The sequence below is a fragment of the Enterococcus sp. AN402 genome, from assembly GCF_040719405.1.
GTDB classification, from domain to species: Bacteria; Bacillota; Bacilli; order Lactobacillales; family Enterococcaceae; genus Enterococcus; species Enterococcus faecalis.
Genome location: NZ_JBFDTM010000004.1, coordinates 760,001 through 817,671, shown reverse-complemented (window position 1 = coordinate 817,671; position 57,671 = coordinate 760,001). Strand labels below are relative to the sequence as shown.

The window sequence follows — 57,671 nt, the reverse complement described above, 5'->3', positions numbered from 1 at the left end:
CACCTCTAAAAATTTGTAACTCTTCTTCTGCTTCTACTAAAATTTTGCGGAAAATCATCGCAGCGCCTGCATCAGATAAAACATCTGCCGAGTAAAAAGGTGTATGTTGTAAATAGTACCAAGCCAAACGGTAAAAACTAAAAACCTGCAGACGGGTACTGGTTATTGAATCAGACGTAGTTGTCTGTAATTGACGTAACTTTTGCAAGACTTGAATTTCTTGCTCAAACTTAATATGGTTCGGGACTAAATAGAATACTTCATGCTGTGCGTCTTCCTCTAGCCATTGTTTTGTCGCCTGTATAAGTGGCGCTTCTAAATCTGCCACGGCGGTTCCTCTAATAAACTGCACACTCATGGTTTCACATCCTTTTCCTTTGCACTGCCTTTATTTTACCACAAAAGAAGGACGGAAACATGTGTTTGTTTTTACACATTTCCGTCCTTCTCTTTTACTCATTGTATCTTTTATTGTTTTGACACTTCTGGTATTGGACCAAACCGTGAGAATGGCCACATCACAAATTTCACTTCACCCAAAATATCTTTTTTATGAATAAAACCAATGACACGACCGTCTTTTGAATTCCGTCGATTATCACCTAAAACAAAGTAGCTATCTGCTGGTACTTTTTCTTTTAGTGAAAAATCGCCTGTCAAAGGTTGACCATCTGTTAAGGCTTTTTTAAATTCATCTAAATAGGGTTCGTCAACTTCTTTTCCATTGATGTACAACGTATCATCCTTGTACGCAATTGTATCTCCAGGTAAACCAATCACACGTTTAATATAATTTTTATCTGGTTCATCTGGCGCTGGAAAAGTAATAATATCGAAACGATTAATTTCTGTGTTTTTTAATGTAATTACCCGTTCACCATCTGCTAACGTTGGATCCATTGAATGACCTCTCACTACGACAGGCGTAAATACAAATTGTCTCAGTAAAAACAGACCCAAAGCTAAGCAGGCAAAAAAGACTACTGTTTTAATTAATTCTTTTGATTTCAAACTCATTCCTCCAAAAACCTTATTATCTTATGTCTCATATTCTACCACAAAGTAAATCAATCCTATAGTGCTTAACACTCAATTAATTTTTATGTACGCTTTTTTTACAAAATGGTCAGAAAAAAAACGTATTTCTTTCAAATTTGATTCTTACTTTTTTGATCCTGCTCATAAAAAAAGCATAATCAATTCTAAAAAGGGCTGAATTGATTATGCTTCTAGCGTTTTAGCGATCCATCACAACCACGTAACAAACTTCTAAAGGACCATGCAACCCGACAACCAGTTGCATTTCAATATCTCCTGAATTAGAAGGCCCTGAAATAAAGTGAATCGCTGAGCCGATTTTTTCGCCTTTTTCTATTTTATCTGTATAAAAAGCTGCTGGCTGAGTCGAACGTGGAACGAGTTTACTAAACGGTATAATTGAAATATAATGCTTCGGTAAAAAATGTAAGGCTCTGCCTTGTCCCGCATTGGACTCCACCACAATCGTTCCTGATTCAGCTAGTAAAAACTCAGCAAAGGCAATCGCAATATTTGCCTGAGCAGCTGTTTGAATATTCGCTTCTCGTTGCTCACTTCCAGGTTGCCATTGCTTAACAGAAACAGCCTCTAATGACTTAGCTAAATCAGCTAATCCATAGGCTTCAAAACGTGCATCTGTTGGCAATAAAAGATTGCCCCCACCAAACTCAGCAACAATTTGCTGAATCGTCGTCAGTAAATTTTCTTGTGTGGTTTCCACTAAGTTCGTGTGAATCGTTTCCACACGTTCTTTCACAATCGTTAATAGCTCTGCTGGTGTTTTATCTGCCAACTGTTCTTCTGGTAAATGATTAACTGGCTCAAATGGATGGGCCGAAACAGGCTGTTTTTCTACGCCTAATTTTTCTCGTAGATTTTGTAAAAAAGGTTCTCGATTTTGAATCGCTTCGTTAGTCATTTTTTTCACCTTCTTGATGTTTTTTGAACCAACTTCTGAAGTTTTCTGAAGATTTTGGTGGTCTTGGCAAATCACGAACATCGGTCCAACCTTTTACTAACCCTGGTCCTTTATCAAGGTAGCCCCCATGATTATACATGTTTTCAACAGTAATTTCTTTTTGTTTACTTAAAATGCCCGCTGCAGCATGATCGACTTTCATGGCTGCTTTAAACATTGCTGGTGAACCAGTGGCTTTACCTACCATACGCATTTGGAAATCTTCAAATCCATGTTTCATTTTCAGATCATCGGTCATCACTTTACGATGTTCAATTAATAGTTCGTGCAATGGAATTTTCACAGGACACGTTTCCGTACATGCCCCACAAAGACTAGACGCATAAGGCAATTCCCCAAACTGTTTATATCCACCTAAAATTGGAGAAAGTACAGCACCAATTGGTCCTGGATAAATAGAGCCATAACCGTGCCCTCCAATATGGCGATAGACCGGACAAACGTTCAGACAAGACCCACAACGAATACACTGTAAGACTGGCTGAAAGGCTGTTCCTAAAGCTTTTGAACGCCCGTTATCCAAAATGACTACGTGAAATTCTTCTGGACCATCGGATTCATCCGCATTTTTTTGCCCGGCAAACGTCACATACGTTGTTAAATTTTGACCAACAGCACTTCTGGCTAAAAGGTTATCTAAAACCTCTGCTTCACGCATTGTTGGTACGATTCTTTCCATCCCCATTAACACGATTTGTGTCTTAGGAATACTGATGGTCAAATCAGCATTTCCTTCATTTGTATTTAAGTTAATTAAGCCACTATCCGCAATAGCGAAATTACAACCTGTAATGCCAATCTCCGCTTCCAAAAAGAATTTGCGCATCACTTCTCGTGCACAGCGTGCCAAATTTACTGGGTCATTATCCCCTTGATACCCTAATTTTTTCGCAAAAACCTGACGAATCTGTTCGCGATTTTTATGAATACTTGGGAAAACAATATGTGACGGCTCATCCCAGTCATCCATTTGTAAAATGAATTCCGCCAAATCTGTTTCCATCACACTAACATCGTCTAATCCCAATAACATTGGATCTATATCGACTTCGGTCGTCACCATTGATTTAGATTTCACAATTTTTTTCGCCTTTTTTTCTAGAACCACTTGTTTCACATATTCATTGGCCTCTTCGGCGGTTTGAGCAAAAAAGACTTTGCCACCTCGTTTGGCGACGTTATCACTGAACTCTTCTAAATAGTCAGGCAGATACTGAATTGTATGTTGGCGAATTTGTTCTCCCAGTTCACGCCATTGTGGCCAATTGCCTAAAGCTTCCCGCGCACCTTCTCGTTTCTCCCATTGGGCATCTTGTGCTTTGGCGACAGCCTTTTGCATAAACACATCTTTTTTACTTTCTTCAATTCGTTCACTTAACGGCTTATTGCTCGTTGATAATCCCACAGTTCTTCCCCCTTACCCTACCGATATGATTTGCGGTTGGTCCATGCGTGCTTCATCCACTTCGTGATTAAGGACTTCTGCAATATGCATAATCTTAATCTTTTTCCCATCACGATTGAATTTACCCCCGATATTCATCAGGCAACCCATATCCGCACTAATTAAAATTTCTGCGCCTGTATCAATCACATCGTTCATTTTTTCCGTCACCATTTGTTCAGAAATAGCTGGCATTTTCACTGAAAACGTTCCGCCAAATCCGCAACAATTTTCAAGATGTCCTAAAGGAATCATTTCTAATCCTTTCACATGATCCAACAAAACAAAGGGTGATTCTCGTTCATTTAAAATTCGCGTCATATGACAAGAACGATGATAAGTGGCTTTCCCATATAGCGTTGCGCCAACATCTTTGACCCCTAAGACACGATAAAGAAACTGACTAAACTCATAAGTTCGCTCAGCTAAACGTTGTGCTTTTGGTCCATAAATAGGATCATCTGCTAAAAATTTGTGGTATTCTTTCATCATGCCGACACAAGACCCCGCAGGTCCCACCACATAATCGGCACCGTCAAAACTATCAATTTGATTCTTAAGCGTTGTCGTGCTCTCTGTCACATAGCCACTATTGTACGTTGGCTGACCACAACACGTTTGGCTTGTTGGTAAAACCGTTTCACAGCCATAACGTTCCAAAACCTCTACCATTGCTTGCCCTACATTTGGAAAAAGTAAATCCACCACGCATGTCGAAAATATACTCACTTTCACGCAAAATAACCTCCTCGTTTTCTACGAAAAGGCTCCATGAAATTAATTGGGCGGCTGTCATTAAAAGTCACTTGGCTGTCGTCTCTAACTACTTCACAGTGCCTTTTCAACAAATACGTTATTTGTAACAAAAATCGTTTTTTAAAATGATTCTTATACAATAATTATTTTACCAGTATCTGGTTTTAACAGCAAACGATTCCAGAAATTTTGTGCATTTTCACACAAAAAAGGAGGCTTTTTTATAAAAGTTTCTTTTACCCCCTTCGAAATTCGTTTTTTCTGAAGAAAAGAGTGACGAAATTTTGAAATTTTGGTAAACTAAGAAAAAACGAGAAACGAGGGCCATGCATGTTCATTTCATTTAACATGTTTATTCTATTAATTGTTGCAACGATCCTAATGATTTTTCTGATTATCTATTTGACAGTCACTGGAAATGATAAAAATAATAAAAAGAAACAAAAGAAAGAAACAAAAAGAACTACGCCAACTTTAAACAAAAAAACAACTGTTCCCCCTTCCCAGAAGCCAAATGTTGTGACTGATGTTGCAAAAAAGAGCGAGCCGGAAAAGCAAGCCGTACAACGAACACAGCAACCAACCACTAGAGAGGACGAGACTTCTCAATTTACACGAAGCCAACGTCATAAATGAAAATGGGACATAAGTCGAGATGACTTATGTCCCATTTTCTAATTCTTAAGATAATCAGCTGAACAAAAAATCCGCTAGTTGTTTCACTTTTTCTTTTAATTAATGATAGTTTATTCTTCTTTTCAGGTGTATACTAAATGATTGAAAAGAGACTTTAACTAATTAGGAAGAGGTGATTTTTTGTCTGCAAAGCGGTTTATTCAATTATTCATTTGTTATGCTATTTCAATGATTGTCGCAATACTTTTAACGGACTTATTTAATTTCTCAAGTTCTATAGCTTATTTAGTAGTGGCTAGTATCATCGGCTATGTAGTCATTACTGTTCCATTAACAATTATGACTCTATTAAAAAATAAAAATTAATAAAAAAATTGAGCGATTTTAATCACTTAAATTGCTCGATTTTTTTATTTTCATAATATTTTTCACTTATTTTTTCATTTTCATTGACAGAATAGTTGTAATTGTCAGAAAATTGTATATAATAAAGAAAGTTATTTTCATATTATTTTTTTCAATTAAAGGAGAATCCTATGAGTGAAACACAACAAACAACCTTAAAAAAACAATTAAGCTCGCGCCACATTACGATGTTAGCCTTAGGGGGAGCGATTGGCGCAGGTCTTTTTAAAGGAAGTGGCGAAGCAATTGGTATTGCTGGTCCTTCTGTTTTAATCGCCTTTCTAATTGGCGGTGCTGTTCTCTTCATCGTCATGAGTGGTTTAGGAAAACTTGTTTTAGATGGCGGAGACACACATCATGGTTTGTCTGGCTTAGTTCGACCATTTTTAGGTGCACATTCTGCTGATTTTATTGATTGGGTTTATTATTCCATGTGGACAATTAATATTATCGCAGAAGCGGTTGCCGCAGCTTCCTTTTTACAACTTTGGTTTCCTAATATTCCTGCTTGGTTTTTTGTTTTCATTTTAGCTATTTTAACGACGCTCATTAATCTTTACTCGGTTCGTTTATTTGCAGAAACAGAATATTGGTTGGCGTTTGCTAAAATTAGTGTCATCATTTTGTTAATTATTTTTGGTGTTTATCTGGTGGGACAACAAATGCTAGGCAGTGGTGTCTTCCCTACTTTACAAAGTATCACCGATCATGGTGGCTTCGCCCCACATGGCATGAAAGGTATTGTTAATTCTTTATTAGTAGTTATTTATTCTTATGGCGGTTCAGAATTAATCGCGATTACTGTCAGTGAAGCAGATGATCCTAAAAAAGCCATTCCTAAAGCGATTCGTGGTGTGATGGGACGGATTATTTCCTTCTATATCATTCCATTATTCTTACTTTTGATTATTTTCCCTTGGAATACCTTAGCAGGCACAACGGTGAGTCCATTTGTTATGGTTTTTGAAAAAATGAATATTCCTTTTGCTGCTGACATCGTAAATTTTGTGATTATTTTAGCCTTGTTTTCTTCTATTAATTCTGGGGTATACGCCTCTTCTCGCCTTTTATATTTTCGCTTAAAAGATAAAAAAGGACCCATGAGTAAACTTGCGGTTTTAAACAAGCACCAAGTACCTCAACGTTCAGTTTTCTTCTGCGCCAGTGTTTTATATCTGGGCGTTATTCTTTCTTATTTTGTTGGCGATGAATTATTTGGTTACTTAGCCGGTTCTCTCTCTTACACTGTCTTGCTAATTTGGATTTTAATTAGCGCTGCGGCGTTTGTTCTGTCTTTAAAACGAGGGTCTCTCTTTGAAAAAAGTATTAATCTCCTTGCTTTAATCATTTTAGGCCTCATCTTTATTGGCATCTTATTTACAAATTCGTTAGGCGTCACTCTTTTAACAGGCCTACTGTACTTTGTTATTTTCTTTAGTTATCGTAAGAAAAATGATTCCTTTCTACTCTCTGATGAAAGCTAAATAGACAAAAAAACGAACAGTTTTGTAAGACAACTGTTCGTTTTTTCGATGTTCCATCTCCTTCTTCTTTTGCTATGCTATTTTTGTAAATTGTTAGGAGGACAAAAAATGAAAAAAATCGGCGCTATTTTATTTATTGGCTTATTTATTGTTGGTGGTTATACAGGCTATCGTTATTATGCAGATACATATAAGGGTGAAAAAGCCTATGCACAAGTTCCTCTAGAAATTCCTGAACGAAAACAAACAGTAGATGACAATCAAAAAAGCATAGATGGCCAATATTCTTTACACTATCGACTAACTTTTGTTAAATGTAATGGAAAAACGCAAGTTATGGACTACGAACGGACAGACAAAAATCCGCAACCTTTGGAACCAAATGCTTACATAGAAGCAACCATTAGTAAAAAAAGAATCATCCAATCTCCTGCCAAAATTGATAAAAAAGAGATTCCAGAAAAAGCTTTCGCACAATTAAATAACCGAAAAACAACCAGCGATAATTAGTAATCGCTAGTTGTTTTTTTACATGGAATAACAATTAATTCATAAATAATGGTACGCTGATTTTGCTTAATTTCATGAGAACCAAAAATTTCTTGTACGCGTTGTTCTAAAATTGGAACTGACCATTGTTCTTCAAAATAGCTGCGGAAAAAGTCTTTTGAAATAGTTTCTGATGCTTCAAAGAAAAATTTTTTTGTGAAAAAAGGTCGCTGTTCTTTTTTTAGAAATGCTTTGTATTTTGCCATCCAATTTAACTGCGGGTTGCTCTCTTGCTCAAAAGGAGAAAATAACGAATCTTGCTCTTCCACTAGCCGAAATATAAGACACCATTTCTCACTTAATTGGCACAATGCATTAACTTTTTCCGGCGTATCCAAAGCAGGGTTCATCGCTGAAAAAACGACTTGAAATTTTTTCCCAGTCTCAATCAGTCTTTCTTGGCTTTGGTGAAGAAAAACAACGTTGCTTTGTGCTTTTGCTTCCGCAATCTCCAACATTCTCTGAGAAATATCGGCTAGCGTGTACTCCGTGACTTGCTCTTGAAAAAAAGGCAAATATCGTCCCGTCCCACCTGCGATATCCAGAAATGTCTGACACGGAAAAATGCCTTCTTGGACCAAGAAATCACGTAATTCTTGGGCAATTGGAAATGGCGATTCTTGTTGAATTTCTTCATATTCTTCTGCAAATTCATCCCAAAATTCCGCTAATTCTTGCTCATTATTATTCATCAACAGTTGCCCCTTTCTCTCAATTCTTATAAAAAGTGTAGCAAAAGAAGCGCCAAAGAGCTAACAAGTTCACTCATTTAAATCAATAATTTCATCTACAAATCGCAGGGTTTTAGGTCGATGAGTAACCAAAATAGTCAACTTATTGTGGGTAAATTTTTGTACTTCTTGTAACACTTTTTCTTCGGTCTTTTCGTCCAATGCAGAAGTCGCCTCATCTAAAATAAGGATCTCTGCTTGTGTAAATGCTAAGCGTGTGAAAGCAATCCGTTGTTTCTCGCCACCAGAAAAATTCATTCCTTTTTCACTCACAATAGTGTTTAAACCTTCCGGCAACCGTTCATAAAGTTCCCCCAACTGAAAACGATACATAGCTTCAATTACTTGTTCATCAGAAATTTCTTGATTCAATACAATATTTTCTTTCAACGTTCCTTGAAATATTGGCACATCTTGAGATAAATAAAAAACTTTTTCATAATAATCTTCCAAATTGAATTGTGTTAGAGGAAATTGATTCACATAAACTGTCCCCTCTGTCGGTTTCAATAATCCTAAAATCAATTTAATCAGGGTAGATTTGCCTGTCCCACTTTTTCCAATCAAGCCATAGGTTTTGTTCATTGAAAATTGTCGATTTTGTTGGGACATAATCGTTTGACTATCTACGCTAAAACACACATCTTTTAATGAAATTGTTTGAATTTCAGGTAACGCTTTTCCTGGAACCGCTAAGTCAGGATCATCTTCTTTTTTATAAAAATCTTCCAAGCGCTGATAGGCTACTTTATCCAAATTATATTGAACAAATAAAACATTAAATATGGCTATCGGCGTATAAATTCGATCGATATACATCACTATCGCTACAAGTCCACCTAAACTCAATGTCACAACGTTAGTAAAACTAAGTACGACAATGCTTACTTTGATAAGTGCGACTAACAAGGCAAAAAAGCCAAAGAAAAATTCATGGATCATAGTCATTTTTGTTATATTTTGACTATTTTCCTCTGCCATTAACGCGTAATTTTCAATCTCTTTTTTATATTTTCGATTAATTCTAAAAGTCACTAGTTCTGTCATCCCTCGTATCAAAGTAGCATTCATTGCTTCTTCAGAAATAAGTGTTTTTTCTTTCATTTTTTGTAGCGTTTTCAAAAGTATTTTGGTTAAAATAAATACAATCACATAACCAATTAGAATTGCTGGTAGTAATTTTTTATCAATCAATGCTATGAAAAACAAATTAAATAACGTCTCTGGAATTAGCTCTCGAAATAAGCGTCCATAAAAATTCAAGTGGATATTTCTCCCAGCTGCTGCACCAACTTCTACTTTTTGTAGTAAAGCTCCCGCTCCCAGTTTTAGATATTCTTCATAGGAAATCTTGCTCATTTTTATTAAACTTAATTTCTTCAAATAGAAATAGATGCCATTAGTTAAGTAAGCTTTCGGTTTCTGTTCACAGTAAGACAATAGCGGAATTAAAATAATTGTCGTTCCATACGCTACTAACAACCCTAGTTGGAAACTTTTTTGATAATGATCTAACAACTGTTGAAAAAAATAAATTGCTAAAGCACTACATAATGAAACAATCACGCCAATCAAAATGTACCAAGTGAAGCTTTTCTGAAAGTGCGACCATATTTTTTAGTCATTTACTCCCTCCTTTTCGAGCATTATATACCTTACTGTAGCATAGTTTTTGATTGGCGCCTATCAGCAATTTATCTCCAGATAATAGAAAAGCCCCCCAGCGAAAGCTGGATGGCTTTTCTATTGTTAATTCTTTCTGATTTGTAGATAACTTACACCTAAAACGGCAAATGTACTTGCCAGTATTCCTGCTATTAACATAAACGGTGTTTTTGTTGTGCCTGTTTTGGGAAGTTCTCGTTGCCCGTTTGCTTCATTTAATTTTTGAATTGGTTCACTAAGCAGTTGGGGAGCCAACTGTGGGCTTCCTTCATTTTTCAATGTATTTAATGGAGCGTTTAGTATTTGTGGTTGATTTTTTGATGTAACATTTTTATTTGTCTCCACAGTTGTTTCTGTGGATGGCTGTTTTTTCTCAGTTGTAGTAATTTCTTTTGTTGGTGAGACATGGACTTCTGGTTGACTGCTTTCTGCAGTCTCTGTTGTGCCGTTCTCTTCAGTTGTCACACTTGGTTTTTCAGGTATGATTGGCTCAATCGTGCCTAGTGTTTCACTTTCATCTGGATTTTCTTCTTCTGTTGGCGACACATGAACTTCTGGTTGACTGCTTTCTGCCGTTTCTGTTGCGCCATTCTCTTCAGTTGTTACGCTTGGTTTTTCAGGTATGATTGGTGCAATTGTACCTAACGTTTCACTTTCATCTGGATTTTCTTCTTCTGTTGGCGACACATGAACTTCTGGTTGGCTGCTTTCTGCCGTTTCTGTTGCGCCATTCTCTTCAGTTGTTACGCTTGGTTTTTCAGGTATGATTGACTCAATCGTGCCTAGTGTTTCACTTTCATCTGGATTTTCTTCTTCTGTTGGCGACACATGAACTTCTGGTTGGCTGCTTTCTGCCGTTTCTGTTGCGCCATTCTCTTCAGTTGTCACACTTGGTTTTTCAGGTATGATTGGTTCAATTGTACCTAACGTTTCACTTTCATCTGGATTTTCTTCTTCTGTTGGTGAGACATGAACTTCTGGTTGGCTGCTTTCTGCGGTTTCTGTTGTGTCTGTCTTTTCACTTGTTTCTATTGCCTGTTCCGAAGTAGGTGTCTTTGGTTCCCATTCTTCTATTGTCTCTAAAGGAATGTCTAGACTTTCTTCTGTTGGCATTTCCACATTTTGATTGCCGCTTGCCTCGCCTTCTACAAAAACATTTTTAACCTGTGATGTATTTTTTTCATTCATTGCGTCTTGATTGTTTAGTTGATAATTGATGTCATAACTATTTTCAAATGTTGCTTGATGTTGGCCTGCTTCTGTGATTGTCGAAGTGTAACGGACGATAAAGGAAGTAAAGCGTGCTTTATCCCGATAAAAACGTAAATTAAAGTCATTATCTGTCACGAAGTCAATTTTGCCATAACCTTGTTGCTCAAACTCGGCAAGTGAAATATATTTAGTTTCTTTGTCATTCACAATATCAAATGTAAAACTCTCTTTATTTAATTGTTGACCACTTCCTTGTCGATCCGCAATTGAAATATCTTCTGTGACATCGGATTTATTGAGGTTCACATTTAAAAACCAGCGTACTTGATTTGACTCTCCAGCCAAATCGCCTACTTTATAAAAAAACGGATAGTCTCGCTCAATTTGGCCAGTCTCTGTGTTAGTCACTCCTTCAATCGTCAAACGTTGAGTCGCCGTTGCTGTTCCGAAATCCGTTTCTATCACATTCGGTTGCGAACTATTGGTGATAAGCGTTTTAATCCCGAAAGAAAAATGCCCATTCACATTATGTAAAGATTCAACTTTTTCGTTAAATGTTGCTACAACATGATCTTTATAGATAAAAACTTCCCCTAAACCATTTAAATTGATTTTTCGTGGTGAGCCATCGTTCTCGGTCATTCCAACTAATGCATTTGGTAAAGTTAAAGTAATAGTATCGCCAGGTTTTATTTTCTGATTCTCTTTGTCACTAAAAGATACTTTAATGGAGGTCATCTCTCCTTGATATAAAGTAGTGTGATCTAATTCTACTTTGTCAACGATTGAACTTTTGCTCAATTCGGCGCCAAACGAAATTGGACCAATCAATAACGCCCCCGCAATTGGTAGAATCATTACCAACAGTAACACTAAAAATTTTACACTTTTTGTCATAAAAAATTATTCACCTTTCTTTTCTCTTATTTTTTCCACTTAGTGGTCTTTTTCAGAAGTTGACAATAGCAAAAAGATATGTCTCGTACAATATTAATGCTCATTTAAGTAGCCTTTTTTTTAAATTTCTAATTCACTTCCTAAGGAAAACGTTTTATTATGGTAGTTACATTAGATAACATTTGTTACAAAATATCTAATGTTGCCAAGTTTGAGTTGCATAAATAACATATTTCACATCAATAATGAATAAAAATACTTATTTCATCCTCATTTTGTTTCCCAGGCCATTTATTCTTGTTATAATAAAGTTTATGAGATAAGGAGGAAAAGAATGAAAAATTCATATTTTGACGGTGGTTTAGCAACGTATATCGGGACTTCAATTTTAGCAACCTTGATTACTGTCTTTACATTAGGCATTTGCGCACCTTGGGGAATTTGTATGATGTACAACTGGAAAATCAAGCATACCGTTATTGATGGTAAACGCCTTTATTTTGACGGTACAGCTATGCAATTATTCGGTCATTGGATTAAATGGCTTTTATTAACTATAATTACTTTAGGAATTTATGGTTTTTGGTTGAATATCCGTTTGCAACAATGGATTACAAAACATACCCACACACTTTCATAAAAAGAGGAAGGATGAACTGAATTACGGTCCATCCTTCCTCTTTTTATGAATATCTAACAGAGTGTTATCCTACTCTTTGAAAAAACAAGGAATTTATGCTATACTTTGATAAGTATCAAGGGATACTTATGTTATTTCGGGGGCGTTACGGATTCGACAGGCATAGTTGAGCTTGAATTGCGTTTCGTAGGTTACGGCTACGTTAAAACGTTACAGTTAAATATAACTGCTAAAAACGAAAACAATTCTTTCGCTTTAGCTGCCTAAAAACCAGCTAGCGAAGATCCTCCCGGCATCGCCCATGTGCTCGGGTCAGGGTCCTAATCGAAGTGGGATACGCTAAATTTTTCCGTCTGTAAAATTTAGAGGAGCTTACCAGACTAGCAATACAGAATGCCTGTCACTCGGCACGCTGTAAAGCGAACCTTTAAATGAGTGTCTATGAACGTAGAGATTTAAGTGGCAATATGTTTGGACGCGGGTTCGACTCCCGCCGTCTCCATTAAAAAGGAACTTGCTAAACGTTGTTAAATCAACGATTTAGTAAGTTCCTTATTTTCTTGGGAGTTGGACTGAACTCGGACTTTTGAGAAAAATCATAAAGAAAATAGAAAAAGGTATCAACTAATAATCAAAATTTGGTGAATACTTTCAAGAAAACATTATTAAAAAGGTAATCTTTTACATAACGAACCAATTTTCTGCTGAATAATTTCAATTTATTTAAATTATACTTGATTCGATTAGCTTCACATGGATATCCACTTTTTCTAAAATGAATCTCCATTGTAATTATTTCATATTTATGAATAGATATTCTAATGGATAAACCTGTAGAAATTTCGATTTATATTACCTTATAGAATCCAGATAACAAATTTGTATAATAAAAATAGATTCAATATTTTTGTATTTTATGTGGTAAAATTAATTAAATAATGTCAAAGGAGATTCTCAAAATGGGTTACGTAAATTTCACTATAAAAAATTTAATTAAGAAAATAGATAACAATGAATATGTACTACCTGCGCTTCAAAGAGAATTTGTATGGAAACCAGAACAAATTGAAAGATTATTCGATTCCATTATGAAAGGATATCCCATCGGCTCGTTCTTATTTTGGAACGTCCAAAATGAAAATATAAATAAATATGAATTTTATAACATATTAAAAGAATACCATCAAAGAGATGCTAGACATAATACAAAAATCAATATTTCACATAAAGATAGTGTTACAGCAATACTAGATGGGCAACAAAGAATAACATCTATCTATATAGCTTTGAAAGGTACCTACAGCTACAAAATAAAAGGAGCATGGAAAAATAATGACAATGCTTATCCTTCGAGACAGCTTTATTTAAATATCGTTTCTCCAAATTTAGATACCAACAAAGATGTTCAATTTGATTTTAGATTTTTAACTAATGAGGAAGCAGAAGATTTTACCGAAGATACTCTTTGGTACCCTGTCTCCGATATTTTGCAATTTGAAGTAGGTGAAATGTTTACTGTGATTGCTAGATATCAAGAGCTTTATCGGAAAAATTTTCCTAATGAATCCGTTGAAAAAACAAGTTATATTATGAATTCTTTAGGAACTTTACATCAAATGATGGAAAAAGATATATTGGCATATTATGAAGAAAACTCACAAGAAATTGATAAGGTTTTAGATATCTTTATCAGAATGAATAGCGGTGGTACTACGCTAACTTATTCTGACCTTTTGCTTTCTTTAGCGACTGCTAAATGGCAAAATCTGAATGCTCGAGAAGAAATTTATTCATTAGTTGATGAACTAAATATGATAGGAAACGGTTTCAATTTTAACAAAGATAATATTTTAAAGGCTGCTTTAGTGTTAACTGATAAAAAGAATATTAAATTTAGAGCTTCCAATTTTGACAAACAAACCACAAACCTAATCGAAACTAACTGGGAAAAGACAAAAAAAGCAATATCTTTAGCAGTGAATTTACTTTCAAATTTTGGGTTTAATGGAGATACTTTAATTGCTAATAGTGTAATCATCCCTGTTGTTTATTACCTATACAAAATTGATTGCCCAAATAACTATTTAGAAGCTGATAGATACTTAAATGATAGGAATAAAATAAAATATTTTGTTCAGATTTCTTTGTTAAAAAGAATCTTTGGAGGAACTCCAGACTCAATATTACTTAAAATGAGAGAAAATATGCAGGATTTATCCGAAGGGTTCCCATTGTCAAAACTTCTTAAAGTTAGAGATACAAACAAATCTTTAATCCTAACGGATGAAGACATTGATTATTTACTAGATACAAAAATTGGAAAGTACTCTTTCACACTTTTATCGGTAATTTTTCCAGCCATAGATTTAAAAAATAAGTTTCACCAAGATCATATATTCCCTTCAAGCAAATATAAAAATAAAAAGAATTTAAGAGAAATAGGTTATTCAGAAGAAGAAATAACATTTATTGTTGAACACATCGATACAATTGTAAATTTACAATTACTAGAAGGCATTCCTAATACAGAAAAAAATAATAAGTATTTCGATGATTGGGTATTAAAAAGATATAATTCTAACGAGGAACTGGATTATTATCTAAATAGGAATTTACTAAATAAAGTTTATAAAAAGAATGAATTCATCCAAATGTATACAGATAGGAAGGAAGAATTAAGAAAAAGACTGCTACAAAACTTATCTTTTTAGCCATCTTTTCAATTACTAATAACTATGTTTTATATCAAAGCTAGATAGTATAGAAATAAACTAACCTTATTATTCTTGCTAGCATTCCCTTCTCTATAGAATAATTCTAGCAAGAATAACCTGAATAATAAAAATTATGTATTATTAACTATCGTGTTAGTCGGTTTAGTACTGACACTTTTTACTGTAATTAATTGGATTACTTACTCAGTGATCTTGTTAATTGTAGGCATATTAAGCAAAAGAAAGTAGTTGATTAAATGACTTACACTGAAAAAATCGAAAAATTAATAGACCTAGATTTAACGAGCTATCGTATTGCAAAAGAAACTGGAATCAGCACGCAATACATTGACAAAATCAGAAGTGGAAAAACAGCTATTGAAAATATTGGACTTGGAAAAGCGGAAATATTAGTAAAGTATTTTGATGATTTAGAAAAAAACATATCTTGATATGATGTAGTTTTTAGCTTCTATATTTCTAATATCAATATTTTTTCCAACATCTTTCTTGATTCACAAAAAAAGACCCCCAAAAATTCTGTAGAATTAAAGTTACTGAACCCATTCTAAGTAGGAATCAAGCTATGCTAAGCTTATCAAAGAAACATTGAATAGTTTAAACCTGAATGTTATATAGGATACTTATATTTCCACCTTAAGTGTAATGAAATTTCTATGGCTTTTTTTATAAGTATTACCTCCTAAACTGTTAATGTGGTTGTCGTGAACCAAACTTCATTTTAACGGTTTGGTAGGCTTTTTAGCTATCTTGAACCATCTACATAGCAAGTCAATAAAAAAATAAAGAGAAGGCTCGTTACCTCCTCTTACACTTCCTATCACATTATCTTTCTAAAACCACTTCATTTTCTTTTTCTATTGGTGATTTTGGGTATTGCATAGAACATGGCTAAAAATATTATTGTTATCAAAAGAGTCTTTAAGATTTCAATTTCTCCTGAATCTATCCAAGTATATACAAAAGCGATGATAAAAGTAATTACTATTTCCGTAACATGATCTTTTAAATTCATTAGCTTAACCCACATTGAACTGCCCATAAAGCTAGTTGTCCAGCTACAATAATAGCATTCGTCTTTAACCCATTGGCTTTAGCGAAGCGTAATACAGTCACTGCTAATTCTTTCCAGGCTTTCTTTTGTGCAGCTTTTACAATTGCGCTGATACTAATCATTGCAAAAAACTCATCTTTGATTTTGTTAGCAACGCAACTTCCTAATGCATTCCAATTAAAACGTGCTTGAACTACTGTTGAAGCATCAGAAATATTTACATTTAACTCTTCCTCAACTGAAGAAATCTCTTGCTGAGCAAAATTATTTTTGACATAGTTTTTAAAGTTATCTTCCGTCACTCCATTCGCATACATTTCTTCCAGTCCTTTTGCTACAGCCTCAACTTCTGAATCCTCTAGCTGGTCAGATGCATAAACACTTGTACCAGCGCTGATAAAAATACCTAATGTCATTAGTAATGCCATCGCCAAACAAAAAAATTTAGCCTTTTTTGTCACCTGTAATTCCATACATAAATCCCTACTTTCTTTTCCTTGTTATAATCATAACAAGGAAAAAGATAATTTATCATCAAAACCCCTATTTGATGCTTATATTTTCCTATATATCCTAGAGCTGATTTTTCTCACTAGTGATCACATCAATTTGAACTAATGATTCAAAAAAAGACACAGGTTATTTGAGGTACATTCGAGGTAATGCTAGGTTCTATTTTGAAAACAACGCTGCTCTCTTGAAATATTTTTTGAGCTTGTCTAAACCTTCTGAAACGAATATAGAAAATAAAAAAAGAGTCCCCTTTCTCAAGGAAACTCTCAATTACTAAGTTAAAATAACTTCCCGTTATCTAAATCTTTTAAATCAATCCTATGGTTCGCGGAACAAAGGAGCTAAAAACTTAATAGAATAAATCGCACAAATTCCGACAATAATATAGATAATTTTTGCTAATGGTGTGGTTGCACCGCCACTAATTGTTGCAACTAAATCAAAATTAAATGCACCGACTAATAACCAGTTTAAACCTCCGACAATCAATAAAATTAAAGCAATAATATCCAGATATTTCATTTTTAACACTCCTTCCAAATTTGATAAGCCAAGAGTAACACGTTTATTCTTTATTTACGAAAATAATGATTCAGGAAAAAAACTTTTTTCAATTATTTTCTCGAATAATTTTTTCATTATTAAGAATTTTATGATATAACTAAAGAGTAGACAAAAACAGATTCATTATCTCTGATAAGAAATGGTGGTTTATTATGCGTGCTAAGTTATTTTTAATTTTGCGGTATCGAGTGTTATCCCGTGTTGTCTTTGTCATTCTATTTTTACATGTGTTTTTTAACACAAATGATTTCACGGTGTTGCTGCTCCTCTTACTATTAAATTATTTACTCACGCTTGAAGATAGCGCGAAAAAAAACAGAAAAATCCAAACTTGGCAAGAATTTAAACAGTCGATTGATTGGCCCTTTGTCGCTTTTTATTCAGGGCTTGCTCTTTTAGTTATTTCGTTAATACTTCTGTTTCTCTGGTTCAATTATGCACGATAAGGAGGATTAAAAATTGAAAAGCTATTTTTTTACTCTTTTTTTTAGTATGTTTAGCCTTTTCGTCATACTACTTTGGTTTTCTGGATATGATAGTAAGGGATTTCTATTGGCCCTTACAGATTTTCTAGGTTTTTCTATTATTCACCAAACGCCTGTGCTGGATACTTATTATTCCCAGCAGCCTTTAACAACCAGAATGTTGATTTCTTCTGAGCTTCATTTTTGTACTTATTTTTGCTTAGGTTTGGTCATTGATTTACTACGTAAAGGGTTTAAAAAAATAAAAACATAGTCACTTTTATTATACGAATCGTTAATTTCCATGCTTTCTGGTCGTCTTTTTCCGTCGCTTGTACCAGATAATGAAGCCGCTAATAATTAACGCACAGGCAATTAAAAGTAATGTCCATAATAGTAAATTTTGTTGTTGTGTCACTTTTTTCATTCCTGCTGCTGCTTTTTCTGGTTGATATGGGATACGATGTCCTCGAACTAATAACCGATGACTGTTTATCATATACGGTGTGCAAGTTAATAAAGTGACGAGATCTTGGCCAGACTCAATGTGTAAATCTTTTGTATCAGTTGGTTCAACGGTTTTTATTTGATCCACTTGATAAGCGAGCGTCTTCCCATTGACTTCGATATAAAATTCATCGCCTTTTTTTAATTCTGGCAAATCTGTAAATAATTTGGCTTGAGGGAGACCACGATGTCCTGAAATGACCGCATGTGTATTCGCACCACCTGTAGGATAGGAGGTTCCTTCTAACAAGGAGCTTCCTTTTTCCAATAGTAATGCATTCGTTTTATCAAAAATTGGTAAACGGACATTTATTTTTGGGATGGTTAAAACACCAATCGTATGACTTTCAAAATAGGATTTGTCTGGTTTTTTCGTTGTTTTTTGCGTTTCGGAAAAAGGATCTAATCCAGGATTGCTGCCTTTTTTCGCTAATTCTTGGTTTTTCTTTTCCATTTTTTCTTGAAGTTCAGCCATTTCTTTGGTGTTTTCTTGGCTTGCTTTTGCTTGATAATGAGCGATAATTTGTTGATCCAGATAGTTATTTAATGCATCGCTAACAAAAGGATACGCAAATGCACCTATTCCAATAATCAGTAAAAGAATCATAAAACCATCAATGATACGACGTTTCTTTTTTGACTTCATTGCTTCCTCCTTAAAAATAAAGCATGAGAGCCTGGGACAGTGATTTGCCCAGGCTCTTTGTTTTTCTAAAAATTTCTTCGGTGATGCTAGAAATTAAGCATTTTCTTTTCTACGTCTAGCAAAGTAGACTACTGCAATAAGTAGCAAGACTGCGCCACTTCCTAAGTAAACGTAGATTCCTTTGCCACCTGTTGAAGGTAAGGTACCTTTGTGTTTGTTTGGTACTTTTTCTGGTGAAACTAGGTTTTCTGTTGTGCCATATGATTGTTCATTGACCACAAATTCAATCCGATTTGTTAACAAGACATAATCATCAGGAGCTACAGTTTCTTCTAAATAATAGGTGCCGTATTTAAGCCCTGTGATATCAACTAATCCATCAGCCGTTGTTGTAAAAGTAGTTGCTTCGGCTTTTGTTTTCACCCAAGTTGCTGCTTTCGTTGTTTCATCGATTTTCAAATAATTTGCTGTGTCACTGTTTTGATCACGAACGACAAAGGAAGCTCCCGCCAAGGCTTGTGTCGCTGTCACATCGCCATCGACTTTAATGAAACGTTTCCCACCTGTCACAACTTCAACAGTTGGTGGTGTTTGATCGTCGGTATGGCCATTATCAACATTCGCCTCATTTTTAAAGCCTTTCGTAGGATCTGCTTTTTCATTTAAATGCATAAAGTAAACGAATTTTAGTGTGCCGCCTGGTGTTAACGTAGGAATATACGCTGGATTAACGGCGACAGTGAAGCCATTTGCTTGTTCAGTCACTTGATAATTTTCAGGAGCAATCACTGTATCCCCATCATATAACGCATAGGCATACTCTCCAGAAGTCACGTTATCAAAAGTTAAGGCTGCATCATGTTTATCAACTAAATTGAATTTGACGTATTTATTAGCGTCGCCTTCTTTGTCTGCAATCCCCAATGGAATATTTACAGAAATTTGATATTTAATTTTTTCGCCAATTGCCACATCTTTACCATCCAAGTTTGGTGTTGTTTTATCAACTTTAGAGGTATCATTTTTGACTGTTTTTTCAACAGGTGTTTGATTGTTTGCTTCAATTGTAAATGGTGTTTTTGTTTGATTTTCAATTAATTCTGCATTATTTGGAGCTTTTACTTCTTCTAAAATATACGAACCAACCTCAAGATTTTTAACTGTTAATTCTCCCGTTCCATTCTCTGCTTCTGTAAAATCATTTTCGCCAATTTCATAACTTTTCCCAGTAATAAAGCGTTTTGCTTGTTCTTTATCCGTTGTCCATGTATATAATCCATCTTTGACTCCTTGGATATATTTTACTGTGCCTGGTGAGCCTTCGCTTTTGGAAATAACAAATTCTGCGCCATTTAATCCTTCATTTTCAGCAGTTCCTACTTTTTTCACATGTAAACTACCATCATTGGCTACCACATTTTTAGGATAAATATGAACAATCGCTAATTCTTCTGTTCCATATTTATAGGAACCATCTGCTTGCTTGATCATTTCGTAAACTGGGAACGCCACCACCATATTCGTAGCAGCAACTACACCCTCTTTTGGTTCTTCTTTAATGGTATACACTGCATCTTTACCATTTTGTTTTTTAGGTAACTGAACAGTGACATTCCCATTTGCATCGGTGGTTCCTTGAGCAACAGGTTTCCCAGGAGTTAAACTTTGGACAGCTTGTTTAGCTGCATCAACGCTTGCGCCTGCCGCTCGTTGCTCGTAAAATTCGCTCGTCACGTTATAAATACTAAACGTCACATCTGCCAGTCCTTGATATTTATCAAACTCGCTCATTTCTTTCCCGCTATTTTGAATAAGCGGATCTGGTAAATCCGTCATTTTCTTTTTGTGAATCACGAGCTGTGCGCTCTCCCCATTTTCTTCTGCAAATGCAGTTGTTGTCCCTAATACACTCGTGAAAAGTGGCAAAATTAGTAACAAGGTACTAACGGTGTACCAAACTTTTTTTAATTGCTTCATTTTCTCTCTCCTCTTTTTTGTTTTTGATAAAATAGCCAAATGACTACCATCCCAATGATTAGCAGGCCTGCAATCGTCAACCAAATAGAACGTTCTTCATTTGTTTTTGGTAAGAAGCCTGACTCTTTTACTTTTTTATTGATTACATGTAACGGTGCTGTTCGTTGTCCGTTCGTTGCATAAGAATTTTTTTCCACCGTAAAAGGAATTTCTGTTTGATTCAGAAGATAACCTTTTGGTGCAGAGATTTCTTCCAAGAAGTACTGGCCATCTTTTAAACCTTTAACTGAAAATTCACCGGCTTGATTAGACGTGATTTTTTTAGCTAATGCTTTTTCTTTTTGCCAACGATACCCGTTTGCTGTTTCATTGAGGTATTCCCCCGCTTGATTTTTGACGATAAAAACAGCCTCTGGCAAGGTGATTTTCGCATTTTCACTATCAACTTTGACAAAAGACTTGCCGCCTGTACGAACTGCGGCTCTTTTAGTCAAGGTATGCTTGTCCGTGACTAATTGTCCTTCGTTGTTAATCGCAGTGTCTGGTTCAGCGGTCTTTTCTAAACGCATTTGATACGACACAGTCATTGTTTGATTTGCAAAGTTTTGTAAGTCTTTAATTGAAAAATCAAGCGTAAATCCATGCTTTTGCGTCGTCAGTGTGTAACCTGTAGTAACTGTTTTTCCAGCCACTTTTACCTCAATTGATTCTGGTAAAAGTGTCAACGTTGTATCCGCCTTATCTGACAAACGGAATTCCTGATATCCTAAAATATTCGCTGGAATCTGAGTCGTTAACTGATAGTTAATGTGCTCTCCTTGATTAAAGCCTTGTTGCTTATCGAGTACCGTTTTTTCAAGTGGTGGTAAGTCATAGGCATTTTCTTCATTTTTTGGATATAAATGAACATGCGTTAACGATTGCCCTTGTGGATCTTGAACAGGCAAAATCACTACTAGGTTGCTAGCTTTTTCCTTTACCACTTCTGGTGCTTCCGCTTCAACAAATAAATAGGCTTTATCTCGTTGCTGCGAATCTTTGCTAGCTAATGAAAAAGAAACCACTCCATCTTCTCCATTTATTGTCTGTGTTTTATCTTCTGCGATTGGTTTTCTATTCATTGCACCGGTTTCTGCTAATTGACGCTGTGCTTCTTGGACCGTTTTTCCTTCAGAACGAAGCTGATAAAACGGATCCGTCACATCATAGACTTGATAAGTGACGTCATTTAAGCCCCGATAATTTTGAAGCAGCGTTCCCTCTTCCCCTGTGTTTTGCTGCTGTTCTGGTAATTGACCATCAGGGAACAATAATTTGTGCAACGTAACTTGAACGCTTGCTTGCGATGCTTCTGCTAATGCTTGCTGTGAAAACCCGAAAAGAGCGAGTAGCATGACGCAAATACTTAACCAACGTGCGTTTTTCATTGATTACACACTCCCTTCTGGTCGTCTAATAAAGAGATAAACACCCGCTATCACGAATGTACTAATCGCTATCAAGTAAAACCACAAGCGTCCTATGCCACCAGTTTCAGGTAAAGGAACCTTTGCTTGGTTCGTAACATCTAAAGTGATTTGATTATTCTTCTCTCCAGAAATTAAAACATCTGCTACTTTTTCCCCATCTATCGTGACTGAACCATCTTCGCGAATTATTAATTCGATTGGTTCTTTTAACCCCTGATATCCTTCTGGCGTAAAGGTTTCTGTTAGGACATATTTCCCTGGTTTTAAGTTTTCAAAAACAAAAGTATCCGTTTCTTTGCCATCTTTTGGTAATTCAATATCCGTATCTGGTCCTGTTAAACGGAATTTCGCTCCTTTAAGTGGCGTCTGATTATCGGCTTTTTTATGAACCGTTAAGTCAAAAGGTTTCAAATGATTTTGATGTGTCAGTGTCCATTCTGGCGCATTTTCTTCAATATTTTTGCCTGCATAGTGAATTTCCCCATATTTATCAACAGTAAATTCATAATTTCCAGCAAGAGTGTCGTATCCTAATGGTCCTGATTGTTCCACCATTCGATACTCACCAGGTTCACTAATTTTAAAATAGCTCAATCCTGCAGTATCTGTTTTTTGAGTTGCCACAGTTTGGTAACTTCCTTGAGCATTTTTTCTTTGCAACGCAAAAGTCGCCTCTGCTAAGTTCACTTGTTTGCCATTTTGCATGGTGTATTTTCTAATTCTGATTGGCAAAGAAGAAAATTTATTTTCAATTTCCAATGGAATAACTTGATTTGTGGTGGTCACTTCTTGTCCATCGATGCTTACTTTGCCTTGCTCACTCACCTCAATTTGCCAAGTCGTTTTCTTGCCTAACTCATGTCCTGCAGGTGCTTTTACTTCAGTTAATGTATAGCGTTCCCCTTTTTGTAGGCGCACATCTTTTGGCAAGGAATAGCTACCATCTTTATTGTCCACTAATGTTGTTTGAACATTTTTACCACTCAATTCAAAAACGGCTCCCACTAAGTTTTTCTCACCTGAGGAAGAATTTTTGATTACTTTTAAATCTAATGGCTTGAACTGCTTCGTGTTTTTCCAAGTAGTATCGTCGATTTTTTCTTGACTATAACCAGGAACTGCTAATTCACGGGTTGTTTGGTAATTGAAAGCTTGTCCTTGATTATTGTATTGGGGAAGTCCAAGAACTTCTTGATAGCTTTCATCCGCGGTTTTGGAAAGTTGGGTTACATTTTTGCGCTCCCAACTATTGCTGGTATCATTTTCTGGTTTTGATAATTTAATATACCCAGTTTGCCAGTTGGCTGTGTCAGTTACTTGCTTTCTACTAATTTCATAAATCACATTATCTGGCCGACTTGTTGGGTCTTGATCATACTCTTCCCAGATTTTTTTCACGTTTAACTTCACGCCAGGTGCTTTTCCCGAAGGAACCCCAAAATCAACTTTTTCAGGGGCCGTGGCTAATGGCTGAAACGTTGTCCGACCATTCATTTGATACCAAAAATCAGGTTTGAAGTTTTCTGACTCTGTTTGAATACGTACTTGATAATGAATTTGAATTTCTTGCCCTTTACCCAAATAAATCTCATTACTATTAATTGTAGCGCCTGTTAGCGACACTTCTGGTAATGTTTGAACCTGAACAGGACCCACACTTTTCATTGATAATGTATTTGGCTCGTATTTAAAAGGTTCAGCAATTGGATCAACTACTTTTCCGTTTACAACCGTTCCTGAAATCTGAACGGCTTTTTTCGCTAAATAATCAGAAATGTCTGGTGCATAATCCGCGGATTCATAATAAAGGTCTCCATTTTCATCGGCTGACACCATCTCACGCATTTTATCTTCAACTTGTTGTTTAGATAAATTAGCTCGTGGATCGCTTTGCAATTGAATACCCAATCCATGTATTTCAATCCCGCGTTGTTTTAAGGCCATTGCCTCACCTATCGTGGCGATAAACGTACTGTTAATTCGTTTATTGATATTGTTTTGATCTGGCGCATTATAGCTACCAGAGATATAAGAAGTGCTACCTGGTTGATCTTGTCGATTCGTAAATTGTGTCCCGTAAAAGCGACCATCCGCCTCTGTTTGAACTCGACTCACTTTATAAGAGAAGGTTGGGACGCCATCCGTTAAAAGTACAATAACTTTCTTATGTCCATTTGGCGTTGCTAACATATCACCAGCATCTCTTAATGCTTTTTGAGTGAAAGTTCCTCCTCTAGTGCTACTTGGCGTAATATTTTTAATTGGATTTTTGACTGTATCAAACGGCCCCATTTGAATGGCATTGTTATTATAACCGTCACTTGAGTAGCCAACATAGCCCATGTTGATGTTATTGGTAATACCGCTATCTGCCAATGTATCAACAAAACGGTTCACTCCTTTTTGAACTTCACCAATCCGATTGTTTTCATTCATACTACCGGACCAGTCAACGACTAAGACCAAATCCAATGGCGTGATTTCTTTCTGAACATTCCCACGCACATTAAGATATACATCAAAAAGCCCTGGTGTTGTTGTTTCTCTAGCATATTTTCGGATGGCATAATCGGCTTGGTCTCCTGTACCGCCATACTCAATATAAGAATTTGTGCGATTAGTAGGGTCCCCATTCCAACTCGTTTGGCCATCCCATTGGGCACCACCATCTTTATTCCCTTGATGGTTTAACACATTTTGATTGCCTGTGGGCCGCCAATTAGCTGTCGGATAAGTCCCAGAATTATCCGTCGTGTATTGTGGTGCAATTAAAGGCAGTGCCAGATTCGCTCTCAAAGTAGCTGGCGCCATTCTTGCTTCTGCAAATGGATTGGTTACCTCTTCTGTTGCGGTCGGCTGTTCTGTTTTTTCTGGAGCCGAATCATTTTTGTTAGTTTCTTTCGTATTTTCTGGTACAGTTATTTTTTCTGGTTCAGTTGATTCTTTAGCAGAATCCTCTACTGTTATTTTTTCAGAAGTAACTGAAACATCATATTCGTTGTTTTCATACAATAACTTAGGTGGCTGAGCTGTTTGAAGCGAACTTTGCTCAACAGCTAACGAAAGCTGTACCGGCTTTTTTACTTGTGCGTCCAAAGTCAGATAAAGCGTACCATTAGTCACTTGGTAAGAATATCCGTCTTTTTCAATTACAGCAGTATCCATGAACTGTGCATTTTTCAATTGAATTTCTCGTTGTAATGGCTGCTCTGTTTGGTTGAGAAGATTTAACTCGATATTAATATTCGTTTTATCATTCTCATCTGTTATCATTTGAGCGGATGTAATTTCAACTTCTTTGGCTGTTTCTGCATAGCCAATGAGCGGTATGAAATAGGATGAGACAAGTAAAAAGACTACGCCGAAAACCCCAAATTTCTTTAGTAATTTAATGTCTGTTCTCTCCTTTCTTTTATGAATTAACAGTTAAATTAGAATTGCCTAGCACGTAAAATTTCATTATTCTAATCTGATAATTATTATACAGAGAAGGAGCTCATTAAATCACACCAGCTTTCATACCAAGCGGTTTCATTTCTGAAATTGCGTTATTGTTTCGATGATTGTTTCATTAAAGTAAAGGACTTGGGAGGAAACAATATGATTAGGTTTTTAGAAAAAAATTATCGGAAAATGGAAGAAATCATTCGTGTCTTATCCATTTCTGATAAATGGATGACTAAAAAAGAACTTGCAAAATATATTGGTAGTTCTGAGTCTACTTTTATTCGTTATATTGAGGAGATTAAACAGCGTTGGGGCGAAAGTTTAACCATTAAAACATCGCATAAATTAGGCTATCGTTTAGAAAACTTTAATGTGTCCTTATATTTAAACGTGCTGACGGATATGGAAAAAACGTCAACGACCACCCAATTGCTCCATGAGTTTATCCAAAATCCTGGCAAAACCATCGAATATTATTGCGATACCATCAATATTAGTCGCTCTTCTTTTGCTCGAAAATTGAAGCAGTGTAATCAGGTCTTGGAAACTTACTCTCTTCGCGTTATCGTTGATCAAGGCTATCAATTAACTAGCCAAACAGAAGAATTGCCTTTACGTATTTTTACAACCTTTTTCTTTTTAATGTATTATGGTCATTATGAATTGCCTTATCAATTAGATAAGCAAGAAATCAAACAATTAATGCGTCGTAATCAATGTCAATTAAATATTATTAGTATGGATAACAGTTATGAACACGATTTCTTTATTATGTATTTTATTGTTGATTTATTAAGAGAGCATCAAGGCTTTCAGCAACGTTTCCAGAAAAAAACAGATAAAAAGAGTCCAATCAAAATGGAAGATTATCTTTTACTCAGTCGTCATTTTACTGGGCTCAGCCGTGAAACCTATCGGGAAGTTCTCCGGTATTTTCAAAGAGGCGCTTTTCAGCAATACTACTCCGAAGACCAAGAAGTCATCAGTCAAAGAATACGTGAAAATTTAAAATTTAATGCTTTTTCACAGATTGAACAATTAACAGAAGAAGTCGTCGACTTCGCTGTTCACTTGTTAACCTGTCTTTATTTGTTTTCTCAATTAGTGCCTTTTGACACCTCCGAATTGACACAAAGGGCCACCTTTTTCACTCGACAAATTCATTTTACTCAGCTTCACTTATATGCACGATTAAAAGCAGAATTGCATTTCTTTTCCGCTCTTTTAGAAACAAATCTATTAAACTATTCATCTTCTTATATTTTTTGGTTGCTTAATACTTTTCCAGAAATTAACCAGAGTTTCGACTCAAAAAAGATTTTGATTATTAGCGACATGGGCCTGAATCATAGTCAATATATTGGAAACTATGTCCACGATATTTTAGCTTTGCATCGGATTCGTTCAAATACGTTAGCAATTACGGAAGAACAATTAGGTGAACATCAACTTGAAGAATTTGATTTGATTATTACCAATCAACCAATTATTGAAACCAGTGTTCCAAGTATTTTAATTAATGATGCTATCTTATTTTCTAACAAAAGAGAATTGCTCGATTTATTAAACTTTTAACGTCTTAATGGTTTTCCCTATCTACCAAAAAGATAGCCCTTTTATCAAGAACCACGTAATGTGAGGTGCCATCATACAGAAGATATTTTTATTTTTCTGAAATCAAAAAGAAAATAGGACATAAGTCATTTCGACTTATGTCCTATTTTCACTCTTAAGATAATCAGCTAAACGAAACCAGCAAATTAAATTTCTGATTGATTCACTGGCCATCTTGTGTGACTTTTACTTGGCAAAATTAATGTAATGAAGATCACTAAAGTACCGATAAAAGGAAGTAAATAGAATAAAATCCACCAGTTACTGTGGTCGCGATCATGCAATCTTCTTGCTCGAACAGTAAAGTTTGCCAACCAAATTAAAGCAGTCAGCAAGAAAAAGATAATGGTCACGGTATTCCATTCTTTAATGATTGTTCCATCATTGGGTGTTACTTCAATATATCTGTAAACGCCCGTAATTGCTGAATAAATCCCTAACACCAAATAATTAATTAATTGTGGCCACCAATATTGTGCTCGTGTTGCTGACGCATTCATTGTTGTAATATTATTCCAGTATTCTCTATACGCGTTAAACATATTATCACCCCCGCATTAACTATTACAGAAGTCTTTCGTTTTGTCAAAGAATAACGTTATTTTATGCCGCTTAATGACACGTCCATGTGCCTTCCTTAAACTCACACGAAGCTGACTTTTCAGAAGAAGGAGTTAATGAAACTAACGGTTGCTGTTGTTTTTCTTCTGCGAGAATTTTTTGAATAGTTTGGCTGATTTGTTGTTTCGGTACTGCACCATTAATTAAATATTTTTGATTAATGATTAGTGCGGGAACTCCTTGTAAACCATAAGCAGAAGCTAGCGCAAAATCTTCTTGAACCGCCGTCCAAACAGCCTCGGAAGCAACAGCTTCTTTCCATAAAGCAAAATCAATCGTTGTCTCTTTTACTAGCTCCTCAATTACTTCTGGCTCTTCAATATTTAAACTTCTCATAAATAAACCTTCTTGTAACTTATCAAACAGTACCCAATAAGTGTCTTGGTTGCCAATGTATCCAGCTGCTTTTGCTGCTAATAATGCATTCTTTGATGTTGGAAAATCAAATCGTTGCTTCCTCATCCCTTCAATATTAAAACGATGCTTTGAATCGTTTTGATTGGCATGCACCCAATGCGTCAAAACTTCTTCTTTTACTGCTGCTCGTGAGCCAAACATTGTTTCAAAATCGTTTGCGGACCACCCCAACGCAAACGACCGATGAATCAATTCAATTTCAGGAAATTCTTGTTGAATCTCATGCATGCGGTCAGACATTGGAAAACAAAAACTACAAATAACATCATGGAAAAATTCTATTTTCATCCTTACCCTCCAGTAACTCTTTTTTCAAAACAGATTGAACTAAATTTACCATTTTACTTACTAAAAGTAAACAAATGAAGCCAATTAAAAGAAAAAGATGAAACAAAATGCGCTATGGCTTTTGTCTCACCTGTTCTATCTACTTATTCTGATGTGTCCATTCCATTACCCGCTCACCATTCGTATCTAATTCACCATTAAATACAAAACCAAGTTGTTGATACAACCGAATTGCTGAGCTGTTCGTATCATAAACACTCAAGTATAGCTTGTTTGTTTGGTATTTTTCTATTAGCATTAACATTAAAAGTCGACAGGCTGCTTTCCCATAACCTTGTCCTTGGAACCGTTGATCAATTAAAAAGCGGTCTAACCAAACGCGCCCATCTTGCCAACGTCCATACATGGCATAGCCGATTAATTGATTGCCGTCATAAATACCTGCCGATTCCCATTCTGGAAATTGGTCCGATTCTTTTAGATTTTCTGCCATTGATTCAATGAAGGTTTGTTGTTCAGCGAAAACTTGTAGGTTTTCCACTGCTTTACGATTATCGTTTGTTACTTTTTCAAAATGTATTTCCATTGTTTTCACCTAATTAGTTGTTATTTTCTGCATACTTGTATTCTTTCTTGCTTCTTATTTTAACATACTTATTTCCCTTTGCTTTCTCTAACTCTCTGTGATTATACGTTTCTCTTTTTTATGGGAAATCTTCCCTATAAATGGAGACTCTTTTCAAGAGATTTCTTTTTACACTACCCGTTTCAAATGATATAAATGATATATAGAGTGTTTTAACTATGTGCAACATGATTAAAAGTTAACTGTTGGGGAGCAGTTAACTTTTGCTTTTTAACCACAAAAGAGAGGATCCGCTGTGAGAAATAACTGCAGTGGATGCTCCCTTTTGTATATTATTTATTTACTAGCCGATAGTTGAAAGTTTTCCCGTTACTCAGTAGTATCGATTTTGTCTTCTTGACTATCTAAAGAACGGTCAACTTTTTCGTCGTAACTTTCCATGGAATTTTCATTTTTATGTTTCTGCTTATCGACCGTTTTATCGACTTTTTCTTTCTGTCGATCAATTGTTTTTTCCATCTCTTCGCCAGCCGAGGTACAACCACTCAGTAAAAGGAAACTTGTGAATAAAAACGCTGACAAGATAACTGTTTTTCCGATTTTTGTTTTCATAAACTCACCTCTCGTTTAATTTAAAAAAACGTCCCGATAAAACATTGTTCCCTTGATTATTTACTCACAATTAGCGAACGACTAAGACATTGCACAAAGCATGGTTAACCACATAATCTGTAGTAGAACCAATCAAGGTTCGTTGAATAGCACCTCTTCCCGTGGCACCTAGCACAATTAAATCTATGGCATAATTTTCAGAAATCGTGTTGGCAAGATAACGTTTTGGGCTCCCAAGCTCAACAATTTTTTTGACTGTTTTTACACCAATTTCACTCGCTTGTTTTGCCTTTTCAGTGAGCATCTCTTCTGACTTGTGTTTTTCTAAATCATACAATTCTTCAAAAGAAAATGGACTCGTCGTAAATTCAGCATCATTAATAATTGTAGCTAAATAAAGAGTGGCTTGTTCCTCTTTGGCAATCCTGACAGCTTCATGAAAAGCTTTTTCAGATTGATCTGAGCCATCAAGAGCAACCAAAATATGTTGATATACTGACATTTTATCCGCCTCCTTAACCAAATTAAGAATCAAAACTAACACAACAGCTGTGTTACATTTTAGTGGCTATCTGTTGTAATTTTTCCACGGTTAATGCTTGATAATTTGTTTCTTCAAGTAGTCCCGTTTGAATTTCAACAGAAACATCTTCCGTACATGTTTCTAAAAACATTGTGGCATAATCAAACTGTTGCTCTAAGAATGTTTCATACTCCAGTCGACAACGTAAAAATTCTTTCGCGGTATCTGAAACATGTAAACACATGCGGCGCTTATTCGCTTTCTTGGTTATCACAAAATAGGTTCCTTCTAAAATCGTGGTAATCTCTTCAATAATATACGCTGCATCTTTTACCATTCCGTCAATCCAGTCCTTTATTTGTTTTCAGTGTCGTTGCCTTTTTCTTTGTCGTCACTTAACAGCTCTTTAATTTTTTCACGATTGTCGTATAACTTTTTTCCTACGCCCACTAAGGCGCCGCCTGCCAATAACTTTGTTAAAAAGCCGCCATTTGCGTTTGTTTTTTTGCCATGGTGTCCTTTTAAATGATGTCCCATCCTAGCCACCTCCATAATTTTTATTTCTATTACCTATGAACATTATCTCATATGTTTTCACAAAACGCACGTATAACAATAGTTTTTTAATCAAGGCTCGACCACTTTGTAAACTCATGACTTTTAATATGACGAATCTCTTCAAATAAAATATGTGTATGTCCAACTTTTGCATACTCCATTGAACTCATCCCTTCAAAAACACCAACAATTGGTGGTTGAACACGGCCAAAATCATCCAAAGTATTCAATTGGATTTCTAAAACTTGGTTATTTTTTAAAGACTGCTCTAAGTATTCTTCAATTTCTTCTGTTGTCTGTTGCGGTAAGCGTTCAAACGCTCTCTTAGAATATTCGTCAGAAGCTTCGATTCCTTCTTGTAACTCCCCCAATGCAAAAGCGGTCGCCCATTTCAGTTCAAAGGGCCGATCATGGTACTCATTATAAGGTGTAAATTCTTTTTTTGTTCGTTTCATGATGTTATCCTCCTAAACCGACATTTCCTCCAGCATGTCCACCGACTAATCCCGAACGATGAATTGCCGTCGCGCCTTCCAACAAAGAAGAGGCGTGGATTAAAGCTTGAAAGCCAAATTTTTGTCGGATTTTATCAATCAGATAGTTTAACTCCATTTCACTAATTTGCTCTTCTGGTTCCGAAAATAAATCTAATTGTAAAGATTCATTCCAAACTAATTTCCCATAAGAAAGCCCTAATTGCCGGACATCAGTTCCCGCTAGATAATGTTCTCTAAAAAGGGCTAATACATAGGTAATCAAAACTTTTGTATTGTTTGTTGCAGGAATCGTTTGTTGTTTTCGCCAACCAGTTCGTCCTTCACGGTCAATTTGACCTTTGGAATAACCAACGTAGACTGTGATACATTCCGTTTGACAATGCGCTTTTCTTAAACGAGCAGCCACTTGTTCTGTCAGTTCCTTTAAGACTAGTTCAATCTGATCTCTTCGCGCATAATCTCTCGGTAAAATCTGACTATTCCCAAATGATTTTTCAGCTTTATGTGGTGCTTTTTTCCCTAAAAAGGTACGATCAATCCCCCATGAATGAGCATACAATTGAAGCCCCATCACGCCAAATGTTTCTTGTAAAAGATGCGGATTCGCTTGCGCTAACTCATATACAGAATCAATTCCTAAACGATTCAGTCGTTTAGCCATTCTGCGACCAATCCCACAAAAATCTGTCAAAGAAGGCAACTGCCAGACAGTATCTGGTACACGATCATACCGCCATTCTGCAATAAAGTCTGGCGAATGTTTGGCGCCATTGTCCAACGCCAATTTAGCCAGTAACGGATTGTCCCCTATCCCAACGGTCACATAAATACCCACATGATTATAAACGACTTTTTGGATAATCCGAGCCATCTTATAGGCGGTTTCACAATGAAAATAACTTAAAGAAGCCGTTACATCAAGAAATGATTCATCTACACTAAACACAGAGTGATCTTCATCTGCGACAAACTTTTTATATAAATTATTGATTTCTTGATTTTTTTTCATGTACAAATTCATTCGTGGCGGAACCACATATAAATCAGGATGAGCGGGCACTTGATTTTTACGCGTAACATTTGAAACACCTAAAACTTTTTTTGCCATTGGCGATGCTGATAAAACTAATCCCCCCGCATTTTCGGCATTACTCATCACTACTAACATCGTTTTCAACGGATCTAACCCACGTTCTGCGCATTCTACACTAGCGTAAAAACTTTTGCAATCAATACAAAGAATATCGCGACTAGGTTCTTTTTCATAATCAAATTTCATAAACATCACCTCACTTGCAAAATCATTATACGAACAAACGTTCGATTAATCAAGCGAACACTGTTTATTTTTTTGTTTTTTTCAAGAACGGTTGGTGATCAAAAAAAAAATAAGTATTCGGAATTTTTATATTCCAAATACTTATTTTTTCTTTTACATCTTATTTCGATTTAAAAATAACGATAAAAAGCCCGTTCCTAACAGAATTACTGCTGAAACATAATAAGGGAAAAAGTGATTGATATCAAATAAAGCTCCTGCTGCCATTGGTCCTAAAATATTACCAAAACTTGTAAATGTCGAATTTAGTCCGTTGATGGTTCCTTGTTGATCTCCAGCATGTTTGGATAAATAAGTAGTTACTGCTGGTCTAAACAAGTCAAACGCTAAAAAGACAATAAACGTTGAAAATACAACAACTAAATTATTTTTTGTAAAGGCAATCACGGCAATAAAAATGGCACTTGCAAAAAAGGTTAATTGGATTAAACCCATTTCACCTATTTTTTGGACGATTGCATCAAAGAAAAACAACTGACAAATCAACGCTAAAATACCACTAACCGTAATCACGATTGCTATTTCACTTGTGGTAAAGCCAAAATTAATAGTCGCCATAATACTATAAATAGATTCGAACGCTTGCAGGCCAAAAGAGGAAATTAAGATAATCACAAATAATGAGGTAAACATTGGATTTCTTAAAATATCCATAAATGAACCTTTTTTCGCTTCAACAGCGGCTAAAATTCGTTTCTCCGGCTCCTTCAAAACAGTTAATGTCAAAATAAAACCAATAAATGCTAAAAATGCGGCCGCAAAAAATGGAGCGCGAATACCTAAATAAGCAATAAAACCACCAACTCCTGGTCCGATAATAAAACCACCACTAATTGCGGCTGACACAAGCCCCATCGCTTTCGGACGTTCAGAAATCGTGGTCATATCTGCCACAAAGGCTGTCACTGACGGCATTAATAAAGCGGCGGCAATCCCGCCTAAACCACGAGAAATATAAAAACCGCTTTTCGCTTGGGCTAAACCAAATAATAACTCAGAAATTGAAAAAACCAACATGCCCGTCGCAATCATTTTTTTCCGACCAATTTTATCCGAAAGGACACCTGCGATTGGCGATGTGATTAATTGGGCAATCGCAAAAATAGAAATCATCATTCCCATTGTGGTACCAGAAAAATGCATTTCTTCTTTTAATTGGGGAATTACGGGAATGACTAGGCCTACGCCTAGAAAAACAAGAAATAAGTTAGAAATTGCTAAGTACATCATACTATTTTTTTTTCGTCATAATTTGCCTCCTCCATAAAAAAACAGCCATCAAAAATGGCTATTTCTGTTTCTTTGTATGTACTTTCTTTGACAGTGTTTCGACTGAAACACTCGTTGAGTCATTGAGATACATTTTACACTAATTCGCTGAAAATTTCACTAGTTTTTACTTATTTTTTTAAAGGAAATTGTTATTTTTTAAAGACATAACTTAAGTATCCAAGTATTTAATGAATCGCTTTTGTTTTTTATCAGAAATATAGCCAATGTGTTCATAAAATTGATGTGCTGCTGTACGCTGTTCCCCTGAATTTAAGCGAATCGCAGACAAGTTACACTTTTTAGCTTCCGTTTCTAGTTTCGTCATTAATTGTTTGCCAATTCCACGGCCTTCTGCTTCTTTTGCCACTGCTAATCCCAGAACGTTCAATAACGTTTGGGAATAAATTGTTTCATACAGTTGCGCATGCACATAGCCTAAAATCTTGCCTGTCTTCGTTTCTTCATAAACATATAAAAACTCTCTGTCACTGGCTAGTAGTAATTTCTCAATCTGTTTACAGGTCACGTCAACGGGAACTTCATAGCCCAATTGTTCTTTATTAATGATAGTTAACGCCGCTGCATCTGTTGGCTTCATTTTTCTAATCAAGGGTAACAACCTCCTAAATGATATTTATAGAGTATTACTTTGGCTACTCTATAGTTTTTTCGATAAATAAAGAACTAACTCATCATCATTAACACACCGTTCGTTTGGTTTCAGCTGCTTATTTTGAAACCAAACTCCTGAACCATCTGGCACATATCCTTGTTTGATATATAATCTTTGCGCTGCACCATAACCAGGATGCAGGCCTACTCCCAAGGAAACAGTATCTGCATAACTTTTGGCAACATTTTCTGCACGATTTAATAATAACCGCCCCACTCCTTGTTTTTGAAATGGCAAGAATACATTGAAATCAGCTATTTCAGGATATAAATTTTTAAAAGGTCCTTCCTTAGCTAATGGCAGTAACGTCACATAACCTAACAGCGTTGCCTTTTTCTCCGCTACAAAAACCGTTCGTTGCTTGACTAATTGTTCTTCTAAATAGTTCATTAAAATCTCTTGGCGACTTGGCCAACCTTGTTGGACAAATTGAGTATCCAGCGCTAAGATATCTTTCTCTTGCATTTCTCTAATAACCACTAGCTCAGACATCAGCATTTCCTCCAAAAAAAAGTTTTCATTTTATACAACGAAGCGAATAATTCTTCGCTCCCTTATTCATTTTCAAAAACCATCGAGTTGATGATATTTGGGCAAAACAGCAACACATGTTTCTTCTGAATTAACAGCAATAACGAACCCTTGCCATAAGGACCACGTCACCGCTTCACCTAATTTCTCTTTCACTCGTTGAATCATTTCAGCTTGCGTTAAGTCTCGAGCAGGGAAATGTTGAACTTTATCGTTACTGATTAAAAAAATAAATGATTCTGAAAAAGCTGTCATGACTTCAGGTGGTAAATTTTTTAATCGTTCTTGGTAATCCATTGAAACCACTCCTTCTTTTTTATCATACCACAACATCCATTTCTCTAAAAAGCGCAGCACTCACTACTGAATATCTGCTAAAATTTGCCTGATAATCTGCTTTTCAGACAGTTGTTCAGATAACCGCTTTTCTCCCGGAAGCTCTAAATAATCTTCTGGTAGCCACCAACGTTTCATTTCCACGACACCAAATTCTTGATTCTTGTTTCTCTGGCTATGTCTTTTCAGCGTTTCTTCAAAAGAAATATCAAAATAATAAACCTGAACGTTACCTTCAAAGAGATGGATTATTTCCTGAAAAAAGGAATGATAAATGGCTTTTTGAAAAATCCCTTCAACAATCACATACTGGCATTCTTGATACCCAAAAGCCAGAGGTCGGGACAGGAGTGTTTAGCTTCAAGAAATAAGAAGGAATTTCCGAAAGATGCTTTTCGTCTTTCGAGGAATTTCAGCTTATTTCCGAAGAAGCTGCTCCTCTCCCGCCGTTTATCTTAAGATTCAAGTCTAAGAAGGTAAGTCGTTTCGACTTACCTCCAAAAGACTGTTTCATCTTTAACACGAAGCATTTCTCTGCGCACCACATCTTGAGAAATCAATAACGATTGTTCTTTAAGACACTGATGAAGCGCTTTAGCTATCGTTGTTTTACCACTACCAGAATTACCACGTAAAATAATTAATTTCGGTTGCATCTGTTTCCCTCCATTTTCTTGATTGTTGAAAACAAGCAGAAAAGAGCAAAAAACTTGGAAAAAACTCTCCAAGTTTTGCTGTTATTTTGATGAATGTTTCGTTGAATCTCGCTGAATGAATTCCGTTCCGACAATAATTTTTCTAGGAACTGGTGGGGTATTCAAGCATAACTCTTTCATTGTCTCAACGGCTAGCTCACCCATCCATTCAGTATGAACTTTAACTGTTGTTAATGTGGGTGAAACATATTTTGCGACACTAATATCATTAAAACCAATGATAGAAATATCTTCTGGCACACGAATGGCTGCTTCTTGTAACGCCCGCATTGCACCAATCGCCAATGTATCACTTGCAGCGAAAAAAGCGGTTGGACGAGTGTCCGCTTTTTCAATAAAGTCTTTCATCGCTTGATAGCCTTCTTCAACAGAAAAAGCTGCTTCGACAACCCATTCTTGATGATAAAGGTCCAGATCTTTTAAGGTTTCTTTAAAAGCGACAAAACGTGGATCAACCAATGCCACGTGGGACTCTTTCGTATATTCTTGCCCAGAAAGTATACCAATTTTCTGATGCCCTTGCGCCAAAAATTCTTGCACAATTGTTTTAACACTTCCAGCAAAATCAACAACAATGGAGTTTTGGCCAAAAGCCATTGCATCAAAGTCTACAAATAGAAGAGGTGCGCCTAAGGCGGCTAAGGCCGCCACTTGCTTTTCATCAAATTTTCCTAGGGCAATTGTCCCATCAAATCTTTTTTGAGACAGGTTTGTCAGAGATTCTTTGACTAAAAGAAAACCCAATTCCTCTGCCCGCTTTTCAACACCTAAACGAATCGATAAATAGTAAATATCATCCAGTTCTTCTGGATCGCTGAACCATTGGACAAACCGAATTTTCTTTTTGCCTGCTTGTTTTTTTCTGGCTCGCTTTTTATAATTTAACGTTTCTGCTGTTTCAAATATTTTTTTCTTCGTTTCATCACTAACTGATAATGTTTCATCATAGTTCAAAACTCTCGAAACTGTCGCTGAAGAAACACCGACTTGCTCTGCTATATCTTTAATGGTTACGATGTTCCTCACCTCAAATTAATCATTTTCAATACATTGAATAAATCGTTCAAAAGCACGACGGCCTTCTTCGTCACGTTTAAAGACACCGGCATCTGTTAAAATTTGAACAAAAATTGTCCCAATTCCTTGTTGGATCACTTCTTTGACATTGGCTTCAGTGATGGTTTGCTGACTGAGTTCATCCGCCCAAGCTCGATGACTTTCAGCAATTTGATTGGGTTGCTTTAATAAATACTTTTCGACTTCTCTTAATTCTTGTGCTAGCCTTGGTGGCAAAATAGCTAGTCCCATTACTTCAATTAAGCCAATATTTTCTTGCTTAATATGTTGTACTTCTGGATGTGGATGAAAAATGCCATCTGGAAATTCCTCCGAAACATTATTATCTCGTAAAACTAAATCCAATTCAAATAATGACCCTTTGCGTCGAGCAATTGGCGTAATCGTATGATGCGGTGTGCCATCTTCTGAATAGGCCCGAACTGAGACTCGTTCATCAGAATAATTGCGCCATTTGGTCAAAATTAATTCGGCCGCCTCAACTAGTTCCTCTTGACGATCACTTTGAAGACGAATCACAGACATCGGCCATTTTAAAATACCCGCAGTTATCTCAGGATATTTTTTCAAAGAAAATCTTTTTTCCATTGGTGCTAAATCCATTGGAAATGTATGACGTCCTGCTTGGTAATGATCATGAGATAAAATAGAACCACCAACAATTGGCAAATCTGCATTAGAGCCCACAAAATATTCAGGGAATAACTCCGTAATTTTAAGGAGCCGCTGGAACGTTTTTTTCTCGATTTTCATTTCTCGATGTTGTTGGTCCAAGAAAATCGCATGCTCATTATAGTAAGCATATGGCGAATATTGAAAGCCCCAAGCTTCGTCCTCTAAATTTAGTCGGATAATCCGATGGTTTGTACGTGCTGGATAATTTACACGGCCATAATAGCCTTCATTCTCCATACATAACATACACGCTGGATATTTTTTTTGACTCATTTTCTTTTCAGCCAAAATTTTTCGAGCATCCTTTTCTGGCTTCGATAAGTTAATGGTAATTTCTAGTTTACCATAGGGTGAGTCCATTGGGAAAATAATATTTTTGGCGATTGCTTTCGTTTTAATGTAGTTATTCGTTTTACATAACTGATAAAAATAATCCGTTGCTTTTCGTGGAGACTCTTGATAATAGTCCATAAACTTCTGATTAATAGTGGTTGGGGTCGGCGTAATAAAATCCATTAACTCCGCTTCTAGTTGTTCTGCTTCCGTAATTGAGTCATCGATTTGGTGATTGGCTTGTGCAATGTTTAAAAGATGTTCCACCACACGCAACGGTTCTTGCTCACAAGCAACCGCTTCTGGTTGTTCAAAAAAATCACAGCCAACTAGTTTGGCAATCCGATTCGTCAAATAATAACGGTCTGTTTCCGTCCAATCGCCATTTTCTATGATTATCTCTACAAATGCAGCAATCCATTTACTACTTTCTTTCATCATCTGATGTTCTCCTATTCATTATAGCCTTGAGGATGTTTCACATGCCATTGCCAAGCGGTGGCGATAATGTCCTTGACCTCAGTTACTTCTGGTTGCCAGCCTAAAACTCGTTTGGCTTTTTCACTAGAAGCAATTAACGTACTAGGATCCCCTGCTCGGCGTGGCGCGATTCTCGCAGGGATTTCTTGACCTGTCACTTCGCGAGCAGCATCTAACATTTCTTTAACAGAATAGCCGTTGTTGCTTCCCAGGTTAAAGACGTCACTTTCGCCGCCATTTTTCAAATATTCTAAAGCCAAAATATGTGCTGCAATCAAGTCTTCAATATAAACATAATCTCGAATGCACGTGCCATCTGGTGTATCATAATCATCCCCAAAAATACTTAGCTCTGCTCGTTGGCCTAATGCCACTTGTAAAATAATTGGCACAATATGCGTTTCTGGCGTGTGATCCTCACCAATTGAGGCATCTTTTTTTGCTCCTGCAACATTAAAATAACGCAAAGCAACATATTTCATTCCATAAGCGTTGTCGCACCATTTCATGATTTTTTCCATCATTAATTTACTTTCCCCATACGGATTTTTAGGATTCGTTGGGGTTTCTTCTGTAATAGGCATTGCTTTTGGTTCGCCATAAGTGGCCGCTGTGGAAGAAAAAACAATGTGTTTCACTCCGAATTCTTGCATAACTTCCAAGGCAATTTGAGTGCCGTGAACATTGTTATTGAAATACATTAACGGTTTCTCCACGGATTCTCCTACTAAAGAATTGGCCGCAAAGTGCAACACCCCTTCAATTGATTCCTTTTCAAAGACACTACGTAAAAAAGTTTTATCACGAATATCGCCTTCATAGAAAGTCGCTTGTTCATGAACTGCTGAACGATGTCCCGTTAATAAATTATCAACAACAACAACGGCATATCCTTTTGAAATTAATTGATCGACGGCATGTGAGCCAATGTAGCCTGCGCCGCCTAATACTAAAATAGACATTTAAAGCCTTCCTTTCTAAAATAACTTTCTGGCACCATCATCAATTGATGCAGGATAAAAATCAGCAGCATAGCCAATTTTATCTTGATAACTCTGGCCAACAGCTTCAATAAATGCATCTATATTTTGCTTTGGTACCAAAGCAATACTACAACCGCCAAACCCTGCACCAGTCATCCGTGCGCCCAAAACGCCTGGTTGTTCTTGCGCACAAGCCACTAAGGTATCTAACTCAATGCCAGTTACTTCGTAATCTTCTTTTAGCGAACGATGTGAGGCATTTAATAATAAGCCAAATTCTTCCAAATCCCCTTCAGTTAGCGCTTGTTTTGCCAATAAAGTTCGTTCATTTTCTGTGACGGCATGACGCGCTCGTTTAATCAACGTTGGATCTCCAATCAATACTTGATATTGTTCAAATGTCTCGCTGTCTAATTCACCTAAAAATTCAATAGATAACTCTTTTTGAAGCAAACGAACGGCTTCTTCGCATTCTGCACGGCGTTCATTATATTTTGAATCTGCTAATTCACGACGTTTGTTAGTATTCATAATGACAATCGTATACTCACCTAATTTGGCGGGAACCATTTCATAGTGCATATTATTGGTATCTAGTAGAATAGCTTGATCTTTTTCTCCCATCCCTACGGCAAATTGGTCCATAATTCCTGAATTAACGCCAATAAATTCATTCTCCACTTTTTTACCGATTTGCACCAATTCAAGCATTGGACAGTGTAAAGCATATAAATCATTACAGATCGTCCCCATTAAAAGTTCAATAGAAGCAGAAGAAGACAAGCCAGCACCATTAGGAATCGTACCGTAGAAGAGCACATCTAAGCCAGAATCAATATTGTGTCCGCTTTCAATCAAGTAATTTAAAACGCCTTTCGGATAATTTGCCCAATCATCTGAATCTGAATAGTTTAAATCTTCTAATGAAAATTCGATGAGACCAACCTCTTTAAAATTATCAGAAAACATCCGAATTTTTTGGTCGTCTCTTTTTCTTGCCACACCAAATGTCCCTAACGTAATAGCCGCTGGGAAAACATGACCGCCATTGTAATCTGTATGTTCACCAATCAAATTAATTCTTCCAGGGGCAAAATAACAGGCTGTCCCTTTCTCACCAAATATTTCTACAAATCGATTCATTAACAGTTCTTCCATCACTAATCGCTCCTTTCACTAGTAAACAAATTGTATAATATTTACTAAACTTTTGCAAATATTTACTTAATATTTCCTTAATTGTCATTTCGGTTGAAAACGTGTACAATACAATTAAATAAAGATTTATTTTCTTAGTGTTTCTTTTCGACTATTTAAATAATCTAAAAAACAAAATTAAATTTACTAAATATTTACTTAAAGGAAGGATTGATTATTTTGACTATTTCAACTGAATCATTTGGACAAGGAATGCTTCTTTACACACTGACGAATAAAAATGGTGTGACTTTAAAAGCAACAGATTTTGGTGCGCGAATTGTTGCGCTCGACGTTCCTCTTACAAAAAATGAATCCCGATCACTCGTGCTAGGCTTTCCCTCAGCAGATGAATATTTGTCTAAAGACTTATATTTTGGTGCAACAATTGGTCGAACAGCTGGTCGAATTGCCGATGGCTCCTTTGAACTAGCGGGTAAAACGTATCAAACGATGATTAATACTCCTACTCAAACAACACTTCACGGCGGCACACCTGGGTTTGAAAGTAAAAAATGGCACAGCGAAATCCAAGAGGCACAAGCGAATCCTTCTGTGAAATTTTGGCTAGAGAGTCCTGCTGGTGAAAATGGTTTTCCTGGAAATCTCACTGTTTCAGTCACGTATACATTGACTGAAGAAAATGAATGGCAAATTGAGTATCAGGCAATTACAGATGAACAAACACTTTTTAATCCAACCAATCATGTCTACTTTAATTTAACTGGAAATCCTGCAATTCCCATTGATGCGCATGAGTTACAAATAAATGCCCAAAAGTTTGTCCCGCTTGATGAAAGAGTTTTACCGCTTGGAGAATTAGCTTCCGTCGACCAGACAGCTTTTGATTTACAAAAACCTAAAAAATTAGCTGAGGTTTTTTCAAGTAACGATGAACAAATCCAAAAGATGAACGGCTTCGATCACCCTTTCATCTTAACCAATCATGATTTAATTAACCCGGATGTTATCTTAAAAAGTCCTACTAAAGATATCACCTTAGAGATGTTCACTGATCAACCTTCAGTTGTTATTTTTTCAGCAAATTTTGCTGATAACGGTCCCGATATTCAAGGGCAAAAATTAGTCAATCACGGAGCGCTCACATTTGAAACCCAAGTCTGTCCTGGTGCTGAAAGATTTCCGTTGTTCGGTTCTATCACCCTCTCACCTGAACAGGAATTTCACTCAACGACCCGTTTCAAACTAATTTATTAAGTGAAATGATGCTCTTAACCAAGCTTATCTTCGAACTAAAAAAGATAAGAATGGTTAAGAGCACTTCTATTATTTGACATTTTTAATCGCTCCATTTACACTATTTTCAATTAGAAAGGTGGTGATGTCTATGTATGCAATCAAATTTTTTCATGGCTATTTAACTGCAGATGGTAAACGTACGCGAGATAAATCAGGTTGTTTAGTTTACCACTCTGAAAAAGAAGCACAAAAATTAGCAGATAAAATTGGCGGGAGAGTTAAAAAAATTGGATAACCTTAGGTAAAGGATAGATAAGCAAGGCTATTTTGCTATCTATCCTTTTTTATTTTACATATTCCTCGACTTATTGTATTGATTTGATACAATAGAGAAAAAGCCTAAAGGAGCGCTTACATGAAACAAAATGACTTTGATTATATGCAAATGTTAAAAGGTGAATTATATTACGCCCCCACCATTTTACCCGAAAATAAATCAACAAAAGGCAAGGTGTTAGCTCAAAAAATCAATCAACTTCCTATCGATAATGTGAAAGAAATTGTGGCCCTAGAAAAAGAATTATTAGGAAAAACTGGCAATGAGTTATATATCACCCCACCCCTCTATGTAGATTACGGTCGCCATATTGAGGTAGGAGAAAATTTTTATGCAAATATGGATTGCATTTTTTTAGATGTAAACAAAATCATCTTCGGTGATAATGTCATGGTTGGCCCTCGTGCTAGTTTTTATACTGCCGGCCATCCAATTGATCCAACGATTCGAACTGCAGAATTAGAATTCGGGACGCCAATTATTGTTGAAGATAACGTGTGGATTGGCGGAAGTGCCACCATTTTACCTGGCGTTACAATTGGAAAAAATGCTATTGTCGCTGCTGGTGCTGTGGTTACAAAAGACGTTCCTGCCAACACGATTGTTGGGGGCAATCCAGCAAAAGTCATTCGCAAAATTGATGAAAACGATCAGCAATTTTGGACAGAAAAGCAACGGCAGTATCAAATCGCTAAGAAGCAATTCTTTCATGAATAAAAAATCCCCAATCCAATGAAAATAACGGATTGGGGATTTTTTATTTTAATCTTCTTCATAATAATTAAACATCCAATGGATGCCAAACTGATCTTTTAGGGAACCATACTTTTTGGACCAAAAAGTTTCAGATAATGGCATTGTAACAGTGCCACCTTCAGATAATCGTTTAAATAAGCGATCAATTTTTTCATCATCATCTGTGCTAACCACGAGCGAAAGGTTATTTCCTTCCGTAACTTCAAAACCAAACATATCAGGAACATCTGAAATCATTACATAGGTTCCTTCAATAATGATACTTGCGTTCATCACTAAATCCTTTATCTCGTCGTTTATAGGATGCTCAGGATCTTCAGGTGCTTCGCCAAAAGTCATTAAATTTTGACATTTTGTATCAAAAACATCTTCATAGAACGCGATTGCTTCTTTTGCTTCACCTTTAAAATTTATATATAGCTCTAACAAATGACTCACCTTCTTTCATGATCAAATTTTATACTTTATTTTCTCATGATTTGTCAGAAAGCAAAAATAGTCTGCTTAAAAATCTGATTTTTCTAGCAATAAGGTAACAAATTTTTCCAAATACAGTTGGTCAACCGCATCATAGCTATTTGTTACACCACTATCAATATCTAAAACACCGACCAATTGATGATTTTTTACCATCGGTACAACGATTTCAGACATCGCAGCTGAGTCGCAAGAAATATAATTGGCGTGTGTCTTCACGTTATCAACAATCAATGTAGCTTGTTTTTCCGCGGACTCACCACAGACACCTTTGCCCATTTTAATTCTGGTACAAGAGACTTTCCCTTGAAAAGGCCCCAAAACTAATTCTTCATCTTTATATAAATAATACCCAGCAAAAACGGTATCTGGTAATGTTTGTGCAAGTAACGCGGATGAGTTTGCTAAATTTGCAATAGCATCCGTTTCTATTTCTAACAAACCGCTCAATTGTTGTAAGCACAATTCGTAGGCTGCTTTTTTGTTTTCTCTCGTTTGTTCAGTCATGCTTGGTTCATCTCCTTCATTTTGTCTTATTATAAAGGAAGATACGCAAAAGTGCTATGTTAAAGTGAGTCAAACAAACTTGAAAAGCTGATACACGTTGTGAGCAGAAGTACTTTATAAGGATTAAACTGTGACGAGTAACCGCAGGACTGACACTATGCGTTGCTCAGAGCTGAACCCTGTTTCCTCTGTTTGGCTTTTTAGCATTCTATTTCTACCTAATTTTAAAGCAAGTTAAACCCATTGTCCTTTCAACATAATCTGGCGTTTCTGTGGTTTTCTAGCAATCACTTCTGCTGTAGAAGCTGCTTCTGTAAAAATAAAGTTTGCTTCGTCGCCTTCTGTAAACCAAAGGCGTTCTTCTTCAAATGAAAAAGGTGCTTCTTTGCCGCAGCCATGGACGTAAGCTTGAGTAAGTTGCTCTTCTGTAATCTTTCCTGTCATTTCACAAAAATTACGTAATTTTTCAAATAAATCACCTGAAACATTAGAACTCCAAGAGTCAAAAAAGCCATCACTACCTAAATGAACCGATACACCAGCTTGACGTAACACATCAATTGGTGGCAATAAATAACGAGGATCATAAGGAATTGTAGACATAATCGCCGTTTGATGCGTTGCCAAGCGTTGGTATAGTTTTTCTTTTTCTGCTGGTCGTACATCTAGCAGCGCAAAGGCGTGACTGATAGCGGTTGGCTGAGTAAATTTTCGTTCTTCTAAAATGTCTAAAAATTTATCAATTGTATAAACGCCAACTTCCCCCGTATCATGCAAGTGGATATCGATTCCTACTTGAAATTTTTCTGCCAGATCGAAAATGGTTTCTAAAGATTCTTCAATTGCATAATCAATGCCTGCAGGATCTAAACCGCCAACCATTGTTCCACCATTTTTTAGGGCTTCTCTCATGAGTAAAACCGTGTGGGGATTTTTTAATAATCCATGCTGTGGAAAGACAACAATATCATAATCAATCACATGCGCATATTTTTCTAAGGCTCTTTTGACGCCCCAAAAGTTTTCTAGTTCTACATAAGGATCAATGTTGACATGTGTCCGAATATAAGAGGCTCCATAACCAATCAATTTTTCAATCATGGCCGTCGCTCGTTGTTCTGTTGACGGCGCTAACAATTTAAGTTCACTGGCTTCGTCTGCTAAACGCTCTTTTAAATTCTTAACAGGTTGGCTAGCACGCCAGCCTAATGAAAGGTAGGTTTTATCTAAGTGATTATGGCTCTCTTGAAAAGTGGGAATAGCCAGTTGTCCGTTTAAATCAGTGCCTTGTTGCTTTTCAGTGACTTGATTTTGCGGAATAATCGCTTGGATTTTCCCTTCTTGAATCGCTAAAGTATAGCGTGCGGTTTTAGTATACGTTAATTCGTGGTGGTCTTTAGCAAAACCAGTTTCTAAACGAACATTATTCAAATAAACAATGGATGCTGTCATTCTCTTTCCCCCTTTTGAACGGCTTCAACCAGTTGTCCTTTTAGTATCAGTTGTTGGATTGGCTGTTGGCGTGCAATCACGTGAGCAGTGCTCTCAGCATTAAATAGTAGGAAATCTGCAGAATCGCCGACGTTAGGCCAAACTCGCTGCCCGTTAGGATCAAGAGGCGTTACAAAATTACTCGCTAAGCCCCATAAACGATTCAAGCGATACTCATCGCTAATTTTAAATCTTTGAGCGGCTGTATTTAATTTTTCTATTGTATTGCCACTGCCAAAAGGCGACCAATGATCCGTCAAACTGTCATGAGCCACGGAGATCTTAACACCTTGTTCAACCAAGGTTGGAATCGGCATGGTGGGCATTCCAATTGGTACAGTCGAAGTCAAATCAATACCTGTTTCGATGAATTTTTGCGCAATGTCTCTAATTGCTGCTTCTTCTAAGCTCCCTAAGGCTAAAGCATGACTTAAAGTGACTTTGCCAAACATCTTTGCTTGTTCTGTATAATCAACAAATTTATTAAATTCATAAAGTCCCAAAGTATCACGGGCGTGTAAATGAACATCAATTTTTTTATTAAATGTGGTAGCTAATTCAAATATTTTTGCGATTGAATGATCCACATGACGATCCACAAGGGCTGGATCAACGCCGCCGACATGAGTTGCCCCCATGCGTAAGGCTTCGCGCATCAAAGGTTCGACTTGTGAGCGGAGTAATCCGTGTTGAGGAAAAGCCACAATTTCATGAGTAATGTATTGTTCATATCGACTAAATGCTTCTTTAGTGATTTCAATATGTTTCGTTCCAATAGATGGATCTACATTACAATGACTGCGAATATGATAATGGCCTTGTTGAATATACTGCTCAATAACTTGGCAAGCACGTTCTAAACTAGTTGGTAATTGTTCAGGTAACAGCCAAGTTTCTTCTTCAATACGTGTTAAAATTCCTTTCGTTAGTGGACGACAGGCCTTCCAAGGTCCCCCAAAATACGTTTTATCAATATGAATATGCATTTCTCTTAGAGCAGGTAAAACGAGTTGCTGATTCACATCGATAACTGTTTCGTTCTCTAAAGGCCTTAACTGCGGTGCGACCGCAGTACAGACCTCGTTTTCAATTCGAATATCATAGCTAGCTGTTTCTGTCGCAACAATTCGCTGATTCACAGTAGAAAATCCTGTTTCTAATTTACAGTTTTTTAAAAGCATGACAAACCCCTTCCTACCTTCATTCAATTAGTTAACATAAGCCCATTTTAAACTGTACGTAGGTCCAAATGAATGCCAATACAGATCCTTGATTTTTTGATTAGCTAATACAGAAATGCTTCGATTGTAGATTGGTGCTAAAACCGTTTCCTGATTCACCAAAATATCTTGTGCTTGAGCAAAGTCATTTAAACGAGCCTCTTGATTAGCCGCATGTGTTGTTCTAGTCTCTTGGATTAATTGATCATACGTATCACTCTTGAACGTTACGCCGCCCAAGGTACTATCCGAAGTAAAGATGCGCATAACTGTTAATGGATCACGATAATCGGTTCCCCAACCAGATAATTCTAAATCGTAGTCTCTCGTTTGATCACGATCAACACGAATAGTAAAAGGAACTTGAGTAACATTCACTTCTAATCCGTCTAGATTTTCTTCCAATTGAAATTGGAAAAACTCAGCAGCTTTTTTGGCGCTGTCTGTATCATCTGTTAAAAATTCTAATTTGATTTTATCCAGCCCAATTTCTTTTTTCCCTTTTTCCCAGAATTCTTTTGCTTTCGCTGTATCGTAGGTTAAATAGTTATTTTTCTTAGCAGCTAGTTTTGTGAAATCTGTTCCATCTGGCGCAATCGTTTGTCCCGGCGGAATTACTTGATCTGTAGCCGTTGATTGATCTTGCAAGACTTCTTTTACAAAACTTTCTTTATCAAAAGCTTGTGCCAACGCTTTACGAATATTGTTGTTCGCTAAAGCCGGATTTTCTTTTCCATCACGAACGCTGTTCATTTTTAAAAAGTATGTGACGAATTGAGGAATTGAAAGAAAGGCTGGATTATCAACATAACCAGGAATAAATTCACCACTTAGCTTATTCACTACATCCAATTCATTCGAGTCAAACAAATTCACCGCTGTCGTTGGGCTCTTAATTACTGAAACTTTTGCTTCTGTTAATTTAACTTTTTCAGCATCCCAATACGTATCATTTTTTTCGTAGGTCCAGTCATCGGAAGAGGCATTATCCCATTCTTTCAATTTAAAAGGACCATTATAAATCAAATGTTCTGCATCAGTGGCATATTTATCCCCTTGTTCTTTGATATATTTTTCATTTTGTGGAAACAAAACAGGAAACGAAAGTAATGATTTCAAATAAGGGGTAGGCCGCTCTAAAGTTATTTCTAACGTTTTATCATCTAGCGCCTTAACCCCAAGAGTATTCACATCTGCGCCTTCTAAGGCAATTTCCTTAGCATTTTTAATGACATCAAAAAATAAAGCTTGATGAATCGATCCTGATTTAGGGGAAGCAACTTGTTGCCATGCATAAACAAAGTCATTTGCTGTTACTGGATCATCATTCGACCATTTGGCATCTTCTCTAATCTTAAATGTATAAACGGTTTCATCTTCAGAAATCGCTGGTTCTTCGGCAGCGACCCCCAACTCTAATTCATCTTCTTTACCTAAAACATAGAGTCCTTCATAAACTTGATTCATGACTAAAGTCGAGGTCGTATCCCCCGCTGTGTGTGGTTCCATTGTCGAAATAGCCGCTTCAGAACTAATTGCAATTTTTTGTTCCGCTGCTTTGTTACTATCAGCCGAGTTTCCCGTTCCCGCCTGACAAGCCGTTAAAGCTAAAAGCAAACCGACGCATCCTAACATTTTTAATTTCTTCATACCGATCCCTCCATTTTACAAACTATAACCTTCAAATTTACCAGAATTTTCTGATAAAATATAGAAAAAGAAGCATATCTGATAAGAGTCTCAAAAAACTTACAGATTATAGAAATACTTGAGAAATTTAAAGTAGCTGAAACAATAGTAAAAGCATTAAAAATTAAGTATACTATTGCTATATCTTTAAACGATGCGTTTCTATAGGTTGTAAGCGCTGATTGTTCTTATTTGGTCACTTGTGACTACCAATCACGTGATGACTTGGAACTTTTTTCTATTAGTATAAGGATACCTTATTTTCCCTAAAATAGTTTTGTAACATCTTACAATAAATACACTTAATTTTTAGATAATTCATACAAAAGGAGGCTTTGCTAATGATGACGGTCAATGATCTACTCCATGCAGAAGAACTACCTGGTTTAACCTTATTGACGCACGAAACCAATTTAGATGCGCCAATTCTACAAGCAAATATTTTAGAAAATCCTGATGCTTTTGACTGGTTAACGCCAGGAGAAATTTTATTAACTACCGGCTATATTTTCAAAGATCAGCCTTGCTTGCAAAAACGTCTTATTCAAGAACTAGCAAATATGAACTGCGCTGCTCTAGGCTTTAAAGTCCAACGCTATTTCAATGAAGTTCCACAAGAGATGATCCAATTAGCGAATGACGTCGGCTTACCAATTCTCTCAATCCCTTATAATTACAACTTTTCTCAAATTATTTCATTGGTCAATCGCCGAGTCAATCAACCTGACGAAACGATTAGCCAACATTCTGTTCATATGCATAATAAATTTTATACAATTATCAAAGCTGGCGGAAAAAGTACCCAATTACTGGAAGTATTAAGTGCCGCGATTCAAGCGCCTGTAATGCTTTTAGATGAGCGTTTTCAGATTATGAATCATTTTGATTTACCTGATGCGCCAACAAGAATCACCAGTATTTTAAACAACGCGACTCTCAAAAAACAGTTTGAGACAGCTTTAAAAGCCCAGAACAATGAGCTACTATTATTTTATAAAGAACCATTGACTGTTGAATTTTCCTTAGCGAACCATCAGTTATCTTTGCGAATTTTACCCATCAAAAAGAAAAATCTCAGCTTATCTTACTTAGTGATTTGGCAAACTACCAAAAAATTACAGACGATTGATTTATTATCTGTGGAGGTCTGTGCTCACTACCTTTTACCACAACTTCAATTAGAATCTTCGGAAAATTTAACAACGAGGCAAAAGATCGGGGCGCTGTTTCAAGACCTTATCCAAGAAAAAAATACCAATCCTCAAGCTTGGCAAGAATTTAGTAATTATCTGCAATTAAATGAAAAAGATACATTTAGTCTCTTGCTTGTAGCCATTGAACAATTGGAACAACTGTTTAATCCGACTATTCAAATGAATAGCATTGGCCATCAATTGAATCATATTTTAGAAGGATATCGACAAAAAATTACTGCCTTTCCTACACAAACTGGCTTTATTTTATTACTAGAAAATCCAGCACAAGAGGAAGCCACCTACCTTGCACAAACCACTCATCTTGCCAAGAATTTACTAGAGCAACTAATGAAACTGAATCCAAAATTATCATTTAAATTAGCGATTGGTCCAACTGTCAAAAAAATCACCAATCTGTGTGATTCTTATAAATTAGCACAAGAAACATTCCACTTAGCACAAGCAAGTCAAGAATTACAACAACGAACTATTTTGAATTATGATGACCTCTTTTTTTATCGTTTAATGATCGAAACCCTGACCAAACAAGCCAAACAAAAAATATATCAACGATTGATTGAACCATTAGAAAAAGAAGATCAAAAACATGAAAGTTCCCTACTAGAAACCATCAATACCTACTTTCAATCGAATAAAAATATTTCGTTGACTGCCACAAATATGTATGTACATCGTAATACAATTATTTACCGCTTAAAAAAAATAGAAGAGATTCTTCACTTAACTTTAGAATTTCCTGATAGTTCGCTACAACTAAGTTTGGCTGTTTATTTATATAAACAAAAATTACTATAAAAAGGCCACCACGAATAGTAAATCGTGGCGGCTTTTTTAACTGTTTCAATTTTGTTAGCGAATAATCATTACAGAAATTGGGGCATATCGAGCCATATAAGCTGCTTGGCTACCAAAAAAGCTTTTTAATTTGCTAGTTGACTTGGAGCCAATAATTAACAAATCTGGTTTATTCAAAGGAATAAGCTTATTAATAATTAATTCCCCTGGGTTTCCTTCATTGACAATTACACTTACTTTATCGATGCCATTCGCTAACGCTTCTTGTTGATATTTTTCCGTTTGTTTCTCTAATTTCGCCAACTGTTCTTGCCAATAATTTTTATCTAACGATTGATAAACATTAATCTCTTTCTCTTCTAAAATCGAAACAATAACCAATTCAGCTTGTTCTTCTTTTGCTTTTTGGATAGCATAATGAAATGCTTTTAACGCATCTGGCGACTCTTCAACACCAACCATAATTTTTGAAAATTTCATTATTTAACCTCCTCTACTTGTTGCTCCATAGCTGCAAGCTGCTGTGCGTATCGTTTATCGCCTTTATATAATTCTACAACCGTCCAAACTAACAAGAGGATGACGAGTGCTATGATGACATAAGCAATATTATCGGCTAACGTAATTTGACTCGCTGTCGGATTATCACCGAAGAATCCTTCAATTTGATCAGGTAAGCCTTTCATATTGAGGTAAATTAAGCCAATGACAGAAACCCAGCCTAATAATTTAATTAACCACGAGTTTTTAAAATGTTCACCCATTTCAACACGGCTATCTGTAAACATCAGTAAAGGCAACATCGAAAATGGCAAAGCAAATGCTAGAAAAACTTGTGAATTGTTCATTAAATTATTAATCGCAATATGCTCTTCCACTGTACTTTTCCCGCTGGTCATTAAAACACAGATTAAGACAGGAATAACAGATAACAAACGTGTGACCATCCGACGTAACCAAATTGGCACGCGCATATGAATAAAGCCTTCCATAATGATTTGACCAGTTAACGTTCCTGTAATTGTTGAATTTTGTCCTGATGCCAATAAGGCTACCGCAAATAAAATCGATAAAATTCCAGAACCTGCAATATGCGCTAAAATAGAATTACTCATAACCGCTGGATTTGATAAAGCATCAAACAAACCAAAGAATGAAGGATCTTTGACACTACCGGATTTAAAAACGGCCACACCCATAATCAATAACAAAGAGTTAACAAAAAATGCCATCGTTAATTGAATATTAGAATCCCAAGTTGAAAAGCGTAAAGCGCGTTGAATATCGGTTTTATCTTTACGATCAATTTTACGACTTTGTACAACAGAAGAATGTAAATACAAATTATGAGGCATCACTGTTGCACCAATAATCCCCAATGCACCTGTCAGTGGCGTTTGCCCATTCACCGCATGTGATGTAGAAAAAGCTTCTGCGCTAGGAACCAGCCCTTTAATTACATCTCCCCATACTGGATTTGACAATGCCACTTGATAAGCAAAAATCACAAAAATAACAACAATTAAAGCAACAACAATAGCTTCAATTTTTCTAAAACCAATTTTTGTCAATAACAACAAAAGTAAAACATCAAATACCGTAATGAAGACAGCCAGCCCTAAAGGAATATGAAATAATAAATATAAGGCAATTGCGCCCCCGATAACTTCAGCGATATCTGTAGCCATAATTGCTAACTCTGTTAAAATCCATAATACAATACCTAACGTCTTACTAGTTCTAGCACGAATCGCTTGTGCTAAATCCATCTGTGAAACAATACCTAATTTAGCAGCCATATATTGGAGCAACATTGCAATCAAACTGGAAATTAAAATAATCGACATCAATAAATATTGAAAATTTTGTCCCCCAGTAATTGAAGTAGACCAGTTTCCTGGATCCATATACCCCACTGCTACCAATGCTCCTGGACCTGAGTAAGCAAATAACGTTTTCCAAAAACTCATATTTTTAGGCACGTCAATGGTGCCATTAATTTCTTCAAGCGAAGGACCATTTGCATATTCAATCAAATGATGTCTTTGCTTTGGTTCATGTTCTTCTGAATTTTTCAATTCAATTCCTTCTTTCGTTTTGCAATAATTTTAAAAGGCCCCTCTATCAGAAGGTTAACCTCTAATATATTTTAGGTACACCTAAAATATACTGCTAAAAATAACAAAATGCAAGACTTGAAAGAAAATTTTGACAGTGTAAAAATAGATTGTCGTAAATGTGTAGTCTTAAAGTTTGAAGAAATTAGGGTAGCTGGTAGTTGATTATCTTAAGAAGTAGAAAATAAAGGACCTAAGTCATTTCAACTTAGGTCCCTTATTTTGCTTTTATTCGGTTACTCTATTAAGAATGGTTGCTACAATTTCTATCGTGTCAGCTGAATGATTTCTAAGAATCTCGGTAAACTGAATCTGACGAAAACCTTCAAGTACTTCGGGCAACTTATTTTTCCCCCATTCAAAAGTTCCATCATTTCTTTTCAATAATCTTTGTAAAATTTCTTCTTTCTCGACCGCTAACAAAAAATGGTAAACGTCAATGCCTGCTCGTCTCAGATATCCAATCAGCTCTTCTTCATATTCCTTTTTATAAAGGGTCATTGGAACAATAATCGGCCGTCCAGACTCTTTGGACATTCGTTTTAATAAATGAGCATTCCAGCAACGCCATTCCTGATACTCTTGAAAATCATTTTCTTTCATTTCTTCGGGAACTAACTCCATCAATGCACTACCAATAATTTCTGGATCATAAATGATTGCATTAGGAAGTTTTTGTTGTAACTCATGTGCGATGGTCGTTTTTCCGGCTCCAAACGCACCGTTTAACCAAATAATCATCATAATTTCCTTTCTTCTGAACAAATTTCTTTGTTGTTTCATATAGGTGCTAGATTACTTTTAATTTTTTTATCTTTTTTATTTGTTCATCTACGCTATGTGTGCCATCTAAAAGATAGTCTGAACTTGCTGATACATTTTTTTCATGTTCTATAAATATTGGTCTAACATTATTTGAATAGTTATGGGCCCACTTAATAATACTTTCTCCTTGAGAATAAGAATAATCTCTAATCACTTGGCGAGCAAAACAAACATCTAATGGCGTTTTCAGGTAGATCACAATATCAATAAAAGGCTTCAAATCATCGTGTAAATAGCCAAATGGAAAGTCTATAAAAATATAGTTAAATTTGCCTTGAGCATTCACAGAAAAAAAGTCTTTCATTAACTGGGTAATATCGAATAAATTGACTGCAACGTTGAAATTTTTTAATAAAAAAGCATGGGATGGTGCCGATGGCAAAGCATCAATACTATAATCATCGAATGAAAGTACATAAGCATTTTCAACAGTATCAGATAAAGCATTAATGAGTGTCGTTTTTCCACTTGCTGTCACACCGCTAATTACTATCACTTTTGTTTTCAATACACTACCTCCCAAAATTTTATCCATGCACGTATAGTTACTACTTACATCTTTAACAGTAAACGAGACAAACTAAAAATACAACATCCTATGCTATTCACCTTGGGTTACATAACATACTCATCTGATAATTTCCCCCTAAAAAAACAGAATGTGGGCAATCTTTTTAAGAATGATTGAATAGAATAACAACAAACAGTCATTCAGGTATAACCAGCTAGAAATTGTTTTATTTTTAGTCACGAGTATGATAAGCATGTAAATCAAATAGAATCATATTAGGTGAGGTTACTCTGAAGAACACAGGTTATCGCTCGGAAATGTCGAGAGACAGTAACGAGTAAAGCAGGGATTGTCGAATTAAGGCTTTCCTAAGATAACTAGAATTTTTTTCTTACGTCTCAGAAAGCCAAAGCTCAATTATTGTGATTACCCTATAATCTTCTTCTTTTATTCGGCGACCTCTTTAATATGATTAATTGGAGGTTTTTAAATTGAAAGCTGTCACTGCATCATCTAAGAAAAATACCCTACTTGCTAAAAGTATCGGGAATCTCACCTTGCTCATCATTTTAGGCATTTTCATTTTTATCATCGTCTTCTCTTGGCTAAAAATGAATCGCCCTCTTCACACCCTGCCCTCAGAAGAATTCCTCGCAACACCAAGTAAAACAGATGATTTCTTATCTCCATCAAATCTTTTTTACTTTTCAATTCGAACCATGTTTCGAATGATTGTAGGCATGGCTTGGTCCTTCCTGTTTTCCTTTATTTTTGGCATTTTAGCCGTAAAATATAAAACGGCACGAAGAGTCATTTTACCATTAGTTAATTTCCTTGAATCTGTTCCATTACTAGGCTTTTTGACCTTTACAACTGCTTGGTTACTTGGTTTATTTCCAGGAAATGTGATGGGCGCAGAAGCGGTTGCTATTTTTGCCATCTTCACAGGTCAAGCTTGGAACATCATGTTGACCCTTTATCAAATAATGGAAGTTATTCCTTCAGATCTAGTCAATGTGACCGATCAGTTCAAGTACAATGCTTGGGAAAAATTTTGGCGTCTTGAATTTGTTTACTCAATTCCTGGCTTACTTTGGAACGTTATTATTTCTCAAACTGCGGCTTGGTTTGCCTTGGTGGCTAGTGAGCAAGCTTCTGTTGCCTTCCCTAAAGAAACCAACCTTTATTTACCAGGAATTGGTTCTTATATCCAAGTAGCATTAAATCGAGCCGACTTTAAATCCTGTTTATGGGCTGTTTTTGCCTTATTAATCAATGTGGTGATTTTAAACTTTTTAGTTTTTCAACCTTTAGTTCGAGCCACTTATTATTTTAAATATGAAACAGATGTCGAAAGTACGACGCCACCTAAATCCATCATTTATCATTTATTAAAAAAAGCAACTTTAACGAAATACTTTTCAAAAGCTTTTGTGAAATTCAGTCATTTTTGGATTTACGATTTACCAAAAGTTTGGTACTTTTTCAAGCTAGACTATCTCTATCGATTACTAGCAAAATTACGCCATTTCTTCAAAACATTATGGTATGTCAGCTTAACCATTATTGGGGTTTATTGTTCTATTAAGCTCTATCATTTCTTGCCCCATCAAGATTTCAGCATGATTCCTAGATTAACACTTTATACTACGCTACGGGTTACCTTGGCTATGGTCGTTGCTGGCATTATCTTTACTCCCTTAGCAATCTGGGTTGCGAATGATAATCGGCGCTTAAGTATCGTTCAACCGATTGGACAAATTTTAGGCTCCATTCCGTCAAATGTTTATACTCCATTCATTGTGTTGATTATTAGTATGGGCTTCAACAAATTAGAATGGTGGATTTTACCACTCATCATGGTTGGTTGCCAATGGTATTTTTTCTTTAATGTAATTGCTGGCTACTTAGCCATCCCTGATGATATTCGTGACGTGACCAAACTTTTTAAATTATCTAAATGGCAATGGTGGACAAAATTTTTGATCCCTTCTATTTTACCTTACCTCATTACAGCAATTATTAACGCTGCTGGTGCTGCTTGGAACGCTGATATCGCAGCAGAAAGCATTCAATGGGGCAAAAAATCAATAGATGTTACTGGCCTAGGACAATATATTGCGGCAAACGATGGCGTAAAAGATAAATCTGCCTTAGGAACCTTAGCGATGTGTTTCGTTGTTGGTTTATGTATCGCCTTTGTTTGGCAACCTTTATATCGAGCAGCAAAACAAAAATTTCACTATTAATAGCTGGACGACTCAACTCGACTAAATTTTTAAGATAAACTAGAGAGGAGAACGATAGGTGATTTACCTTGACCTATCTAATAAGACGATGGAAAATAAAGAATTATTAAGCATAAAATCAGTATATAAAGAATTTGAAATTGAAGGACATTCAGAACATTTAAAAGTCCTTGAAAATATTGATTTAACAGTTAAAACGAATGAATTTTTAAGTATTATCGGACAATCAGGAACAGGAAAATCAACGTTGCTCAGAAGTATCGCTGGACTTCTTCGTACAACTAGAGGTGAAATTACTTTTGAAGATAAAATCATTAATGAGCCTGATGCCAATATCGGCATGGTTTTTCAACATTTTGCCCTTTTTCCTTGGTTGACAGTTGAAAAAAATATCAGCTTTGGCTTAGAAAACCGTAAAGAAATTTCTCGCGAACAAATAAATAAAAGAGTCAGTAATCTCATTGAAATGATTGGTTTAACTGGTTTTGAAAAAGCTTATCCCAGAGAGTTATCTGGTGGAATGAAACAGCGTGTAGGCTTTGCTCGTGCTTTAGCCATCGAACCTAGCTTATTGCTCTTAGACGAACCTTTTTCAGCTTTAGATATCATTACAGCCAGCCAATTATCCAACGATTTATTAGAAATTTGGCTAAACAATCAAATTGCGACTAAATCAATTGTGATGATCACGCATGATGTCCAACAAGCAGTTCAACTTTCTGATCGGGTTGTATTAATGGATGCAAATCCTGGTCGTATTGCCAAAATTTACTCAATCGATATCCCCAGAAATCAACGTTCGCCAAAAACAACCATTGATATTGTAGAACAAATAACAGAAGAAATGGTTCGTCGCATTCATTTGTAAATAGAACTGTTTTGACTTCTGCTTATGTCTTGACAAAGAGTTACTTAAAAGACTATTATTTCTTTGTAATAAGTTAGGTGAGGCTCCTATACAAACATAGGCTATTGCTCAGAAATGTCGAGAGACACCAATGAGTAGAACAAGACTGGTCGAGGAAAAGGCTTTTCTCAAAATAGCTAAGAGTGATCTTTACGTTGTATAGTGCTAAAGCTCAACGTTCATGTTGATGTATCTTTTTAGTCTCTAGTCAATCAGTTAAGTACTTTTATTTA

General features: G+C 36.1%; 57 protein-coding genes, 1 other RNA gene, 2 pseudogenes and 2 riboswitches (1 of these 62 cut by a window edge). Of the genes and pseudogenes, 17 read left to right on the top strand and 43 right to left on the bottom strand.

The window, feature by feature from the left end:
• From AB1I62_RS05370 to AB1I62_RS05350, 5 genes are all read right to left on the bottom strand, one after another.
• Window positions 1-358: the beginning of a PD-(D/E)XK nuclease family protein gene (locus AB1I62_RS05370; protein ID WP_048737750.1), read on the bottom strand. 3,233 nt of this gene lie to the left of the window's left edge; 358 of the gene's 3,591 nt are visible here — the first part of the coding sequence; it begins with the start codon at window positions 356-358; its stop codon lies beyond the left edge, outside the window.
• Between the two features lie 110 nt (window positions 359-468).
• The gene (gene lepB / locus AB1I62_RS05365) at window positions 469-1,017 is read right to left on the bottom strand and encodes a signal peptidase I (RefSeq protein WP_002358039.1); all 549 of its coding nucleotides are present in this window, start codon (window positions 1,015-1,017) and stop codon (window positions 469-471) included.
• Window positions 1,018-1,237: 220 nt separating this feature from the next.
• Window positions 1,238-1,957: a lactate utilization protein C gene (locus AB1I62_RS05360; protein ID WP_010716939.1), complete on the bottom strand. Its 720-nt coding sequence runs from the start codon at window positions 1,955-1,957 to the stop codon at window positions 1,238-1,240.
• A complete protein-coding gene (locus tag AB1I62_RS05355) occupies window positions 1,950-3,422 on the bottom strand; it encodes a LutB/LldF family L-lactate oxidation iron-sulfur protein (protein WP_002358041.1) in 1,473 nt (490 codons plus the stop codon). Before AB1I62_RS05355 ends, AB1I62_RS05360 begins: the two co-directional genes overlap by 8 nt.
• Before the next feature lie 12 nt (window positions 3,423-3,434).
• Window positions 3,435-4,196, bottom strand: coding sequence for a (Fe-S)-binding protein (locus AB1I62_RS05350; RefSeq protein ID WP_002360596.1), 762 nt, complete (start codon window positions 4,194-4,196; stop codon window positions 3,435-3,437).
• Window positions 4,197-4,565: 369 nt separating this feature from the next.
• Here AB1I62_RS05350 and AB1I62_RS05345 point away from each other — a divergent pair, with 369 nt between their 5' ends.
• From AB1I62_RS05345 to AB1I62_RS05330, 4 genes are all read left to right on the top strand, one after another.
• A complete protein-coding gene (locus AB1I62_RS05345) occupies window positions 4,566-4,853 on the top strand; it encodes a hypothetical protein (protein WP_002386008.1) in 288 nt (95 codons plus the stop codon).
• 180 nt (window positions 4,854-5,033) lie between these two features.
• A complete protein-coding gene (locus tag AB1I62_RS05340; RefSeq protein WP_048737747.1) occupies window positions 5,034-5,219 on the top strand; it encodes a hypothetical protein in 186 nt (61 codons plus the stop codon).
• Window positions 5,220-5,389: 170 nt separating this feature from the next.
• Complete coding sequence (locus AB1I62_RS05335) at window positions 5,390-6,742, top strand: amino acid permease (protein ID WP_002382100.1); 1,353 nt, start codon at window positions 5,390-5,392, stop codon at window positions 6,740-6,742.
• Between the two features lie 108 nt (window positions 6,743-6,850).
• A complete protein-coding gene (locus AB1I62_RS05330; RefSeq protein WP_065420468.1) occupies window positions 6,851-7,252 on the top strand; it encodes a YxeA family protein in 402 nt (133 codons plus the stop codon).
• On the opposite strand, the gene AB1I62_RS05325 is transcribed toward AB1I62_RS05330, so the two are convergent.
• The 3 genes from AB1I62_RS05325 to ace all read right to left on the bottom strand — a co-directional run bounded on the left by AB1I62_RS05325 (window position 7,249) and on the right by ace (window position 11,796).
• Window positions 7,249-7,983 carry a class I SAM-dependent methyltransferase gene (locus AB1I62_RS05325; protein WP_367019129.1) on the bottom strand — a complete coding sequence of 245 codons (735 nt, stop codon included), beginning with the start codon at window positions 7,981-7,983 and terminating at the stop codon, window positions 7,249-7,251. The two genes, AB1I62_RS05330 and AB1I62_RS05325, sit on opposite strands and share 4 nt — an antisense overlap.
• A gap of 69 nt (window positions 7,984-8,052) precedes the next feature.
• On the bottom strand, window positions 8,053-9,636 hold the full coding sequence (locus tag AB1I62_RS05320) for an ABC transporter ATP-binding protein (RefSeq protein ID WP_048737742.1): 1,584 nt from the start codon (window positions 9,634-9,636) through the stop codon (window positions 8,053-8,055).
• A gap of 135 nt (window positions 9,637-9,771) precedes the next feature.
• Window positions 9,772-11,796 (bottom strand): collagen-binding MSCRAMM adhesin Ace, encoded by a 2,025-nt coding sequence (ace, locus tag AB1I62_RS05315; RefSeq protein WP_141411712.1) that lies wholly within the window; start codon window positions 11,794-11,796, stop codon window positions 9,772-9,774.
• A gap of 334 nt (window positions 11,797-12,130) precedes the next feature.
• Here ace and AB1I62_RS05310 point away from each other — a divergent pair, with 334 nt between their 5' ends.
• The 4 genes from AB1I62_RS05310 to AB1I62_RS05295 all read left to right on the top strand — a co-directional run bounded on the left by AB1I62_RS05310 (window position 12,131) and on the right by AB1I62_RS05295 (window position 15,602).
• Window positions 12,131-12,436 (top strand): DUF898 family protein, encoded by a 306-nt coding sequence (locus AB1I62_RS05310; RefSeq protein ID WP_002360604.1) that lies wholly within the window; start codon window positions 12,131-12,133, stop codon window positions 12,434-12,436.
• A gap of 138 nt (window positions 12,437-12,574) precedes the next feature.
• Window positions 12,575-12,941: a transfer-messenger RNA gene (gene ssrA / locus AB1I62_RS05305) on the top strand.
• A 454-nt stretch (window positions 12,942-13,395) separates the two neighbouring features.
• Window positions 13,396-15,147 (top strand): DUF262 domain-containing protein, encoded by a 1,752-nt coding sequence (locus AB1I62_RS05300; protein WP_002378176.1) that lies wholly within the window; start codon window positions 13,396-13,398, stop codon window positions 15,145-15,147.
• A 260-nt stretch (window positions 15,148-15,407) separates the two neighbouring features.
• Window positions 15,408-15,602, top strand: coding sequence for a hypothetical protein (locus AB1I62_RS05295; RefSeq protein ID WP_002360606.1), 195 nt, complete (start codon window positions 15,408-15,410; stop codon window positions 15,600-15,602).
• 413 nt (window positions 15,603-16,015) lie between these two features.
• On the opposite strand, the gene AB1I62_RS05290 is transcribed toward AB1I62_RS05295, so the two are convergent.
• The 3 genes from AB1I62_RS05290 to AB1I62_RS05280 form a co-directional block, all read right to left on the bottom strand.
• The gene (locus AB1I62_RS05290; RefSeq protein ID WP_033625701.1) at window positions 16,016-16,201 is read right to left on the bottom strand and encodes a hypothetical protein; all 186 of its coding nucleotides are present in this window, start codon (window positions 16,199-16,201) and stop codon (window positions 16,016-16,018) included.
• Window positions 16,186-16,698: an enterococcin EntV gene (gene entV / locus AB1I62_RS05285; protein WP_002358120.1), complete on the bottom strand. Its 513-nt coding sequence runs from the start codon at window positions 16,696-16,698 to the stop codon at window positions 16,186-16,188. The genes AB1I62_RS05290 and entV overlap by 16 nt, the downstream gene beginning before the upstream one ends.
• A 358-nt stretch (window positions 16,699-17,056) precedes the next feature.
• The gene (locus AB1I62_RS05280) at window positions 17,057-17,260 is read right to left on the bottom strand and encodes a DUF378 domain-containing protein (protein ID WP_002381996.1); all 204 of its coding nucleotides are present in this window, start codon (window positions 17,258-17,260) and stop codon (window positions 17,057-17,059) included.
• Between the two features lie 194 nt (window positions 17,261-17,454).
• Here AB1I62_RS05280 and AB1I62_RS05275 point away from each other — a divergent pair, with 194 nt between their 5' ends.
• A complete protein-coding gene (locus tag AB1I62_RS05275; protein WP_048737673.1) occupies window positions 17,455-17,748 on the top strand; it encodes a hypothetical protein in 294 nt (97 codons plus the stop codon).
• A gap of 13 nt (window positions 17,749-17,761) precedes the next feature.
• Window positions 17,762-18,040, top strand: coding sequence for a hypothetical protein (locus tag AB1I62_RS05270; RefSeq protein ID WP_239660080.1), 279 nt, complete (start codon window positions 17,762-17,764; stop codon window positions 18,038-18,040).
• A 21-nt stretch (window positions 18,041-18,061) separates the two neighbouring features.
• Here AB1I62_RS05270 and srtC read toward each other — a convergent pair whose 3' ends face one another.
• The 4 genes from srtC to ebpA all read right to left on the bottom strand — a co-directional run bounded on the left by srtC (window position 18,062) and on the right by ebpA (window position 25,791).
• The gene (gene srtC, locus AB1I62_RS05265; protein ID WP_002394164.1) at window positions 18,062-18,919 is read right to left on the bottom strand and encodes an Ebp pilus assembly class C sortase; all 858 of its coding nucleotides are present in this window, start codon (window positions 18,917-18,919) and stop codon (window positions 18,062-18,064) included.
• A gap of 93 nt (window positions 18,920-19,012) precedes the next feature.
• Entirely contained in the window at window positions 19,013-20,896 is a 1,884-nt protein-coding gene (ebpC, locus tag AB1I62_RS05260; protein WP_048737677.1) for an endocarditis and biofilm-associated pilus major subunit EbpC, read from the bottom strand.
• A complete protein-coding gene (ebpB, locus tag AB1I62_RS05255; RefSeq protein WP_048737680.1) occupies window positions 20,893-22,323 on the bottom strand; it encodes an endocarditis and biofilm-associated pilus minor subunit EbpB in 1,431 nt (476 codons plus the stop codon). Before ebpB ends, ebpC begins: the two co-directional genes overlap by 4 nt.
• A 3-nt stretch (window positions 22,324-22,326) precedes the next feature.
• The gene (gene ebpA / locus AB1I62_RS05250; RefSeq protein WP_152679634.1) at window positions 22,327-25,791 is read right to left on the bottom strand and encodes an endocarditis and biofilm-associated pilus tip protein EbpA; all 3,465 of its coding nucleotides are present in this window, start codon (window positions 25,789-25,791) and stop codon (window positions 22,327-22,329) included.
• A 174-nt stretch (window positions 25,792-25,965) separates the two neighbouring features.
• Here ebpA and AB1I62_RS05245 point away from each other — a divergent pair, with 174 nt between their 5' ends.
• On the top strand, window positions 25,966-27,387 hold the full coding sequence (locus AB1I62_RS05245) for a helix-turn-helix domain-containing protein (RefSeq protein ID WP_367019128.1): 1,422 nt from the start codon (window positions 25,966-25,968) through the stop codon (window positions 27,385-27,387).
• Between the two features lie 185 nt (window positions 27,388-27,572).
• Here the strand turns inward: AB1I62_RS05245 and AB1I62_RS05240 are convergent, their stop codons facing one another.
• The 19 genes and pseudogenes from AB1I62_RS05240 to AB1I62_RS05150 form a co-directional block, all read right to left on the bottom strand.
• Window positions 27,573-27,968: a DUF805 domain-containing protein gene (locus AB1I62_RS05240; protein WP_002358131.1), complete on the bottom strand. Its 396-nt coding sequence runs from the start codon at window positions 27,966-27,968 to the stop codon at window positions 27,573-27,575.
• Between the two features lie 70 nt (window positions 27,969-28,038).
• Window positions 28,039-28,752, bottom strand: coding sequence for a DsbA family protein (locus AB1I62_RS05235; RefSeq protein ID WP_002375225.1), 714 nt, complete (start codon window positions 28,750-28,752; stop codon window positions 28,039-28,041).
• A 139-nt stretch (window positions 28,753-28,891) separates the two neighbouring features.
• Window positions 28,892-29,338, bottom strand: coding sequence for a GNAT family N-acetyltransferase (locus AB1I62_RS05230; protein WP_010713539.1), 447 nt, complete (start codon window positions 29,336-29,338; stop codon window positions 28,892-28,894).
• 369 nt (window positions 29,339-29,707) lie between these two features.
• Window positions 29,708-29,950 carry a hypothetical protein gene (locus AB1I62_RS05225; protein WP_002358134.1) on the bottom strand — a complete coding sequence of 81 codons (243 nt, stop codon included), beginning with the start codon at window positions 29,948-29,950 and terminating at the stop codon, window positions 29,708-29,710.
• Between the two features lie 70 nt (window positions 29,951-30,020).
• Window positions 30,021-30,452: a universal stress protein gene (locus AB1I62_RS05220; RefSeq protein WP_002391595.1), complete on the bottom strand. Its 432-nt coding sequence runs from the start codon at window positions 30,450-30,452 to the stop codon at window positions 30,021-30,023.
• A gap of 52 nt (window positions 30,453-30,504) precedes the next feature.
• Window positions 30,505-30,810 (bottom strand): hypothetical protein, encoded by a 306-nt coding sequence (locus AB1I62_RS05215; protein ID WP_002358136.1) that lies wholly within the window; start codon window positions 30,808-30,810, stop codon window positions 30,505-30,507.
• Between the two features lie 17 nt (window positions 30,811-30,827).
• Window positions 30,828-31,025, bottom strand: coding sequence for a hypothetical protein (locus AB1I62_RS05210; RefSeq protein WP_002363671.1), 198 nt, complete (start codon window positions 31,023-31,025; stop codon window positions 30,828-30,830).
• A 71-nt stretch (window positions 31,026-31,096) separates the two neighbouring features.
• Entirely contained in the window at window positions 31,097-31,486 is a 390-nt protein-coding gene (locus AB1I62_RS05205; RefSeq protein ID WP_002358138.1) for a hypothetical protein, read from the bottom strand.
• A gap of 4 nt (window positions 31,487-31,490) precedes the next feature.
• Complete coding sequence (locus AB1I62_RS05200) at window positions 31,491-32,807, bottom strand: Y-family DNA polymerase (RefSeq protein WP_010817156.1); 1,317 nt, start codon at window positions 32,805-32,807, stop codon at window positions 31,491-31,493.
• A gap of 153 nt (window positions 32,808-32,960) precedes the next feature.
• Window positions 32,961-34,097 carry a multidrug efflux MFS transporter EmeA gene (gene emeA, locus AB1I62_RS05195; protein WP_025190023.1) on the bottom strand — a complete coding sequence of 379 codons (1,137 nt, stop codon included), beginning with the start codon at window positions 34,095-34,097 and terminating at the stop codon, window positions 32,961-32,963.
• 211 nt (window positions 34,098-34,308) lie between these two features.
• Window positions 34,309-34,749: a GNAT family N-acetyltransferase gene (locus AB1I62_RS05190; RefSeq protein ID WP_010824522.1), complete on the bottom strand. Its 441-nt coding sequence runs from the start codon at window positions 34,747-34,749 to the stop codon at window positions 34,309-34,311.
• Between the two features lie 48 nt (window positions 34,750-34,797).
• Window positions 34,798-35,310 (bottom strand): GNAT family N-acetyltransferase, encoded by a 513-nt coding sequence (locus AB1I62_RS05185; protein WP_002384748.1) that lies wholly within the window; start codon window positions 35,308-35,310, stop codon window positions 34,798-34,800.
• Between the two features lie 66 nt (window positions 35,311-35,376).
• A complete protein-coding gene (locus AB1I62_RS05180) occupies window positions 35,377-35,676 on the bottom strand; it encodes a hypothetical protein (protein ID WP_002390034.1) in 300 nt (99 codons plus the stop codon).
• A gap of 27 nt (window positions 35,677-35,703) precedes the next feature.
• Window positions 35,704-36,015, bottom strand: a pseudogene (locus AB1I62_RS05175) (hypothetical protein); the annotation flags it as partial.
• A 170-nt stretch (window positions 36,016-36,185) separates the two neighbouring features.
• A pseudogene (locus AB1I62_RS05170) lies at window positions 36,186-36,407 on the bottom strand (AAA family ATPase); the annotation flags it as partial.
• 9 nt (window positions 36,408-36,416) lie between these two features.
• A complete protein-coding gene (locus AB1I62_RS05165) occupies window positions 36,417-37,421 on the bottom strand; it encodes a LacI family DNA-binding transcriptional regulator (protein WP_002369677.1) in 1,005 nt (334 codons plus the stop codon).
• Between the two features lie 6 nt (window positions 37,422-37,427).
• A complete protein-coding gene (galT, locus tag AB1I62_RS05160; protein WP_002361579.1) occupies window positions 37,428-38,918 on the bottom strand; it encodes a UDP-glucose--hexose-1-phosphate uridylyltransferase in 1,491 nt (496 codons plus the stop codon).
• 14 nt (window positions 38,919-38,932) lie between these two features.
• Complete coding sequence (galE, locus tag AB1I62_RS05155; protein WP_163404198.1) at window positions 38,933-39,922, bottom strand: UDP-glucose 4-epimerase GalE; 990 nt, start codon at window positions 39,920-39,922, stop codon at window positions 38,933-38,935.
• A gap of 15 nt (window positions 39,923-39,937) precedes the next feature.
• On the bottom strand, window positions 39,938-41,101 hold the full coding sequence (locus tag AB1I62_RS05150; RefSeq protein WP_048736919.1) for a galactokinase: 1,164 nt from the start codon (window positions 41,099-41,101) through the stop codon (window positions 39,938-39,940).
• Window positions 41,102-41,353: 252 nt separating this feature from the next.
• Here AB1I62_RS05150 and galM point away from each other — a divergent pair, with 252 nt between their 5' ends.
• The 3 genes from galM to AB1I62_RS05135 all read left to right on the top strand — a co-directional run bounded on the left by galM (window position 41,354) and on the right by AB1I62_RS05135 (window position 43,394).
• Window positions 41,354-42,358, top strand: coding sequence for a galactose-1-epimerase (gene galM / locus AB1I62_RS05145; protein WP_202250987.1), 1,005 nt, complete (start codon window positions 41,354-41,356; stop codon window positions 42,356-42,358).
• 130 nt (window positions 42,359-42,488) lie between these two features.
• Window positions 42,489-42,635, top strand: coding sequence for a hypothetical protein (locus AB1I62_RS05140; RefSeq protein ID WP_002384758.1), 147 nt, complete (start codon window positions 42,489-42,491; stop codon window positions 42,633-42,635).
• 120 nt (window positions 42,636-42,755) lie between these two features.
• On the top strand, window positions 42,756-43,394 hold the full coding sequence (locus tag AB1I62_RS05135) for a sugar O-acetyltransferase (RefSeq protein WP_002365472.1): 639 nt from the start codon (window positions 42,756-42,758) through the stop codon (window positions 43,392-43,394).
• 45 nt (window positions 43,395-43,439) lie between these two features.
• On the opposite strand, the gene AB1I62_RS05130 is transcribed toward AB1I62_RS05135, so the two are convergent.
• The 5 genes from AB1I62_RS05130 to AB1I62_RS05110 all read right to left on the bottom strand — a co-directional run bounded on the left by AB1I62_RS05130 (window position 43,440) and on the right by AB1I62_RS05110 (window position 48,778).
• The gene (locus AB1I62_RS05130; protein ID WP_002382065.1) at window positions 43,440-43,871 is read right to left on the bottom strand and encodes a VOC family protein; all 432 of its coding nucleotides are present in this window, start codon (window positions 43,869-43,871) and stop codon (window positions 43,440-43,442) included.
• A gap of 66 nt (window positions 43,872-43,937) precedes the next feature.
• Window positions 43,938-44,417 carry a GAF domain-containing protein gene (locus tag AB1I62_RS05125; protein ID WP_002360627.1) on the bottom strand — a complete coding sequence of 160 codons (480 nt, stop codon included), beginning with the start codon at window positions 44,415-44,417 and terminating at the stop codon, window positions 43,938-43,940.
• A 234-nt stretch (window positions 44,418-44,651) separates the two neighbouring features.
• On the bottom strand, window positions 44,652-45,869 hold the full coding sequence (locus tag AB1I62_RS05120; RefSeq protein ID WP_104880928.1) for an amidohydrolase: 1,218 nt from the start codon (window positions 45,867-45,869) through the stop codon (window positions 44,652-44,654).
• Window positions 45,866-47,116 carry an amidohydrolase family protein gene (locus AB1I62_RS05115; RefSeq protein ID WP_002375250.1) on the bottom strand — a complete coding sequence of 417 codons (1,251 nt, stop codon included), beginning with the start codon at window positions 47,114-47,116 and terminating at the stop codon, window positions 45,866-45,868. Before AB1I62_RS05115 ends, AB1I62_RS05120 begins: the two co-directional genes overlap by 4 nt.
• On the bottom strand, window positions 47,117-48,778 hold the full coding sequence (locus tag AB1I62_RS05110) for a peptide ABC transporter substrate-binding protein (protein WP_033595472.1): 1,662 nt from the start codon (window positions 48,776-48,778) through the stop codon (window positions 47,117-47,119). It lies immediately after the preceding gene.
• 380 nt (window positions 48,779-49,158) lie between these two features.
• Here AB1I62_RS05110 and AB1I62_RS05105 point away from each other — a divergent pair, with 380 nt between their 5' ends.
• A complete protein-coding gene (locus AB1I62_RS05105) occupies window positions 49,159-50,829 on the top strand; it encodes a PucR family transcriptional regulator (protein WP_002358159.1) in 1,671 nt (556 codons plus the stop codon).
• 54 nt (window positions 50,830-50,883) lie between these two features.
• Here AB1I62_RS05105 and AB1I62_RS05100 read toward each other — a convergent pair whose 3' ends face one another.
• The 4 genes from AB1I62_RS05100 to AB1I62_RS05085 all read right to left on the bottom strand — a co-directional run bounded on the left by AB1I62_RS05100 (window position 50,884) and on the right by AB1I62_RS05085 (window position 54,306).
• Window positions 50,884-51,309 carry a universal stress protein gene (locus AB1I62_RS05100; RefSeq protein ID WP_002358161.1) on the bottom strand — a complete coding sequence of 142 codons (426 nt, stop codon included), beginning with the start codon at window positions 51,307-51,309 and terminating at the stop codon, window positions 50,884-50,886.
• Window positions 51,309-52,907 (bottom strand): Nramp family divalent metal transporter, encoded by a 1,599-nt coding sequence (locus tag AB1I62_RS05095; protein WP_002382010.1) that lies wholly within the window; start codon window positions 52,905-52,907, stop codon window positions 51,309-51,311. Before AB1I62_RS05095 ends, AB1I62_RS05100 begins: the two co-directional genes overlap by 1 nt.
• Before the next feature lie 267 nt (window positions 52,908-53,174).
• The gene (locus tag AB1I62_RS05090; RefSeq protein ID WP_164978417.1) at window positions 53,175-53,690 is read right to left on the bottom strand and encodes an AAA family ATPase; all 516 of its coding nucleotides are present in this window, start codon (window positions 53,688-53,690) and stop codon (window positions 53,175-53,177) included.
• Window positions 53,691-53,736: 46 nt separating this feature from the next.
• Window positions 53,737-54,306: an adenylyl-sulfate kinase gene (locus AB1I62_RS05085; RefSeq protein ID WP_367019127.1), complete on the bottom strand. Its 570-nt coding sequence runs from the start codon at window positions 54,304-54,306 to the stop codon at window positions 53,737-53,739.
• A 240-nt stretch (window positions 54,307-54,546) separates the two neighbouring features.
• Window positions 54,547-54,714, top strand: a riboswitch (M-box (ykoK) riboswitch).
• Window positions 54,715-54,758: 44 nt separating this feature from the next.
• Between AB1I62_RS05085 and AB1I62_RS05080 the strand changes: the two genes are divergently transcribed.
• Together AB1I62_RS05080 and AB1I62_RS05075 are read left to right on the top strand one after the other, a co-directional pair.
• On the top strand, window positions 54,759-56,531 hold the full coding sequence (locus AB1I62_RS05080) for an ABC transporter permease subunit (protein ID WP_025190697.1): 1,773 nt from the start codon (window positions 54,759-54,761) through the stop codon (window positions 56,529-56,531).
• An 88-nt stretch (window positions 56,532-56,619) separates the two neighbouring features.
• On the top strand, window positions 56,620-57,399 hold the full coding sequence (locus tag AB1I62_RS05075; RefSeq protein ID WP_002360638.1) for an ABC transporter ATP-binding protein: 780 nt from the start codon (window positions 56,620-56,622) through the stop codon (window positions 57,397-57,399).
• Between the two features lie 62 nt (window positions 57,400-57,461).
• Window positions 57,462-57,629, top strand: a riboswitch (M-box (ykoK) riboswitch).
• Window positions 57,630-57,671 lie beyond the last annotated feature (42 nt).

Coding starts and splice junctions, on each gene's coding strand:
- entV (WP_002358120.1), bottom strand. CDS start 16,698: ATGGAATTACAGGTGACAAAAAAGGCTAAATTTTTTTGTTTGGCGATG.
- AB1I62_RS05230 (WP_010713539.1), bottom strand. CDS start 29,338: ATGGAAATACATTTTGAAAAAGTAACAAACGATAATCGTAAAGCAGTG.
- AB1I62_RS05185 (WP_002384748.1), bottom strand. CDS start 35,310: ATGCTGATGTCTGAGCTAGTGGTTATTAGAGAAATGCAAGAGAAAGAT.
- AB1I62_RS05125 (WP_002360627.1), bottom strand. CDS start 44,417: ATGACTGAACAAACGAGAGAAAACAAAAAAGCAGCCTACGAATTGTGC.
- AB1I62_RS05345 (WP_002386008.1), top strand. CDS start 4,566: ATGTTTATTCTATTAATTGTTGCAACGATCCTAATGATTTTTCTGATT.
- AB1I62_RS05090 (WP_164978417.1), bottom strand. CDS start 53,690: ATGATGATTATTTGGTTAAACGGTGCGTTTGGAGCCGGAAAAACGACC.
- AB1I62_RS05335 (WP_002382100.1), top strand. CDS start 5,390: ATGAGTGAAACACAACAAACAACCTTAAAAAAACAATTAAGCTCGCGC.
- AB1I62_RS05075 (WP_002360638.1), top strand. CDS start 56,620: ATGGAAAATAAAGAATTATTAAGCATAAAATCAGTATATAAAGAATTT.
- galT (WP_002361579.1), bottom strand. CDS start 38,918: ATGAAAGAAAGTAGTAAATGGATTGCTGCATTTGTAGAGATAATCATA.
- AB1I62_RS05300 (WP_002378176.1), top strand. CDS start 13,396: ATGGGTTACGTAAATTTCACTATAAAAAATTTAATTAAGAAAATAGAT.
- AB1I62_RS05215 (WP_002358136.1), bottom strand. CDS start 30,810: ATGGTAAAAGATGCAGCGTATATTATTGAAGAGATTACCACGATTTTA.
- AB1I62_RS05180 (WP_002390034.1), bottom strand. CDS start 35,676: ATGTTGTGGTATGATAAAAAAGAAGGAGTGGTTTCAATGGATTACCAA.
- srtC (WP_002394164.1), bottom strand. CDS start 18,919: ATGAAGTCAAAAAAGAAACGTCGTATCATTGATGGTTTTATGATTCTT.
- AB1I62_RS05240 (WP_002358131.1), bottom strand. CDS start 27,968: ATGTTTAACGCGTATAGAGAATACTGGAATAATATTACAACAATGAAT.
- galE (WP_163404198.1), bottom strand. CDS start 39,922: ATGTCTATTTTAGTATTAGGCGGCGCAGGCTACATTGGCTCACATGCC.
- AB1I62_RS05135 (WP_002365472.1), top strand. CDS start 42,756: ATGAAACAAAATGACTTTGATTATATGCAAATGTTAAAAGGTGAATTA.
- AB1I62_RS05210 (WP_002363671.1), bottom strand. CDS start 31,025: ATGGAGGTGGCTAGGATGGGACATCATTTAAAAGGACACCATGGCAAA.
- AB1I62_RS05100 (WP_002358161.1), bottom strand. CDS start 51,309: ATGAAATTTTCAAAAATTATGGTTGGTGTTGAAGAGTCGCCAGATGCG.
- AB1I62_RS05325 (WP_367019129.1), bottom strand. CDS start 7,983: ATGAATAATAATGAGCAAGAATTAGCGGAATTTTGGGATGAATTTGCA.
- AB1I62_RS05225 (WP_002358134.1), bottom strand. CDS start 29,950: ATGAAAACAAAAATCGGAAAAACAGTTATCTTGTCAGCGTTTTTATTC.
- AB1I62_RS05150 (WP_048736919.1), bottom strand. CDS start 41,101: ATGGAAGAACTGTTAATGAATCGATTTGTAGAAATATTTGGTGAGAAA.
- AB1I62_RS05360 (WP_010716939.1), bottom strand. CDS start 1,957: ATGACTAACGAAGCGATTCAAAATCGAGAACCTTTTTTACAAAATCTA.
- AB1I62_RS05310 (WP_002360604.1), top strand. CDS start 12,131: ATGAAAAATTCATATTTTGACGGTGGTTTAGCAACGTATATCGGGACT.
- AB1I62_RS05140 (WP_002384758.1), top strand. CDS start 42,489: ATGTATGCAATCAAATTTTTTCATGGCTATTTAACTGCAGATGGTAAA.
- AB1I62_RS05295 (WP_002360606.1), top strand. CDS start 15,408: ATGACTTACACTGAAAAAATCGAAAAATTAATAGACCTAGATTTAACG.
- ebpC (WP_048737677.1), bottom strand. CDS start 20,896: ATGAAGCAATTAAAAAAAGTTTGGTACACCGTTAGTACCTTGTTACTA.
- AB1I62_RS05120 (WP_104880928.1), bottom strand. CDS start 45,869: ATGACAGCATCCATTGTTTATTTGAATAATGTTCGTTTAGAAACTGGT.
- AB1I62_RS05085 (WP_367019127.1), bottom strand. CDS start 54,306: ATGGATAAAATTTTGGGAGGTAGTGTATTGAAAACAAAAGTGATAGTA.
- AB1I62_RS05110 (WP_033595472.1), bottom strand. CDS start 48,778: ATGAAGAAATTAAAAATGTTAGGATGCGTCGGTTTGCTTTTAGCTTTA.
- lepB (WP_002358039.1), bottom strand. CDS start 1,017: ATGAGTTTGAAATCAAAAGAATTAATTAAAACAGTAGTCTTTTTTGCC.
- AB1I62_RS05245 (WP_367019128.1), top strand. CDS start 25,966: ATGATTAGGTTTTTAGAAAAAAATTATCGGAAAATGGAAGAAATCATT.
- AB1I62_RS05205 (WP_002358138.1), bottom strand. CDS start 31,486: ATGAAACGAACAAAAAAAGAATTTACACCTTATAATGAGTACCATGAT.
- emeA (WP_025190023.1), bottom strand. CDS start 34,097: ATGATGTACTTAGCAATTTCTAACTTATTTCTTGTTTTTCTAGGCGTA.
- AB1I62_RS05105 (WP_002358159.1), top strand. CDS start 49,159: ATGATGACGGTCAATGATCTACTCCATGCAGAAGAACTACCTGGTTTA.
- ace (WP_141411712.1), bottom strand. CDS start 11,796: ATGACAAAAAGTGTAAAATTTTTAGTGTTACTGTTGGTAATGATTCTA.
- AB1I62_RS05290 (WP_033625701.1), bottom strand. CDS start 16,201: ATGTGGGTTAAGCTAATGAATTTAAAAGATCATGTTACGGAAATAGTA.
- AB1I62_RS05220 (WP_002391595.1), bottom strand. CDS start 30,452: ATGTCAGTATATCAACATATTTTGGTTGCTCTTGATGGCTCAGATCAA.
- ebpB (WP_048737680.1), bottom strand. CDS start 22,323: ATGAAAAACGCACGTTGGTTAAGTATTTGCGTCATGCTACTCGCTCTT.
- AB1I62_RS05275 (WP_048737673.1), top strand. CDS start 17,455: ATGCGTGCTAAGTTATTTTTAATTTTGCGGTATCGAGTGTTATCCCGT.
- AB1I62_RS05200 (WP_010817156.1), bottom strand. CDS start 32,807: ATGAAATTTGATTATGAAAAAGAACCTAGTCGCGATATTCTTTGTATT.
- AB1I62_RS05235 (WP_002375225.1), bottom strand. CDS start 28,752: ATGAAAATAGAATTTTTCCATGATGTTATTTGTAGTTTTTGTTTTCCA.
- AB1I62_RS05280 (WP_002381996.1), bottom strand. CDS start 17,260: ATGAAATATCTGGATATTATTGCTTTAATTTTATTGATTGTCGGAGGT.
- galM (WP_202250987.1), top strand. CDS start 41,354: ATGCTTCTTTACACACTGACGAATAAAAATGGTGTGACTTTAAAAGCA.
- AB1I62_RS05330 (WP_065420468.1), top strand. CDS start 6,851: ATGAAAAAAATCGGCGCTATTTTATTTATTGGCTTATTTATTGTTGGT.